The organism is Proteiniborus ethanoligenes, from assembly GCF_900107485.1.
GTDB lineage: Bacteria > Bacillota > Clostridia > Tissierellales > Proteiniboraceae > Proteiniborus > Proteiniborus ethanoligenes.
This window is the reverse complement of the sequence record NZ_FNQE01000005.1, coordinates 59,534-106,706: the sequence shown is the minus strand read 5'-3', so window position 1 is coordinate 106,706 and position 47,173 is coordinate 59,534. Positions and strand designations below refer to the sequence as shown.

Genomic DNA, 47,173 nt, shown 5'->3' with positions numbered 1-47,173 from the left:
TTAGTGCGCCCAGCATGGGCATAAACTAGTCGGTGCAAGTCCGATACGGGGGTTGATAGTGCCAACCGTTAGCTCAAGACAAGGGTGTCCATCGTGAGGTGGAATCTGAAGGAAGTCGGCGGCAAAGCTCTGGTCTGAGGTACACGAACTACATTTGAGGCTTAACCCTGTGGATGAGGCTGCTAAACAAGTCAAAGTCCAAAACTATCCGAAACAGGGAAAGTAGATGTAGCAGATATATGGAGTGAAAGTTTACGTTCTTACCTGGGGAGGTCTGGTAGATACACCATTAAAAGATGAAATATCTAAATGGTAACCCATGCAGTGATGTGTGGCTGAACTATCAGAAGTCAGCAGAAGCCATAGTACAAGGTTAGTCATGAATAACCTTGGAAGGGCTGAACATTAAGGAGGTGAGTAGGATTGGCAATCTCAACAAACATGAAAAGAATACAGAAAACCAAGGACTTGGACTGGCTTGTGGAAGTAGGGTTGGAAACTCGAGGTAAACAAGGAGTGTACAGTGATTTGTCGGCGATGTCAAATCTGAAAACCAAGTCGGAATTTAATACTGAACATCTACTCGAAAGAATAGTGGATAAGAGAAATATCTTTGAAGCGTACAAGAAAGTAGTATCTAACAAAGGAAGCCATGGAATTGATGGAATGAAGGTAGATGAACTTCTACCTTTCCTACAAGAACATTACGAAACTTTGAAGACAAGTCTGCTAAGTGGAAAATATAAACCACAGCCAGTAAGACGAAAAGAAATACCCAAACCAAATGGCGGGGTAAGACTCCTAGGAATACCAACCGTAATAGATAGATTGATTCAACAAGCAATAAACCAAGTAATCAATCCCATATTCGATAAGGAGTTTTCAGATAGTAGCTATGGTTTTAGACCCAAAAGAAGTACACATATGGCTCTAAAACAAGCACAGAAATATATCGATGAAGGATACAGATACGTAATAGATATGGATTTAGAGAAATTCTTTGATAATATAAATCATGACCTTTTAATGCATCTAGTGTCAAGAAAGATAGAAGACAAAAGAGTGCTTAAATTAATACGAAAGTATTTAAAATCAGGGATAATGTTAAAAGGTATGCAGGTTAAATCAGAAGAAGGAGCACCTCAAGGTGGCCCACTAAGTCCACTATTAAGTAATATATTACTAGATGAATTAGACAAAGAACTAGAAAGAAGGGGACATAGATTCTGCCGTTATGCTGATGATTGTAATGTTTATGTTAAAAGCAAAAGGGCAGGAGAAAGAGCCCTCGAAAATATCACAAAATTCCTAGAGAAAGAGCTAAAACTGAAAGTAAATACTGAAAAGTCGGCAGTATCTTCACCAACAAAAAGAAAATTCTTAGGATATAGTTTCTACTATGGAAAAGGTGGAATAAAATTTAGAGTCCATGACAAAAGTTATGACAGACTTAAGGAAAAGATTAGAAATATAACTAACAGAAATGTAAGCATGAATTTCAATCATAGAATTAAGAAACTAAATGAAATAGTCGTAGGTTGGGTAAATTATTTTAAATTAGCAGATATGAAGACCAAACTAAAGGAGCTGGACCAATGGATTCGGAGGCGACTTAGAGCCGTGGTCTGGAAGACATGGAAATTAGTCAGAACTAGATTTAAAAACCTAATGAAACTAGGAGTTCCTAAAGGTAAGGCATGGGAATATGCCAACACTAGGAAAAGCTACTGGAGAATATCCAAAAGTCCAATACTAAATAAAACCATAACTAATCAGAAACTGATTAATCATGGTTTTAAAAGTTTAACTTCACAGTATGAGAAATTCAGACTGTCTTAATGAACCGCCAAGTACCGAACGGTATGCTTGGTGGTGTGAGAGGACGGTAATTAAAATAATTAATTACCTCCTACTCGATTGAACTAACACGAATGAGCACCAGCCTTACTTTAGGTTTATGACGGGAGTAGCCGCAGGATCAAGTTTATGCCAGTGTTATCGAGCAAATAAATTTGCGTCGCAAGACTAGGGGGATGCTCTAAAAACTAAAAACCAAGACAAATGGGTATAAAACAAAAGAAAGTAGTCAAAACTTGAAAGAAAGGAATTCCTTGAGATGCCATAATATAAAAAAGAAATATTAACAAATATGACAAAAAAGAATATAAATTTGACAAAATCCTACTTTTAAAATAAAATTAAAAAATGTTTAATAATAGCAATTTAATACAAAAGTATATATATTGCCAAACAACATATTATATAATAATAAATTAGGAGGTTTGGAGAAGATGGCACAGAAAAATAGAAGCATAAAGCTTCTAATTATTGCAGCCCTTATCCTTACTGGAATGACGGTATTGTCTTTTGCTACAAATAACTCTAGGATAAAAACAGTGGATGTTGTAATTGATGGAGAGAGAACAACCATAAAAACCAGTAAAAACACTGTTTCTCAATTACTTGAAACAAAAAGAATATCATTAGGCAATTCAGACTATATCAACATATCTACAACTAGTCCCTTACATGATGGGATGAAGGTAGAGATAAAAAGGGCAGTTCCAGTAACCATAAATTATGGAGGCAACATATTAGATATAAAAACATCAAAAAACACTGTAAAAGAAGTATTAGATTCATTAAAGATAAGCTATAATCCCGATAAAATATCGCCTTCAAAATACTATAAAATTAAACCAGGTCTAGAAATAGACATAGTAAAAATTGATGAAAAAGTTGAGACGATAAGTAAAGTAATTCCTTATAAGACCATAACAAAGGATAATGACACAATAGACAAGGGAAAATTTATAGTAAAACAAGAAGGAAAAGAAGGAAAAAAAGAAATAACAGTTAAAGAGACCTATGAAAATGGTCAGCTTGTTGCAACAGAAATAGTTGAAGAAAAGATACTTTCAGAGCCAACAAATGAATTAATAGAAAAAGGCACAAAGGGAATTGAGTTCACAGTTGCTTCAAGGGGCAGCTTTGCAGGGAAAAAGGAAGCAATAATGATAGCTACTGCTTATGACTTAACCTATGAAAGCACTGGGAAAAAACCAGGAGATAAATGGTATGGAATTACTGCATCAGGGACTAAAGCTAGACCTGGAGTAGTTGCAGTAGACCCAAAAGTTATTCCTCTAGGAACTAAGCTATATATAGAATCCTTAGACGGGACAAAGGATTACGGCTATGCAATAGCAGAAGATACGGGAGGAGCCATTAAAGGTAATAAAATAGACCTATTCATGGAAGACCCTAAAGATGTAAAGGCCTTTGGCAGAAGAAAAGTAAAAGTATATATATTAGGAAAATAGAGCAGGAAACTGCTCTGTTTTTTATCCTTTAGAAAACTACTGATTTACCTGCATATAAATAAAAGCTATAATTATATATAGAACCTTCAATAGAAAAGCGAGGAGAAAAAATGATAAAAGAAATAATCGTTGTAGAAGGAAGAGACGATATATCGGCAGTAAAGAAGGCAGTAGATGCTGAATTAATAGCTACAGGTGGTTTTGGCATTACAGAAGAAACTATTAGAAGAATCCAAACTGCAGCAGAACGGAGAGGTGTCATTATATTTACAGACCCTGATTTTGCAGGAGAGAAAATAAGAGGTATCATAGCAAATAAAGTAAAAAATGCAAAGCATGCATTTTTACCTAAAAATAAGGCAATAAAAGATGGAGATATAGGCATAGAAAATGCCTTGCCAGAGGATATAATAGATGCCTTGTCTAAGGCTAGAGTAGAGCTTTCAGAGCAAAGAAATGAGTTTACTAAAGAAGATTTGATAGAGTGCGGATTAGTTGGGAAAGACAATTCAAGTCTTAAAAGAGATATTATAGGAAGAATTTTAGGAATAGGCTATTGCAATTCAAAGCAATTCTTAAAAAGATTGAATAACTATGGAATTACTAGAGAAGAATTTCAGGATAGTATCAGGAGGATGTATGATGAAACAAAGTAAAAGGCTTTATTCACCTGCAGTAATAAAAGAAATCATAGAAAGGCATGGATTTAAATTTTCTAAAAGCCTAGGACAGAATTTTTTAATAGACGGAAATATAATCCATAAGATAATTGAAGAGTCTAGTATTAAGAAAAGTGATGGGATAATTGAAATAGGTCCAGGCATAGGAACCCTTACTCAAAGTCTTTGTGAAGCTGCTGGGAAGGTCATAGCTATAGAACTAGATAACAAATTATTACCTATATTAGAGGAAACACTTCAAGAATATCACAATTTAGAAATAATACATAAAGATATATTAAAGGTAGACATAAATAGGCTGATAGAGGAAAAGCTTAGAGATATGGAAGTAAAAGTAGTTGCAAATCTTCCATACTACATAACTACACCAATAATAATGAAACTACTTGAGGAAAAGCTCTGTATAGAAAAAATCGTAGTAATGGTTCAAAAGGAAGTAGCACTTAGGATGAAAGCATCACCAGGAAATAAGGACTATGGTGCTCTTTCTGTTGCAGTCCAATATTATTCAAAACCTGAAATAGTTGTAGATGTCCCTAAAAATGTATTTATGCCAAGGCCTAATGTTGATTCAGCAGTTATTATGCTTGATGTATACAAAGAACCTGTAGTTAAGGTTAAGGATGAAAAAATATTTTTTGGGGTCATAAAAGCTGCATTTGGGCAAAGGCGAAAAACTCTTTTAAATGCATTAAATAGCGGAATCGACTTAAACAAAGAGGATATAGAAAAACTCCTAGAGAAAACGGGAATTGAGCCTAAGAGAAGAGGAGAAACCCTTGATATAAATGAGTTTGCAAGAATTTCAGACGAAATATACGAAATGATAAACAACTATTAGTTCACTATTTCTCTTTTTGTACATATATTAATAACAAGATGTATAAAAGGAGGGAATAAATTGGCTTCTAATTTTGCATATATGAGAAAAATTGTCATACTAGAGGAGCAACCAGACTGTTATAAAAAAGAGAAAGGGCAAATTCCCAAAGGACACATGAACATTGAAGTAAGAGATGGTAGAGCAAAATTGAACCTTAATGTGGAAAACCTTAAGCTAAAGCCAGAAGAGGAAAATATATACAAGGGATACTTAATGAGCATAGAAAGCAATAACCCCGTGGAGGTTGAGCTAGGAGTTATACTATTAAATGACAGTGGTAAAGGAAGCTTAGAGTGGAAATTTGACCCAGCATCAGTAGGAGGTACAAGTCTATCTATAGAAAAATTTAATATTGTGCTTATAAAAGGAATAGAGGCAAAGCCTAGCGTTGAAAATATAACTATTCCATTGGCAGGATATATTCACAAAAAGGATGGCAAATTAGCCAGTATTATAAAGAAGCAAATGAAGGAGAAAATAGAATCTAAAGAAGCTTTACAGCCCATAGAAGAAGAGCAGGTAGAGATAAAAAGTGACGGTATAGAGGATACTACATATATAAATATGGAAGCACAGAATATACCAGAAGAAAACATAGAAGAAAACATAGAAGAAAACATAGAAGAAAACATAGAAGAAAACATAGAAGAAAACATAGAAGAAGCTTATCTAGAGGGGAAATTAGATATACAGGGGAAAGATTCTGAAAGTTCATATGAGGAATTAGATAAGGATGTGGAGCCAGAAGAAATATCTATAGAAGAGATTGATATTAATAGCATAAATATTAATCTAGAAGATTTTAATATAGAAAACCTATCTATTGACGATATAGCACCAGTAAACATAGAATTTGATGAGTTCGAATCTAAGACTTCTAAGGAAGAGGAGGAAGGAGTAGAACAAGAAAATGGATTTATAACAATGGGTGATGACTTTAAGGGCTTTTTCTTAGAAGAAGAGCCTATAAACCATATAGAAAATCAAAATCATCAAATTACTTATAATTATGGAGATTATATAGACAATACCTATGGAAGTAAAATTAACAAAATAGATTCATATATGGATAATGTTAAAAGCTATAGCATGCAGCTGGCAAACTATACAATAGATATATTAAAGCATTTTAAAAGTGTGGAGCCTTTTAGAGAAAACTTGAGAGACTGCTCCTGGTGGAGAATAGATCAAGAAAGTGAACATATTCATAGAGGCTTTTTACCTTTTTATGATTATTTAATAAATGCATACTACCCATATCCATTAACTTCTAGGACTACCACTTGTCAAAATCTTATAGAAAAGCACAAACACTATATTTTTGGTACAGTAAAAAGGGAAGAAGAGATAAAATATTATGTTTATGGTGTACCAGGAAAATTTACTATGGAAGACCACCCCTATAACGGAGCAACCGGGTTCAATACATGGCTTAAGGATAGAGAGTCCTATGAAGGATTAGGATATTGGCTTATTTATATAGATGCCTTAAGCGGTAAAATAGTAAATCCAGTAAATCCAACGATTCCTACTAGATAACCTCTAATATTAGAGGTTATTTTATTTTTCTCAATATGCTATAATTTAATAAAGAGATACTAAGGAGGTACTTGAAAATGAAGCGGCTTGATTTAGAGCAGGAATGGCTTTGTAAAACACCAGAAGTTGATGAAGAAGCTGTGGAAAGCATAAAAAAGGATATGCTTTCAGATGATACAATAATAAGTCTGTCAGAGGTATTTAAAGCATTAGGAGATCCAACTAGATTAAATATAATATACCTGCTTTCAAAGCATAATCTTTGTGTTTACGATATATCGGCCATACTTAATATGAGTCAATCAGCCATATCTCATCAATTAAGAGTACTTAGAGGCTTAAGACTTGTTAAATTCAAAAAGGAAGGAAAACATGCAATATATTCCCTAGATGATGAGCATGTGGTCCAATTATTTAATCAAGGCTTAGAACATATATCACATAATTAATTTCTTTTTGCTTTATAGGTTTAAAAAAGATTTCTCCTGGGTATTATAAAAATAATCTATACATAAAATAAAACAAATAGATTGTTTCTATAAGAGGAGGTTTTATAATGGCAAATGTAACTATATACACAAGCAACACTTGACCACATTGTACAACTGCAAAGCAGTACCTTTCGGAGAAAGGCGTAAGCTATACTGAGAAAAATATTCAAACAGATCCTAGTGCAAGGAAAGAATTAATGCAGAAGGGATATATGGCAGTACCTGTAATTATAGTAAATGAAGAAGAAATGGTAGGCTTTGATAAAGCTAGACTAGAACAAATCCTATAATAATAAACATAAAAAACCTTGGCAAATGCCAAGGTTATTTGTTTAATTCAGCCATTAACTTATCAAGATCTATACCATGTACCATAGCTGCTTGTTCTAAAGATTCCATTTGAGAAGATGGACATCCAACGCATCCCATACCAAATCTTAAAAGAGTTTCAACAGATTCTGGCTTTTCTCTTAAAAGCTGTCCAATAAGCATATCTTTATTTATAGCCATGTAAAAATTCCTCCTTAATTCTATTTAGTATTATTATAATACCATAAATTTAAATAAAATACGTGATTAAAATCACATTAAATAAATATGTTGGATAAAATTATATCCATTATAAAATATAATATACTAAGTAAGTAAAAATAACAATATAAAAAATTAACGTAGAACTTCCCTATTAGTTATAGAAAATGTATAATTTTTTATAAAAAAGACAAAATACTCATGAGGAGGGATTTTAAAATGCCAGATAATGAAAAAACAAGAAATAATGATTTTAACATTACAGAAATGATAGTTAGAGTAATTGTAACTGCAATAGTAGTGGGATTAACTGCGTTTTTCACACCAGGCTTTAGCATCGATGGCTTGTGGAGTTTACTTATTGCCAGTGTAGTCATAGGTGTTTTAGATTACTTAGTAGAACGATTTACAGGAATAAACGCTTCTGCATTTGGTAAAGGGATCAAAGGATTTTTAATTACAGTAGTTATCCTGTATGTTACAAAATTAATAGTCCCAGGATTCAACATAACATTGCTAGGAGCAATAGTCGGTGCAATAGTAATAGGCATAATTGATATGATAATACCTAGTAGAGCAGTAGTATAAAGCATGAACATTAAAGTAAACCAAAAAACCTGAGGAGAAAAACCCCTCAGGTTTTTAATGTTAATTAATAGCTTGATAAGACATACCCCTATATGGTATAATTCTGGGTATATAATTGTTGAAGAAAAAACCATCACAAGGGGTGAAATTTTATGACGGATATATCAATATCGGCTGCCTTAATTGCTGGAATAGTATCCTTTTTCTCGCCATGCGTACTTCCTTTAATACCAGCCTATATAACATATATTACAGACACAGCCTTAGAAGAGGAGCTTGAAGACAGAAAGCTATTAGCCCTTAGTAGAACTCTAGGATTTGTACTGGGATTTACTATAATATTTATGATAATGGGAGTGTCTGCAAGCTTTATAGGCAGATTGTTTAGAGTTTACAAAACTCAGTTTTTAAAAATAAGTGGAATACTAATCATAGGCTTGGGGTTAAACATGATAGGAGTATTGAATTTAAACTTCTTAAGTAAAGGTGGAAAAATTAAGATGCCAAGGATAACTAGCTGGTTTAGCTCAGTTTTAGTTGGGATGGCATTTGCTGCAGGCTGGACACCATGTGCAGGAGCTGTATTAGGAACCATACTCATACTTGCGGGCAGTACAGGAACAGTAACCACAGGAGTACTATTATTATTGGCATATTCTATAGGACTTGCAATTCCTTTTATTTTGACAGCCTTACTCATAAGTAAATTTGGAAGGTTTTTAGCTAAATCTGAAAAAGTACTCCCATATATTAATAAAATAGGAGGCATTATTGTAATAGCTTTAGGCTTATTAATGTTCTTTAATAAAATATACCTTATTGCAAATATATTTTTGTAACGAATAAGGAAGTTTTACTTTAATTATATAATCTCTATTTTAGGGGTATATATTGATTATGGATTAATTAGGAGGGATTTAATGAATACTAAAAATATAATAATAATTATAGTTGCAGTTGTTATCATTGGCATAATAGCATCTTTTGGATTGAAATTTTTAACGTTTAATTCCTTAAAGAAGGCTGTAGAAGAAGAACAGGAAAAAATCATAGAAGAAGTAAAGGAAAACAATGATGCTCCTATGAAGGTAGAAAAGCTTATAGATATAGGAGAGCCTGCACCTGAAATTACATTGGAAGACTTAAATGGGAACACAGTATCTCTTAAGGATTATGAAGGAGAGAAAATAGTATTATTAAACTTCTGGGCATCATGGTGTCCACCTTGTAGAGCAGAAATGCCAGATTTAGACAAGCTGTACGAAGAAAATAAGGATGATGACTTTATAGTATTAGCTGTAAATCTTGGAGAGTCTGAGGATACAGTAAAGAAATTTATTGAACAAAATGGATACGGTTTTCCTGTATTGTTAGATAAAACACAGGAAGTAGGCATAACATATCAAACATTTTCTATACCAACCTCAGTAATGGTAGACAAAGAAGGCAAAATAAGAGCCTATAGGCCAGGCCTTATGACTTATGCAGAGATGAAAGAGATGCTTGATTATACAAGAGGACAATAGAAAATGAGGCCTTATGCATTTGTTTTTAAGTCTATAGTAGTATCCTGGTTTATGCTTCTATTCATTATCTCAATATTGCTTAGCTATATTTATATTAAGATATCAGCAAAAAAACAAGAGCTAGAAGCGTCTAAAGCAGAAGATATATTTTTTACATCCATAATATTAAGCTTTTTAGGAGCAAGACTAATTTATGTAGTATTCCATCTAGAATACTATCATAATATAATATCCATCTTTAAGCTCTCTCATATGAACTTAAGCTTTATGGGTGGAATAATATCAGGGATACTAGCTATTTACTTAGCTTCAAAAAAGAAAAACATTCCCTTTAATGCACTTTTTAAGCTTTTTGTAATTCCTTTCTATATTTCATCATCAATAATAATCTGGTCAAGATATTTTGAAGGCTTTTTAATAGGTAAGGCATACAATGGCTTTTTAGCAATAAAGCATTTTGGAGAATATAGGCATCCTGTTGTTCTGTATATATCCCTATTGTTTATTTTGGCAGCACTTATAGAATCCTTGGATTTAAAAGCCTCTAAAAACAAAAACACATCGTATATTATTTTTGCTTTTGCAATGCTGGGATATTATGCTATTAAATATTTGTATGTATAAATAAAAATTGTTGACCAAAAGATAAATATGTAATAGAATATGTTTAGCAATACCCGTTGGGGGTATAAAACAATTAAGAGAAAGTATGGAGGGATATTATGAACATAAATGTAACAGAAAAAGCTCAAGAAGAGCTTAAGAAAATATTAGACAAAAAAGGTTCAGAAAGTAAAAGCGTAAGAATATATATTGCAGGAGTTGGCTGAGGCGGTCCATCATTTGGTTTAGCTCTGGATGAGCAAAAAGATGGAGACGATGTAACTAAAATAGGAGATTACACTTATTTAGTTGAAAAAGATCTTCTAAGCACATATGGTACATTTAATGTAGACTATGTAAATGATTGGCTAAGAAAAGGATTCCACATAGTACCAATCAGAGGAGGATCAACCTGTAGTTAAGCATTTAGAGAGCGAGGTATAGACCTTGCTCTTTTTTTTGATCATATATTACCTGATTAAAGGGTAGAATTATGGATATATATTAATTAGCAGCTGGCAGGAGGGGAAATATGAGAAATTACAGAAAACACGAAATAAGACAAGAAATGATAGCTTTAAGAAAACAAATGAGCAAGGAGCAAGTAGAAGTCTTAAGCGAAAAAATTATTTCAACTCTAACTAAATTGCCAATATTTAAGGAAAGCAAATCAATAATGCTTTATTTAAGCTTTGATAATGAAGTAGACACTTTCAAGCTAATTCAATTATGCAAGGATCTTGGGAAAAATGTCATAGTACCATTTTGCATAGATGATGGAAAAAGAATTGTGCCAACTGAAATCAAAAGTGTAGAAAAGGATTTGGTAAAGAGTAGTTTTGGATATTTAGAGCCTAAAGCAGAGCTTGTGAAACCTGTAAGCACTGAAAGCATTGATTTAATAATACTTCCAGGACTTGCTTTTGATAGGGGTTGCTTTAGAGTTGGCTTTGGTGCGGGCTACTATGATAGATTTCTTTCAAAATTATGCTTTACAATTCCTACTATAGGATTGGCATACGACTATCAAATATTAGAATATATAGCTACAGAAGAGCATGATATGCCAGTGGATTATGTAGTTACAGATAGCAGAATAATAATAAGATAAGAGGAGAACTAGCATGGAAAACGGAACAATTATAAAAAAAGACAAAAAGAATCTTCAAAGCAACGAATGTAACGAGTGTGGAAGCAAAATGATGCCAGAGGGAGGTTGCTTTATTTGTCCAAACTGTGGATATAGCCCTTGCAGCATATAATATATAACCGTAGGTATGACCTACGGATTTTATTTTTCCTCCTTATTTGAAATATTCACCATATCCGTTATAATAGATTATAGAAATATAAATAATATGCGGGAATAAGAATATAATCTAATCAATAGCCTTGCTTTATATAAGGGGGAAAATAAATGGAAAATGTTTTAGGAGCTACAAGAGAATATAATGTTTGTAATCTATGCAAAGGTAAATACTGTGCTCATAAGGTATCAATTTTTTCTGTACTGACTCCAGAACAACTAGGAAGGCTTACAGAGAAAATAGCACATAAAAACTTTAAAAAAGGTCAGATAATATTTTTCGAAGGCGATGTATCTGATAAGCTTTATGTTATAAACAAAGGGAAGATTAAAATATTTAAATACACTAGAGAAGGAAAGGAACAAATACTCTACCTTCTTTCTGAAGGTGATTTTGTTGGAGACTTAAGCCTTTTAAAGAAAGATGAATTTAAATTTAATGCAGAGGCATTAGAAGACTCAAATATTTGCATACTTACAAAGGATGATTTTGATGGCATAATAAAAGAAACACCTGAGATAGGACTTCAAATACTACAGGTGGTTTATGATAGAATCGTAAAGCTAGAGAATCTCATCCAAAGCCTAAGTACAAAAGATATAGAGGCCAGAATAGCTGGACTTTTGCTTAGCTTTGTAAAGGATTTTGGAGTTGCAAAAGGAGATATAATAGAGCTTGAGCTGCCTTTAAGCAGAGAGGATATAGCTAATTATATAGGAGTTACCAGAGAAACCATCAGCAGAAAATTAGGCAGCATGCAAGAGCAAGGAGTAATAGAGCTAATTGGAAGCAAAAAAATAATAATTAATGATATAGAAGAGTTAGAATATATGACTACTTAAGCACCTATGTTAAATAGGTGTTTTTAATTTTTTGAAAAAGGAATAATACTATTTACAAACAAAAAACATAATGCTATAATTAATCTACACACCCCATATGGGGTGGGGGCGTATAAATCCGTTGAAAAACTTTATTGATAGGAGTGACAAGATGGGAATTGAAAAGATTAATATAAAAGTTCAAGGAATGACCTGAGCATCCTGCTCAAAGCGGGTAGAGGATGCTCTATCAAGGATGGAAGGAGTAAATTCTGCTATAGTAAATTTAATAGCAGAAAAAGCAACGGTAGAATATGATTCAGAAAAGCTTTCTATAGGGGATATTGTTGTTAGAGTTGAAAAAACAGGATACCAAGTACCAATTGGAAAGACTACTTTAAATATAGAAGGCATGACTTGTGCTGCTTGCTCAGCAAGAGTTGAAAAGGTTCTTAATAGAATCCAAGGAGTAACAAATGTAAATGTAAACCTAGCATTAAACAAAGGGACTGTAGAATATGTTGAAGGCGATTTAACAATTGATGACTTTAAAAATGCTATTAAGAAAGCAGGATATAGCGTTAGAGAAGAAATAGATGAAAGTATAGACAGAGAAAAAGAAGCTAGAGAAAGGGAAATAAATAAATTAAAATATTTATTTATTATATCTACCTTATTAAGCTTACCATTATTTTCGGCAATGTTTTTCCATATGGCAGGAGTACACAATATTTTAAGTAATGGATATTTCCAGCTGGCACTAGCTACACCTGTTCAATTCGTAATAGGCTATAGATTTTATAAGGGAGCATACCATTCTCTTAGAGGTGGAGGAGCTAATATGGACGTATTAGTTGCTATGGGAACATCAGCCGCATATTTTTATAGTATATACAACGTAATAGTAGGTGTGCCCGATTATTATTTTGAAGCCTCTGCGGTTATTATCACTTTAATCCTATTAGGTAAGCTTTTAGAGGCCCTAGCAAAGGGTAGAACATCTGAGGCTATAAAAAGACTAATGGGACTACAGGCTAAGACTGCTAGAATCATAAAAAATGGAGAGGAAGTAGATATACCAATTGAAGATGTTGTAGTGGGAGATATAATAGTAGTTAGACCAGGGGAAAAGATTCCAGTAGATGGTAAAATAGTAGAAGGCAATTCATCAGTAGATGAATCTATGCTAACAGGAGAAAGCATACCTGTAGATAAAAAAGCAGGTGATGAGGTAATAGGTGCTACAATAAATAAGTTTGGAACATTTAGATTTGAAGCTACAAAGATTGGGAAAGATACAGCATTGGCACAAATAATAAAGCTTGTAGAGGATGCCCAAGGCTCAAAGGCACCAGTACAAAGACTGGCAGACCAAATATCTGGCGTATTTGTACCTGCTGTAGTTGGCATATCAGCTATTACATTTTTGATTTGGTATTTAGTGGGCAAAGACTTTACTCAAGCATTAATAAGTGCAGTTGCAGTATTAGTAATTGCATGTCCTTGTGCATTAGGTCTAGCTACGCCTACAGCTATTATGGTGGGGACAGGTAAGGGAGCAGAAAATGGAATATTAATAAAAGGTGGAGAGCATCTAGAAAGAGCACATAAAATAAATGCAATTGTACTTGACAAAACAGGAACTATTACTAAGGGAGAGCCAGAGGTTACGGATGTTATTTTCTTTGAATATGATGAGGATGAAATACTTAGACTCTCAGCAATTGCAGAGAAAAACTCAGAGCATCCATTAGGGCAAGCAATAGTAGAGAAGGCTAAAGAAAAAGGTATGGTGCTAGAAGATACTGAGGACTTTTATGCAATACCAGGTCATGGTATCTATGCACTTATAGAAGATAAGACTATATATATAGGGAACCGAAAGCTAATGAAGGATAAAGCTATTGAAATATCTCATGTGGAAGATAAAATATCAGAGCTAGAGGATGAAGGAAAGACTGCGATGCTAATCTCCATAGACAATAAATTAAGTGGGATAATAGCAGTAGCAGATACAGTTAAGGAGCATTCAAAGGAAGCCATAGAAGGATTAATGAAATTAGGAATAGAAGTTTATATGATAACAGGAGACAATGAAAGAACAGCAAAGGCTATTGCAAGGCAGGTAGGAATAGATAATGTACTAGCAGAGGTATTACCTGAACATAAAGCAGAAAACATTGAAAGGATTAAGGGAGAAGGAAAAGTTGTAGGCATGGTTGGAGATGGGATAAATGACGCTCCAGCACTTGCTGCAGCAGACACAGGCTTTGCAATAGGTACAGGAACTGACGTAGCCATGGAAGCAGCAGATATTACCCTTATAAAAGGAGATTTAAGAGACATAGTTCATGCTATAGAATTAAGCAGAAAAACCATGAGGACAATAAAGCAAAATCTTTTCTGGGCCTTTGGCTACAACACTGCTGGCATACCTTTAGCAGCTTTAGGCTACCTAAACCCTATGATAGCAGGAGCGGCCATGGCATTCAGCTCAGTATCAGTAGTTAGTAATTCATTGAGATTAAAGAGGTTTAAAGTTAAATAATTGAGAATTATAAAACATATTATAAAGGAGAGTGTTCATATGAAAAAAACATTAACAGTAGAGGGCATGAGCTGTCAACATTGTGTAAAGGCAGTAAAGGATGCATTAGGTCAAATAGAAGGAGTTAAAACTGTAGAAGTAGATTTAACTAACCACTCTGTAGAGATTGAAGGAGATAACCTAGTCCATGCTCTGCTTAAGGAAGCTATAGAAGAAGCAGGCTACAATGTAATCTAAAGAAAAATAGAACGGAGAATTAATATGAATGAAGGTAAGAAAAAAGCATTAAATCTTTTAAAAACTACTAAGGGACAAGTCGAAGGTATTATTAAGATGATAGAGGACGATAGATATTGTGTAGACATATCTAAGCAAATACTATCAATAATAGGCTTGCTTAAAAAAGCAAATCTGAGTATATTAGATCAACATATTAAAAGCTGTGTAAAGGATGCTATTCTTGAAGGACATGGGGATGAGAAAATAGAAGAAATAATAAATGTAATAGATAAATATGTAAAATAGTTTGAAAATAATATATTGTAGTATATAATATAATTACTAAGCTTGTAGACGAGGAGGGCTCCCATGTCTAATACGGAAAAAATACTGCAACAGATATTAGAAAACCAAGTAATGCTTGAAAGAAAAATTGAAGAAAACCAAGTAATACTCGCAAAGAAAATTGAAGACAATTATGTAACACTTGAAAGCAAAATTGAAGCGAGTCAAGTAATGCTTGAAAGAAAGATTGAAGCAAATCAAGAAATGCTTGAGAGAAAGATTGAATCAAATCAAGAAATGCTTGAGAGAAAGATTGAATCAAATCAAGAAATGCTTGAGAGAAAGATTGAATCAAACCAAGCAATGCTTGAAAGAAAGATTGAAGAAAACCAAGCAATACTTGCAAAGAAAATTGAAGACAATCATGTGACACTTGAAAGCAAAATTGAATCAAATCAAGCAATGCTTGAAAGCAAAATTGAATCAAATCAAGAAATGCTTGAAAGCAAAATTGAATCAAATCATGTAATACTTGAAATGAAAATCGACAAGAATCATAAAGAGGTTATCTCAAGACTTGACAGACTTGAGCAAAATCAAGATGCAATAAAAAGATTTATACTAGAATCGGATAATACTTTCAAAAAATCAGAGGAAACCTATAAGGTTTTCCAAGAACTGAAGCAGGTATTTTCAAAATAAGGGTCTACGGCTAATCAATGAATAAAAAAACACTCGTGAAAACGAGTGTTTTTTGTTACATTTTATATTTTTCAAGGTCCTTTTTAAAGGCTTGAGAGACTTTTTTGAATTCTACAATATTTGCCATCATTTTTTCAAGCTCAGCTGCATAAGTAGTCATATTAGCACTTACCTCCTCTGAGGAAGCAGAGTTTTCTTCTGCAATAGCAGCTAAAGATTCTATATTGCCTGAAACCTTATTAATAGTACTGGTTTCCACAGTAAGCTGCTCAATCATATCTATAAGGGATGAAGAAACCTCTTTAACAGATACAACAATAGAATGATTTATATCGGCAACATTTGAAAGCTTAACATTTTCATCATTTAAAATAGTATATTGGTTCTCCACCTGTGACACTACAGAATCTATTTCTTTAATAAATGAAATCAGATTAGAATTAATATTTCTTACAGCACCCTTAGATTCTTCTGCAAGATTTCTTATTTCTTCAGCTACAACAGCAAAGCCTCTACCGTGTTCACCGGCTCTTGAAGCTTCAATAGCAGCATTTAAAGCAAGTAAATTAGTCTGATCTGCTATATTTTCTACAGTAACAACTATCTTTGTAACATCAGTAGCTCTTTTTTGAAGAGCTAAGCTATTTTCCTTAACCTTCTCAAATTGAGATAAAATTTGATCAAGATTTGAAGAAGTATTTTTCAACTCATTATAGCTATCGCCAATTCTATCCACAACTTTTTCAAGCTCATCCTTACTTTGGTTTTCATTGTCAACTATTTTATTAAGGGCCAAAATATTATCGTTAAGCAGGTACGCAGCATTCTCAGTTTCTTCAGCTTGATTTACAGCTCCCATAGCTACCTGCTCTACAACTCCTGATATTTCCTTAGTAGTATAATTCATATTATCTGATATTTCATTAAACTTATCTGTAAATACATTAAGCTCATCAGTCATTCCCTTAAACCCAACAAAATCACTCTTAAGAATGTTCTTGTAATCATTAATCAAATTGTTAATATCCTCAAAGAAGTCATTAGTAGAAATATCATGCTCTTCAGAATAGTTGTTTTCCTTTAAGTCCTTTAATTGAGAAATAATACTCTTAATAGGAGATAAAAGCATTTTAGTAATTATTAGAGGTACAATAAGACTAAGTCCTAAAGTAACTCCTGCCAATGGCCATTTATCCAAAAAGCTAGAAAGTATTATATTAGGAATTCCAATGAGTATTAGAGAAGCTATAGCAATCTTAGCCTCAAATTTTTTTATAAATCCAAAAGATAAAAATCTATTAATCTTATATTTCTTGAAATGATATATTTGTTCAGGGAAAGTGATATGTATTTTTGTAAAATCTGATGTTTCTTCAACAATATCTACAGTGATGTCTTCTTTATAGTACTTAGCTGCACCTCTAAGCATACCATGGAAGTAGCCAAACATTCCTCGTTTTGAGCTGTATGTCATTTCTGCTACGTTTCCACTTATGGCCTTCATGCCTAAAATAGGTGGATTTGCACCTGGAATTCTTTCCGTAACCACTACATGAATATCATACATTGCTCTTAAAAAAGAATAAAGATTTTTATACTTAAAAAAACCAGGATAATCTTTAGAGAAGGTCAAAACATTATCCATTCCTATTTCCTTCCACGTATCATAAGTTGACTTGCCTATTTTTTTTGAAATAACATCAACAATTCCTCTTGCGTAGGAATCCTCCACATCCTCTGTAGGCAAGAATATTCTATCAGGGCTCATACCAACCCCTCTCATAGCTTCATCCACTAAGGAATCACCGTAAAGCTTTCTTGAAGTTTTAATCCATGCGGATACAATAGTACCTTTCATAATTTGGGGGTTATCCCACTTCCTCCTTGCATCTAAAATATTTAACCCTAACTATTAGCTAATTAAGAAGTTCCACAAAAACTTACATAATCCTTCTTTTTGTTGTATGCACCTTAAATAAATACCCAGAAAAACAATCTTAAACATAAAAATAATAAAACAAGCACTCTATCCCTAAAAGTATGCCATGCACACCTAAAGCCTGTATCTCATATTATATTATATATTATATCTATTTGTGTTTATAGAGACTATAATTAGCTATATTTATGACCCCATATTTAGGAGGTATATTAATGATAGAAGATAATACCATTTATATAGATGTTTTTGTTCATAAAGAAGGAAAGATAATACAGCTTCCCCTTGAAGAGGCTGTTATGCTAGCAGTAGCCTTACAAATAAAAGATGTATTTCACATAGAGCTTATAAAGGCACAGAGCATTATAGCTAGGACACAGCTTGTAAGGCTAATGAGAGTTTTTGATGGTGAAGGCTGCTCTAATCACAGTAGCTGTGATATATGTGATGAAGGGCACTGTATAGAATTATCAGATTACAGTTCTTTAAAAGCTATAGATAAAAAGGAAATAATAAAAGCCGCAGTAAAAGCAACAGAAGGATTAATAATGACCTTTAACAATAAGCCAATAGACGCTAGATTCCATCATACCTGTGGGGGCTCTACAGAAAACTCAGAAAGCATATTAAACAGAAAAATAGTGTATTTAAGGAGAGTGCTGTGCGACTACTGCATCAATTCTCCTAACTGGGATAATAGCAAGACTATTTCTCTTGAGGAGATAGAAGAAAGATTAAATATAAAATTTCCATCACTAAAGCCTACATTGAAAACTAGCATAGAAGGCTTCTTTGATGACATAAAAAGAGATGATTATGGACGGATTATTAGCATAAAAATATCTGGGAAGGAATTCAGTGGCACAGAAATATCAGAGCTTCTAGGTCTAGATTCAACTAGGTTTAGCTTTTCACCAGCGGTTTTCACCTTTGCCACTAGGGGAGAAGGCCATGGCTTAGGCCTGTGCCAATATGGAGGACACCAAATGGCTTTAGAGGGAAAAGACTGTGGCCAGATACTAAATTATTATTATACTGGAATAGATATTAAAAAAATTGAAAAACCATGTATAGAAAAGCCCTTAAATGGAAGAATAATAATGTTAGACCCTGGACATGGAGGAGAAAGCAGCCAGGATTATGTTGGATTAAATGGCACAAGAGAAAAGGACGTAGTACTTAAGATAGCTCAAAGGCTTAAGCCGGCATTGGAAGAGCTTGGAGCAAGGGTGGAGATAACTAGAAATGAAGATAAGTATATTTCCCTATCAAAAAGGGCACAGATGGCTAATGAATTAAGGCCTGATTTTTTTATTAGTATACATCTAAACGGCTATACGAATCCTACAATTCATGGCTGCGAAATCTATCATTATAGAAATGATAGAGAAAGTGAATCTTTAGCTAAGCTAATAATAGCTAACTTAACAAAGGATGGGGAGATTTTAAATCGTGGTATCAAGATAGCAGATTTTTATTTGTTAAGAGAGGTATTAGTAGGCTCATTACATCTTGAGCTTGAATATATAACTAATCCAGAGAAGGAATCAAGGCTCAATGATAATTCATATATCGACAAAATAATAGATGGAATTAAGGCGGGATTGACGGATTATTATAAATACTAGATAAATAGCCACATTTTCATAGGAATTTGTAAGAAATTTATATTTGACAAGGACTAGTGATATATAGTACAATTAAAAGTTTGATTTGACAAAAGGTTTCGTTTATGTTAGTATAATATGTAGCATGTGGTATTAATTGAAAGAAGGTGATTGTTTGTTGGAAAGGAACTCTTTGGCTAAAATAAGAGCCAGTGTGGAAAGCTGCGTAGGGCAGAAAGTAAGGTTAAAAGCTAACAAGGGAAGGAAGAAGACAACAATCAAGGAAGGCATCATAGAAAGTGCTTATCCAAGCATATTTGTAGTAGTTATCGACGGAGGGTACAATTCTATAAGAAGAGTGTCTTATAGTTATTCAGATATATTGACAGAAACAGTCGAAGTTACTCTTTGCAATGAAGAAAGAAAAATTCAGATAAGCTAAATGTAAGTCGCCAGAATGGCGGCTTGTATTTTTTTTTGAATGGAGAAGCTGCAAATCTATCTATTAGGTAAAACTTAGATAGATTTGCAGCTTTTTTATTTTATTAATAGTTATTATTTTTTAGTTTTAAACATATACTCTCTTAGAAAACAATGTATAAAAAATATGGTATTGGTAAACAATTCAAGAGAAACAATTTAGTAAAAACATTAAGATACACAGCCTTAACCCCTTGAGGTGAAAACTGAAAATTAAAATACTTGGAGAAAACCTATTGTTTACCAATGAACAGAGGAGATGAAATCAATGTTCAAAAGAACAGTAAAATGGATTGGAAACTTTTTATTGATAATCCTTATAGCAGCTACAAGCTTATCCTTCTATGGAGCTATTCAACATAGGAGAGACCCTAGTAAAATACCTTCAATACTAGGGTTTAAAACTTTATCTGTGCTTTCAGGCAGCATGAGACCTATTCTCCAACCAGGAGATTTAATAATATCAAAGGATGTAGAACCAGAACAAATCAAAATAGGAGACATAGTAACATATAGGGTAAACTCAGATGCATTAGTCACTCACAGAGTAATAGGTATCACAGAAAAGAACGGAGAGTTAGCCTTTGAAACAAAAGGAGATGCAAATAATACAGAGGATGGTGGACTAGTTCTATGGGATCAATTAGTAGGCTCCTTTGTATTAAATATTCCGAGGGGTGGATACATAGTGAATTTTATTAGAAGCCCCATAGGGTTCATATTATTAATCCTAGTGCCTGTATTTCTCCTTCTAGGAGGGGAAATAAAAAACATATTGTCCAAAATAGATGAGGAAGAAAAAGATAAGACTAAACATAAGGACAATATGAAAATATAAGCTGCAGCAGTTATTCAAAAAATATTGTAGCAATGGAAGAAAAAACTATAGAACTGGGGGTGATAAAAATAAACAAAAAAATAAAAAAGGGCTATCTCTACCAAGATAACCCTCCGTGAAGAAAAAGAAAGATTTAGAAAACCTTTCACCATTATTGTATCAAAAAAAGAGAAAAATAATTATAAGACTTAAGGAGGATTTTTGAAAATGAAAAAAAGAATGATATTAGCATTAATGTTAATTGGATTATTAGCATTTGGAGCAGGATTAGGTACATATGCATGGTTTACAAGTCAGGCTACGAGTACAGATAATGTGTTTCAGACTGGTACATTGAAAATGTCAGCAACAGAAAGTGCAGGCGGAGTAATAAGTGTAACAAATCAACAACCTGGCGATTCAAAAGACTATACTGTTACTATTGCTCATGATAGTAATAGCACGTTACCATTTAGATATAAGCTTATACCAACTGTTACAGCTGATGCTGATTTAGCAGATGACTTAGTAATTACAATTGTTAAAAATGAAAATATTACAATATTCAGTGGCACAATTAATTTATTGGATCAAGTAAATGGCTATGAAATAAATGAAAACCTAGCAGTAGATAAATCAGACGTGCTAACAATTACATTGACTCTACCAACTTCTGCAGAAAATGACTGTCAAGGTAAAAGCGCTGAAATAGACTTTGAATTTAGAGCTACTCAATTACTAAATGAAGATTACGAAGGAGATTATTAAAATCAAGAGATATTGATTACACCTTTTTTTTATAAGAATAATAAACATAGTCGGGTTTTCCGACTATGTTTATTGAATAAGCAATAAATCAAGATACTTTATTTAAGGAGGAGTATTTTATGAAAAAAAGATATATTGCAGCTATGCTGGTAGTAACACTTATATGTGCCATGGCTGGTGTAGGCACTATGGCATGGTTTACTAGCAGGGCAACTAGTAATGAGAACACATTCAAAACAGGTACATTAATATTAGGTGGAATAATAGATGGCGAAGATGTAAACGAGCAATTTGCTACAGTGTCCTTTGATAATATGGAGCCAGGCCAGCCGCCAGAAAAAGTTCAAGAAACTGTATTAAAGAACGTAGGCTCATTACCATTTTATCTATATCGTATGACAGCAGAAAATATTACTGGCGATACAAAACTAGATGATGTACTAATGCTAAATATAACAATAGACGGAGAAACAGTATTTGATGGAAGATTAAGCCAGTTGGTAGAAGAAAATGGTGGGTATTTTGACCCTATCTACGGTATACAACCTGAAGAAACAAGGCAAATGGTAATAACTGCATATATGGATAAAAATGCAGGCAACGAATATCAAGGATTAAATATGCAATGCGACCTTACAGTATATGCTAGACAAAATGAATATCCAGTGCCAGGAGAAAATGGGGAAGAGGATTTAGGATTAGCACCTAATTTCTCCGTGGTAGCATACAATGACGATAATTATGTAAATTTTGACTTCGATTGGGAGCCTAATGACTTATTTTATGAACATTATAAGCTAGAGATTAAACACGAAACTGGAGATGTAACAACGGGAATAGAAGCAGAAAGAATATGGTTATTTATTAACTTTTATAACAAAGAAGTAACATCATTAGATGGAATAAGTAGAAATGATGTAGATGTAGACTGGAGTAAAGATATTGTAAAAATTAAGAAATCCGCATTCCCAGATGAATGGAAGGGATTTGAAGTTAAAATATACGGAATGCAGAACTTAAAGCCTATTAGCTCCTTACCATGGCAATATTGGTCACTAGATAGATAGAGTATATACTGATTAACCGAAGTTAGATTGATCTAGCTTCGGTTAATCTAACTTTATAAAATACAAAATCACTTAAAAATTAAGTGCTTTTGTATTTTATAAACAGGAGGTGAATAAATGCCTAAAAATCAAGTAAAAAAAACAGCTTCAATACTGTTGTTAGCAACAATCATATTCACATCTTTTTTCTATATGGGCAATCAGTTTGCTTATTCTGACAATATAATAGAGCCTGATATAACCCTATATGTTCATGGGGAAAAAAGCAATGGAGGTCCTATATTTCATCAGTCGGGAGATATAGGGAATGGACTATGGGCACCAGGAATAAGCCATAGTGGAACCATGAGAATATATAACAATTATTCAGAACGAATAAAAGTTTCAAACTTAGGACTAAGGATGAAATTGGAGCAATTTCAGGGACAAGAGCTTAGAATAGGTGTAGATAAAGAGATTTATGAATTATTTGCAAAAAACATGAAACTAACTATTAAAAGAGGAACCATGCTCGTATTTACAAATACCGTATATGATAAAAGCTTTTATGAAATGTTATATGACAGGAATGATGAAAACTATAAAGGATATGATTTGTCGCCAGCGGATAAATTCAATATTAATTCAAATGATTATATAGACTTAGAATATACAGTAGCTATGGATAAAAATGCAGGAAATGAGCTACAAGGACTTAAAGCAACGGTAGATTTTATTATTAATTCGCAGGAAAATCCAGAGCCTAAAGAACCTGATAAGCCTCACAAGCCTGAATTGCCTGAAAAAGATGAATTCGTTGATGTAGGTGGTCATTGGGCACATGATTGTATCCTGACTCTAATAAAGCATGGCATTATACAAGGCTATCCTGACGGAACCATAAGGCCTGACAATTACATAACAAGAGCAGAAACAGCTGTATTAGTAGGGAAAGCCTTAGGATTAGAAGAGGAGAAAGGTTCAACTGGATATATTGACCTGATACCTGGCTGGGCAAAGGGATATATTAAATCCACCACAACAAATAATATATTCACAGGCTACCCAAATAAAACCTTTAAGCCAAATAAAAACATAACTAGGGAAGAAATGACAGCAGTACTTATGAGAGCTTTTGATAAAGCCCTAGAAAATGATATAGAGCTAAGCTTTACAGACAAGGAAAGCATAGGCAACTGGGCCTTAGCTCATGTTAAAGCAGGAGTAGAGCATAAAGTGATAGAAGGCTACCCAGATAATACATTTAAGCCTAAAAACAACATAACAAGAGCAGAAGCCTTTACTATTATATGTAAGCTTTTAGGCTATCACCAAGAGCATGAATAAAAAATAAGAGATAGGGAGGTGTATACATTCAATGAAGAGTAATTTACGCGGCTTATTATTAAGATCAGTAGCCCTTTTAGCTGGTGGAGCTTTAGTTGGCTTTGCATTTTTAATAAATATAGATACTCATTCCTGGTTTACAAGCAAAGCCATGCAGGAAGTAAAAGTCACTGCAGCAACTACCAGCGATATTTTAGAACATTTTGCTATTGAAAAAGATAGTAAGGGCAATGCTATAGCAATAGAAATAAGAAAAAAGGAAAATTTAGACCATAGTCCAATTCTTTATTTTTCCGTAGAAGGAGAAGCTGAAGACTATGTACTACACATAAATCCAGTAAAGCTAGAACAACAAAACACATATATAATTCCCATAGAGCCAAATATTAATCCCGTTCAATGGGTTGATTTAACTTCGCCCTGGAAAGGGGAAAAAACGGGTACTATAAAAATAAAATATTTAAATGAATATATAAATGAAGAAATGTCCATATCCTTCACTCATGCCTATTTAAGACAAAAGCTTTTGGAAGACATAAATAGAAAAGGTGTAGGCATAGAAAGGATATCTGATGGTAAAGCCCTAGAAGAGGCAACTGACCTAATAACATTCATATCAGAATCCTTTGAATGGGAAGAAAATAATAAGGGAATGAGAATGCTTAGCCTAGAATCAGACAGTATATATGATATAGAGAGATTTTCAATAGGTTCAGAGATTGAAAATATAGATAGTATAGAAGTAGACAGATTTATTGTATCATCTAATATGATACTAGCCTTAACTCCTCATCAAAGCCAAATAATATCAGCAATATCCTACAAGTTGCTTCCACACATAGAAAGATTATATGGAACTATTGAAGACCTAGTAGCAATATTAAACGAGAAGCTAATAGAAATAGGAATACTAAGGGCACAAGTTGAAGAACAAGGAATTAAGATAGAGGAGCAGCTTGGGAAAATAGAAGAGCAAAGGGCAAGAATAGAAGAATTAGAGAAAAAGGAACAGGAATTAACTGAAAAAAACGAAGAGCTTGATAAAGAAAACCTAGGGCTAATAGATGATATAGAAGCGTTAAATAAAGATAAAGAGAGTTTATATGGAGACATAGAAGCTTTAGCCTCCAGAAACAGCACTCTTTCTTCAGAGAACACAGACATAGCTAGAGAAAACTCACAGCTTAGAGCAGAAATAGATAGATTGAATAGACAAATAGAAGAGCTGAGGTCAAATAGTGGAGGAGGCGGTAATACACCAGAAGTGCCAAAAGAACCAGAAGCCCCAGAAACTCCAGACATACCAGAAGGACCAGAGAATCCAGAAGTGCCACAGGAACCAGAGAAACCAGAAGAAGAGAAACCAATACAAGAGCCTAAAGAACCCTAAAATTTAGCAGCTAGTATTATAGATAACCAACATAAAAAGATAATAAAAAATACACGTTCCTGCTGTTTCGAACATGGATAACTCCTACAATTCATTCAGATGTAAAATCCTAAAATTTATGAACTCGCTTCGCTCAAACACATAAATTTCTTAACGGATTTTTCATCTTCATTCATTGGGAGTTATAGCCATATTCTGCAAATGCACTCACTCAGTATTTTTTATTATCATTTTGGTTATCTATATATTAAATTTAATATATAAATAATAAAACAGACTCTAATTTTTTTTTGTAGTCTGTTTTATTGTTTATATAGTTCCAACAAAAATCATAATACGAATGTCAGTATGAAAAGTAATGTATAGCTTAACTTTTGGTTTAATAATATATGAATAATAGCTAAAACACTCAAGTTACATATTAAACAAATTCACTAAAATCTATTGACATAATATATAATTATAGAGTATATTTATTATGACTAAACCTAGGGTTTAATATTATTAAATAAAAAAATTTTGCCCAAAGGTTTAGCTACTGTAAACTTTTTATATAATAATACTCTACTTCGCAAGAAAGGGGCTGTGTTAAATGAAAGACAAATATTTAGGTAGACACATTTTAGTTGAGTTCTATAATTGTGACAAAGACATATTAAATGATTATGCATTAATAGAAGAGCACATGAAAAAAGCTGCAGAACTTGCAAAAGCTACAATTGTGGAAAGTGTATTCCATCTATTTAATCCATGGGGTGTTAGTGGAGCAGTAGTTATTCAAGAATCACATCTAACTATCCACACATGGCCTGAATATGGCTATGCTGCTGTGGACCTGTTTACATGTGGAGAAGAGGTAGATCCTTGGACAGCATTCACATATTTAAAAAATAAATTGAAGGCAGATAGAACAGAAACCCTAGAGGTGCCGAGGGGAATAGTAGATAAAATAAAGAAATTTTCAACGGAAGAAATAAAAGAAGTAAAATACAAGCCAGATGCAGTTTAAAGGAGGTCTCAGGAGTTGGATTTATGGTTTACAGAGCATCATTCAGACAATGCTAGATTTTCGATGAAGGTAAAAGAACATATTTTTTCAGAGAATAGTGAGTTTCAAAAAATAAATATATTAGACACATACGAGTTTGGAAGAGTTCTTGTATTAGATGGCTTTCTTATGACTACAGAAAGAGACGAGTTTATCTACCATGATATGATTACACATGTAGGAATGGCTGTAAACCCCTCTATAAAAAAAGTCCTAGTAATAGGTGGAGGGGATGGAGGAACAGTAAGAGAGCTTACTAGATATTCTACAATACAAGAAATTCATATGGTTGAAATAGATGAAGTGGTTGTTGATGCATCTAAAGAATATTTAGGCTTTACAGCAGATAGATTAAGTGATGAAAGAGTAACTCTCTATATAGAAGATGGAATAAGGTTTGTTAAAGAGAGTAAGGAAATATATGATTTAATAATAGTAGATTCAACAGATCCTATAGGACCAGGAGAAGGCCTATTTACAACAGAGTTTTACAATGATTGTAGTCAAATTCTTGGAGACAATGGTATATTAATCAATCAAAACGAAAGTCCATACTATTCAGATACTAGAGAGCAGATGATTAGGGCGACAAGTAGGCTAAAGGAAGTATTTCCAATAGTAGAAGTGTTCCAAAGCCATATCCCTACCTATCCGTCAGGTCACTGGATATTTGGATTTGCATCTAAATCCTTGCACCCTATTAAAGACCTTAAGATAGAGGAATGGGAGAGCTTTGGATTAAAGACAAAGTATTATAATACAGCTCTTCACCAAGGAGCATTTGCATTGCCAACCTATGTTAGAGAAATGCTAAAGTAAAAAAGCATAAAACAAAGTATGAAAGAATAATAGTTTATTATTCCTTCATGCTTTTTTTATTTAAAGAGTAATTTTTTTGGACATTATAACATATTATTTTGCATAAGAATATATTAATGTGAAGGTTTGTATTAAACATAGTCTATAAAGGAGGAGGAGTATCATGGCAGTTGAATTAATCAAGGATTTACTTAAGATAGACCAAGTAGTGGGGAAAGATGAGATACAAGCATTGGTAGAAGGAGAGATAACAGCTCCAGAAACAAAGCCCAAAATTAAAAAGGTACTAAAAATAGATGGAGAAGTAGATGTAACTAGTACAAAAGTAGTAAAGGGCAAAATAATAGTTAGCGGCATAGTAAAATTTAATGTCCTTTATAGTACAGATGATGAGCTCCAATCAGTACATAGTCTAGAGGCAGACACAGATTTTAGAGAAGAAATAGAGATGGAATTAGCAGAAGAAGGTGCTCAAGCAGAAGTAAAGGCAAGAGTAGAGCATATAGATATTGATGAAGTAAGGGATTCTTCTATATCCATAAAAACTGTAATTTCAATTATAGGCAAAGCAACTTTAGACAATACCATAGACATAATAAAAGATATAAAAGGCTCAGAAGGAATTCAACTATTAAAGGAAAATATAAAATACAATGATATTTTAGGTATAAATACATCATCTACATTGGTGAAGGAAGCCTTTGAGGTTGAGGAAGGAACTCCGGATATAGTAGATATACTTAGAGTAGACACAAAGGTATATGAAAAAGAAACAAAGGTAGTAGAGGATAAGGTCATAGTTGCAGGTGTAGTAGCATGTTCAATTATGTACTTTGGAGACGATGAAGAGAGTAAAGTAAATTATGTAAATCATGAAATAGCATTTACACATTTTGTTGAAGTGCCGGGAGCACAAAAAGATATGAACTGCAGCTTAATTCTCAATTCTCATGATACAAGTTATGAAGTGAAGGAGGATATAAATGGTAATCTAAGAATAATAGATATAGAGTCTACAGTAAAGGTTAATGCAAAGGTATATAAGCAAATAGAAAAAGAGATAACAGTGGATACTTACTCTACAAACAAAATCCTCCAAATTAAAAAGCAAGAAGTAGTAGTTTCAGAAAGTGCAGGTCAAAGCTCTTCAAAAGAAACTATTAAGGGAGTATTAGATGAAGGTAAAGAAATTATAAAAAAAATATATAATGTGAATGGAAGACCTATAATTACCGATTATAAAGTAATGGAGGGCAAAGTAATTATAGAGGGATTGTTAGAAATAGATATGCTGTATCTAGCAGAAGCAAATGAAGAAATAAAAGATACTAGACATCAGATACCATTCAAAACCTATGTAGATATAGAGCAGATAAATGATGAACTAGATATAGAAGTCCAAAATATTCTAGAGGATATTAGCTATAAAAAGATTAATAGCCATGAGGTAGAGATCGAGGCTTCTATAAACAATTATGTATCTGTAAACAGAATAAAGAAAATAAATATAGTTACAGAAGCAATAGACACAGGAGAAACGTTAGATAAGTTTTCAAGACCTAGTATTACCATATATATAGTCCAAAAAGACGATACATTATGGGATATAGCAAAAAGGTACAATACTACAGTAGAAGACATGATAAAGGCAAATGAAATAGTTTCACCAGAAAATATAATGCCTGGAGAAAAGATAATAATTGAAAAGAATGTGAGTTTTGAGTTATAATATATAAATAGCCTAAGGGAAACCTTAAGGCTATTTTTACACTGTACTTTGTATTCAGTATATAGAAGACCTTTGCAATTAGCCTATAGATATTTTAAGCTTTAGTAAAGGCTCTATCCTTAACCATAATAATTAGGAGAAAAACCATGGGAAAAACAATTTTAGATGCATATGCAAAGCTAAACCTATCCTTAGATGTTATTAAAAGAAGAGAAGATGGATATCATGAAGTAGAAATGATAATGCAGCAAATAGCTTTAAAGGATATTATAACAATAGAGGAGATAAGCTCAGGGTTTGTATTAGAATCAAACTCAGAAGACATACCCTTAGACTCTTCAAACATAGTATATAAGGCATATAACACTTTATCTGAAAAATTTAATATAAAAAAAGGAATAAGGGTGTACATAGAGAAGAATATACCTGTAGCAGGAGGCCTTGCAGGAGGAAGTACAGACGCAGCAGCTGTATTAAAAGGGTTGAACACTCTATGGAAGCTAAACCTTAATGAAGAGGAGTTAATGGATATAGGGCTAAAGCTTGGAGCAGATGTACCATATTGCATTATAGGAGGCACTGCATTAGCCCAAGGCATAGGAGAAAAGCTTACAAGGCTTAAAGGCTTTCAGGATAAGCATATATTAATTGCAAATCCAGGCTTCAATGTGTCAACAGCATATGTATACCATAACCTTAAGCTAGATAAGCTAAAAGACAGACCAAATACACATGATATTATAAAGCACATAGAAAATGACGATGCTATTCTAGTGGGGAAGAGTATGAAAAATGTTTTAGAAACAGTAACAATTAAGGAATATCCCATATTAGATACTATAAAAAACCAAATGCTAGCTTGTGGAGCCTTTGGTAGCATCATGAGTGGTAGTGGGCCTACTATCTTTGGGATATTTAATGAAGAAAAAGATATGATTAAATGTGAAGAAAAATTAGATAAAAGTATAAAAACAGTTATTAGGACTAAAACTGTTTAAGGAGGGTGTACAAATGGAAATAGATTTTGAAAAACTAAACCTGCACGAATATAAGCCTCTTAGGGAAATTGTATTTGAATCTATAAGAGAAGCAATAATAGACGGTAAACTAAAACCGGGTGAAAGGGTTATGGAGGTACAATTAGCAGAGAAGCTTGGTGTCAGTAGAACACCAGTAAGAGAGGCTATAAGGAAGCTGGAGCTAGAGGGCTTATTAGTAATGGTACCTAGAAAAGGAGCCTATGTAGCAGATGTTTCTCTTAAGGACATAGTAAATGTGTTAGAGGTAAGAGCATCCTTAGAGGGACTAGCTGCCTCTCTTGCAGCCATAAGAATAACTGAGGAAGAGCTTGAGCTTTTAAGGGAAAAATCATCTGAGTTCAGAAGCTGTGTAGAAAACAATGATGTTAAGGGAATGATAGAAAAGGATTCAGAATTCCATGACATAATATTAAATGCTGCTAAAAACAACAAGCTTATGGGCATTATAGAGGGGTTAAGAGAGCAAGTACAAAGATTTAGAGTAACCTATTTTACAGAGTATAACATGACAGAATATCTTGCTCAAGAGCATCAAAGAATTTTAGAAGCAATAGAAAATAGAGACTCAGATAAGGCAGGAAATCATGCAAAAGAGCATATAGAAAATATAGCAGGCTATATAACTTCTCATATGAAGGGCAAGGCAAAAACAGATAATATATAAGGATGGGGTGCTATGGTAAACTGTTTAATTCTTGCAGGAAATTCTAAGGAAGAGCTAAAATCTAAAACCAATAAAGCCTTTATTGAGCTTAATTTTAAGCCAATGATTGTTTACGTTATAGAAGCTCTAAAATCCTCTAAGGTTATAGACAAAATAGCAGTAGTTGGTCCCGCAAAAGAGCTAGAAAGCTTGCAATCATTTGTAGATATTATAGTAGACAGTGATGATACCTTGCTAAATAATGTTGCTGCTGGAGTGAAATATTTTCAGAATGATAAAATGCTGCTCATATCAACCAGTGACATTCCTTTTTTAACAGGTGAAGCTGTAGAGGATTTTGTAAGAAAATCCTTAGATTCTAATGCGGATATTTGCTATCCTATAGTCCAAAAACAAACCTGCGATGACGCATTTCCAGAGGCAAAAAGAACCTATGCACATTTAAAAGAAGGACAGTTTACAGGTGGCAATCTAATAATGCTAAAGCCAGAAATACTAGATAGAAGTCTTAATATTGCAAGACAGATGATAGAGTATAGAAAAAGCCCTGTCAATATGAGCAGAGTCTTAGGGCTTCCATTTCTGATAAGGCTTTTATCAGGAAGACTATCTATAGTAGAAGTAGAAAATAGATTATCAAGGCTATTGAATATTAAAGGCAAAGCCATAATAACAGAGTATGCTGAAATAGGCAATGACATAGATAAGCCAGAGGACATAATTATGGCAGAAAAGTATTTTGGACATATTTAATAAAAGTTCTTTTACATTCAGATTCTTCACTAAAGTTTAGGATAACAGCAGTTTTTTCATCCTAAGCTTTAGAGAAGAATCTATTTTATTTTTTTGCATAAATTTGAAGCTTTTAGCAAACATTAAATATAGCTTTACAGTAAAAGCTTGTTAAAAGGAGCTGATATAAGCTTGGTAGGAAAATCAATATTAACATATACCCTTAGACAGTTTGAAGATGTCTTTTTTATTCTTTTTATAGTTTTTATTGGACTATTTACTATCCTAATAGATGGAAAGGGTTTAGACAATCAGGGAGATAAAAAAGATGCTAGATTAGCTAAAATCATTGGCATTTCCTATATAATATCAGCCCCCATATTGCATATAATTGCTAAGGTTTTTTAGGGAGGATTAATAGATGAGATTTAAATTTTTCGGAAAAAAAAGAGAAGATGAGAATCAAACAAATAGCAACAAGGATGAAAAAAAAGAAGAAAAAACAGAGGAAAAAACAGATAGGGAACTACCCTTAGAAAACCTTGAGAATAATATAAATATATTAAAAAAAATACTTAAAGACTGCGACGATGTAAGCTATAGATTATTTAAAGTAGGAGTTGAGCAGAAAAATCAGCTGGCAGTAGTATTCATAGATGCATTAGTAGATAAGGATGTAATAAACGAAAGTGTGCTAAAGCCCCTTATGCTAGCAGCAAGGGACAAGGAACCTGAACTCGTAAGGGATGGCCTGTATCAGCTAGTAAAAGAAGGTAATATTTCTGCTGGTGAGTTAAAAGAAGTTAATACATTAGAGGAGGCTGTAGATAGTGTATTAGCAGGTGATACAGCATTACTAATAGATAGATACAAGAAAATAATCATTATAGGCTCAAGAGGTGCTCCATCACGGGGTGTAAGCCAATCTGAATCAGAGACTTTAGTGAGAGGACCTAGAGATGGATTTGTAGAGACCTTTAAATTTAATACAGGGCTTATAAGAAAAAGAATAAGAGATGCCAAATTAAAGGTAAAAAACATGCAAATAGGAGAACGTTCTAAAACAGATGTGGCAATTATGTATATAGAGGATATAGCAAATCCTGATTTAGTAGAGGAGGTAAATAGAAGGCTTAAAAACATAAAAATAGACGCAATACTTGAAAGCGCATACATAGAGCAGCTTATAGAGGATAATCATTACACCCCTTTTCCACAAATAGATAGTACAGAAAGGCCAGATGTAGTTGCAAATGCACTCTATCAAGGAAAGGTAGCCATAGTAGTTGACAATACTCCCTTTGCATTAATGGTACCAGGCACATTAGCCACATTTTTACAATCATCAGAGGATTATTACCAAAGATGGCTATTAAGCTCTTTAGCAAGAATAGTACGATACCTGGCTGTCTTAATATCTTTATTTGCTCCTGCACTGTATATAGCTCTTACATCTTACCATCCTGGCTTACTACCTACACGGCTTGCTCTTTATGTTGCAGCAACAAGATCTAATGTTCCTTTCCCAGCATTTATAGAAGCTTTTATAATGGAGATTACCCTAGAGCTTTTAAGAGAGGCTGGCACAAGGATGTCAGGTCCCATAGGTACGACCATAAGTATAGTGGGAGGTCTTGTTATAGGCCAGGCTGCAGTCGAAGCCAATGTAGTAAGCCCCCTTATGGTGATAATAGTTGCTGTAACTGCAATTTCTTCTTTTATCATCCCAAATTATGAACTAGCATCAGCTTTTAGAATATTAAGATTTGGAGTTATGGTTTTGGCATCAACTTTAGGACTTTATGGAGTGATGCTAGGATTTATACTTGTAGGGACTCATTTAGTTAATCTTACAAGCTTTGGAGTTCCTTTCATGACGCCTTATTCAACACTTGGGAAGGTGAAAAGTGATATTAAGGATACTATAATTAAAGTTCCATTGATTAAAATGAGAAAGAGACCCAAAATAACTAATCTTATAGATGAAGACAGGTTCCCGCCTAAGTAAGGTAATGACAATGGAGAGGATAAAGTATGATAGGAAAAAACAATAAAATAACTAATATTCAGACTTCCGTACTTATGATTAATACCATTATAGGAGTAGGAATTCTTTCTTTACCAAACATATTAGCAGAGAAAGCAGGAACATTGGGCTGGGCTAGTGTTATAGCAAGTGGTCTAATTGTTATGGCATTAGTCTATATTATTATAAAGCTAATGGAGATGTATGAGGGAAAAACTATATTTGAAATTAGCCAAGAGCTTATAGGAGTACCATTTACATATATAGCTACAGCTATTTTTATAATATACAGCATAAGCATATCATCCTTTGTTGTAAGAATATTCGGTGAGGTAATAAAGACATTGCTATTACATTCAACACCAATACATTTTGTCATTATAACCATGCTACTAACCACATCATATATTATCAGGTGTGGTATAGAAGCTATGGCTAGGTTTACCCTTATAATCCTTCCTTTTTTTATGATTCCAATATTTATTATATCCCTAGTGTTGCTTCCTGATTTAGATTATTCAAATTTAATGCCCATGTTTAGACTAGATGCTAGTAAAATTTTAAAGTCAATTCCGTATGTTTTTTTCTCCTTTTCAGGCTTTGAATGTCTTCTAGTATTTATGGGATACACCATCAAAACTAAAGCTAGTCTTAAATACAATCTGTTGTCTATTATTGCAATAATAGGAATGTACTTAGGTTATTTTATTGTATCTATTGCAAGATTTGGCGAAGAGGGGCTTAGGATTCAAGTTTGGCCACTACTATCCTTATCAAAGACTGTTGAATTTCCAAGTGCATTTATTGAAAATATAGATGGTGTTATTTTAGCCATATGGGTGCTTATAGCATTTACTACTCTAATGAGCTATTTATATTTTGCCGCATTACTAATTAGTAAAATATTAGGGGCAAAGGAGCATAAGCAATTCACATTGCCTATAATACCAATAATTTATGTTCTATCCTTAATTCCTCAAAACATAGTACAGGTATACACGAAGGTTGATATGTTTTTATATATTTTTGGAGGCTTTACTTCCATTTTAACACCTGTTTTTTTCTTTACCTTAGCTAAAATTAAAAAGAAGGGTGGAAAAATTCAAGATGAAAAAAACATATAAAATAATACTTATATTCTTCCTATTATTGCTCCTAACAGGATGCTGGGATCTTATAGAGATAGATGAAAGACTTTTCGTTTCTGCTATAGGAATAGATATATACACAGGGGATAAAGAAGACCAGCCAGAAGTTCACCCAGAGGAAAATTATTTAACTCAGCAGGACAGATTTGTAATAATATATAGTGCCCCTAATCTTAAGGCTCTAGGCAAAAATCCAACAAGTGATAAACCAAGGATTTTAACGGCTAGTATAAGCAACAATGCTTATGAAACAACAAAAGAGCTTGCTACAAGAACTAATAGAAATTTATCCTTTAGACATCTTAAAACCTTTATTATAGGAGAAGATGTTGCTAAAAATCCAGAATATATGAAAGAGATATTTGATGACTTAGATAGGCATGAGCTACTAAGTAAAAAGCTTAATGTTCTTATAGCTAAGGGAACAGCAAAGGAGGTAATGGCTATAGAAGACCCTTTTGAACCTTTAACGGGCTATCTAATAGATGGAATATTGAAAAAGAAACAAGGCTCATCTAGATACAATACACAAAATCTTAATGATATATTGATAGAACTATATTCTAGTGGCAATGCATTAGCTCCTAGAGTAGTGGCTGGAAAAGGGGAAGTAAAGGTAGCAGGCTCTGCCATTATAAAGGACTATGGATTTGTAGGCTGGCTTGGAGAAATAGAAAATATAGCGGCAATGTTTTTTTTAGACAAAATAGATAAAGCTGTAATCAATGCAAATTATAAAAATACTACAGTGCCTTTTGAAATCAGCAATTCCAAAACTAAATATAAGCTGGAAGCAGAAGGGAATAAAATAAAGTTTATAGTAGATATCAAAGCAGAAGGGGCCATATTAGAATATAAGCTAGACACTAAGGTAAAGGTATTTGATGAAAAAACTATAAAAGAAGTAGAATTACTTGCTGAAGAGGCTATAAAAAAAGAGGTGTTAGCCTTAGTTGGTAAGCTGCAAAAGGAATTTAAAACAGATGTACTAGGAGTAGGAATATATATAAAAAAATATAAACCTGATTTATGGGAAGATATAAAAGATGATTGGGATCAAGTTTTTACAAAGGTTGAAATAGAAGTAAATACAGAAGTAAAAGCAAGAAGAATAGGGATGACTAAGTAAAATATGTTTAAAAGGAGTTAAAATTGTTAATACTGAAGATAGTGATAATTAACGATAGTGTAACGGTAGTGTAACAATAGTTTAACAATAGTTTAACAATAGTTTAACAATAGTTTAACAATAGTTTAACAATGGTTCAACAACTAACAACTAAGAACTAACAACTAACAACTAAGAACTAAGAACTAAGAACTAAGAACTAACAACTAACTAAGGAGTGAAAACTGTGAACTCTAAAAATAGTAAATACAAAAAATTACTAATAAGTCTAATAATATTAATCCTATCTATAGGACTTGTATATGCAAAAGGCTTAGAAAGAAGTAGTGAAACATATAAGAATAAGCTAATAAGATTACATGTAGTAGCTAACAGTGATTCTAAAGAGGACCAAGATCTAAAGCTTAAGGTAAGAGATGAGATAATTGCTCAAATGAATGATAGTCTAAAAAATTCAGATTCAATAGATACAACTAGAAAAATAGTATCTGAAAACATAGATAATATAAAGTACATAGCACTTAAAGAGGTAAAAGCAAACAATAAAGAATATGAAGTAGCAGTATGGTTAGATAATTTCAATTTCCCAACAAAATCCTATGGTGATTTTACATTGCCAGCAGGAGAGTATCAGGCTCTAAAGGTAGTCATAGGAGAAGGGAAAGGACAAAACTGGTGGTGTGTCATGTTTCCGCCACTATGCTTTATAGATATAACAAATGGCTTAACTACTAATACAACAATAGAAGAGTTAAAAAAAGCTTTATCCGAGGAAGAATTTAAAAGCATATTAAATGCAAAGGAAGAAGAAGCACCAATATTATTGAAATCAAAATTAGTCGAACTGTATGAAAAAGGGAAAATACAATTTGCTAAGATATTCGTAGCTGACAAGCAATAAATGTTTGTCAGCTTTTTCATTTTATGTCCTAAAAACATTGTATAAATATGAGCATTTTTACAGAAGATAAAATAACTGAAATAAATAATCATAACATAGGAAGGGAGGATAAAATTGAAAAAAGCAGTTCTATATTTAAGTATATTTATATTAGTAGCATTTGTAGGTGGTACTCTATATGTAAACCAAAGGATGTATTCAGCACAAGCAAAAGAGTCTGCAATGCTACAGCCACAGACAAGAACATTGTACTGGGGCTCTCGAGGAGAAGATGTAAGGAAAGTACAATCAAAGCTTTCTCAATGGGGATACTATTTTGACAACGTAGATGGAATATATGGACCTTCCACATACAGAGCAGTAAGAAGGTTTCAAAGAGCAAATGGATTAACAGAGGATGGAGTAGTAGGCCCTGCTACTGCTAAGGCAATAGGAATCTCACTGACTACAGCAGAAGCACCTGCAAGCACAGGGCTTAGCAGAGAAGGAGATGTATATTTAATAGCAAAAGCAATACACGGAGAGGCAAGGGGAGAGCCATATGTAGGAAAGGTTGCAGTAGGAGCAGTCATATTAAACAGAGTGAAGCATCCTTCGTTTCCCAATACAATAGCAGGGGTTATATACCAGCCGTTAGCATTTACAGCAGTTGCTGACGGACAAATAAACCTAGAGCCTGATAAAGATTCAATAAAAGCAGCAAGGGATTCAATCAACGGATGGGATCCTACCTATGGCTGTAGATATTATTGGAATCCTGTAACAGCCACAAGCAAATGGATATGGTCAAGACAAGTAATTATCAAAATAGGTAAGCACTGGTTTGGAAATTAGGGAGGTGATTATAATTGAATAGAAATAGAATAACCTCAGCAATATTAGCAATAGCTCTCTTAGCTGTAGGCGTGTGGGGAACCTATCAATATCAACTCAAAAATGAATATAAAACAGCTTTAAACAATGATTATCAAAGACTTTTCTATGATACTAAGGCCCATATAGCAAATGTTCAAGTAGCACTATCTAAGGCATTGCTATCAGACTCAAAAGAACAAAACATACTCCTAATGACACAAATAATGCAGCAGGCTAATATGGCCCAAGATAAATTATCTCAAATGCCAGTAAGCCATAGTGATATAAGTAAAACACAAAAGTACTTAACACAAGTAGCAGATTATAGCTATGCATTGGTTGATCAGCATTTAGAGGGCAAAGATTTAGACAGCAAACAGAGAGAAGCATTATTTAAGCTACAGGATTATTCTGCTTATCTAACCAGGGAGATGTCGTCACTCCATGATAAAATAATGAAGGGTGAGGTTACTTTAAGCAGAGTAGAGCAAGGAGAGAGAAAAGGCTTAAGAAAAGCAAATGAAAACATGTTAAACACTAGCTTGGTAAAGCTTGAAGAAGAAATGACAAAATATCCTGAGCTAATATATGATGGCCCATTTTCAGACCAGGTTATGAACATGAAGCCTAAAGGTTTAGGAGAGAAAAAGGTTACTGTAGAAGAAGCAAAAATAATAGCCCAAAACTTTCTTGGAGACAAACAGACATGGAAGCTAACCTTGTTTGAGGAAGGAGAGCATATAGATAAGGTTGCAACTATACCATCTCATACATTTATCATATCAACAGAAAATAGTAGAGACGGAGCTGGCTCTTATATTAGTGTAAGCAAACAAGGAGGTCAGGTAGTATGGATGGTAAATCCAAGGAGCGTAAGCAGGATAAGTCTTTCCATGAAGCAAGGACAGGACAGAGCACTGAAATTCTTAGAAGAAAAAGGCTACAAGGGAATGGAACCAAATTACTCTCTAAGATATGATGGTACAGCTTTATTTAACTTCGCTTACTCAGAAGGAGATGTTACAGTATATCCAGATTTAATAAAGGTTAAGGTAGCCCTTGATAATGGTGAGATAGTAGGCTTTGATGCAGCTACATACTTACATGCTCACCACAAAAGAGACATACCAAAGGCTGCTATTACACAAGAGGAAGCCAGAGGTAAAGTAAGATTAGACTTTGATATAGATAGTGTAAGGCTTGCTATAATTCCAAAGGGAGGGTCAAAGGAAGTATTATGCTACGAATTCAAAGGCAAATATAAAGGCAGCGATTATATAGTGTATATAAATGCATTGGAAGGAAAAGAGGAAAAGATACTCCAAATAATACAAGATGAAAATGGAACATTAACATTTTAAATCAGAGAATAATAGCTTCTCTGATTTTTTTGTTAGCCTTTTCATTTTTTATGTCATATAATATACTTAATATAAAATAAGACATAGAATCAAGGAGGCAAATCATGGATAATAGACCAATAGGAATATTCGATTCAGGCATAGGAGGACTTACAGTACTAAAAGAGATATCAGAACAGCTTCCTCATGAGAATATAATATATTTTGGTGACACAGCTAGGATACCATATGGAACAAAATCTAAAGAAACAGTAATTAAGTATGCATTTCAATGTATAAAATTTTTACTTAGCAAGGATGTAAAGGCAATAGTTATAGCCTGTAATACAGCAAGTGCATTGGCATATGAAGAAGCATTAAAGGAATTTAAAGTTCCTATACTAGGAGTTATACAACCAGGGGCTAGGGCTACAAATTCTACTACAAGAAACAATAAAATTGGTGTAATAGGCACTACTTCAACCATAAATAGCTATGCTTACCAAAACTCTATTAGAGCTCTCAATAAAAATGCAGAAGTAATAGGAGTGGCATGTCCTCTATTTGTGCAAATAGTAGAGGATGGATGGGAAGATACTGATGTAGCTATGATAACCGCAGAAAAGTACCTTTTGGAATTAAAGGAGCATGAAATAGATACATTAGTGCTGGGCTGTACTCATTATCCAATACTAAGATATACCCTATCAAAGGTAGTGGGAGAAAAGGTGTCATTAGTGAACCCTGCTTTTGAAACAGCAAAGGAAATAAAAAGCCTATTGAAACAAAAGGATTTATTATCAGATAAAATGGAGAAGCCAGTATACAAGTACTTTGTAAGTGATGACCCGGAAAAGTTCAGAAGAATTGGTGGCAACATAATGAACAAGAATATATTAAGTATAGAAAAGGTAGATATAGAGAACCTATAGGAGGCAATTTTATGAAGGATGTAATGCTTAAGATTAAAGGTAAGCAGAAAAGCTTAGAAGGAGAAGAAAGCGTAATAGAGCTTATAACAGAAGGAAAGTTCTACAATAAAAATGGAGCATACTATTTAGTATATGATGAATCAGAAATATCAGGCATGGAAGGCTCTACTACAACTCTTAAAATACAAGGACAAAAAGTATCCATGAAAAGATTTGGAAATAATACCTCAAAACTCATATTCGAAAAAGGGAAAAAGCATGTATCCGAATACGAGACCATGTATGGTGACATGACCATGGAGGTTATGACAAATGATTTGGATATTAACATTTCTGAAGCAGGAAAAGGAAGTATAGACCTTTCATATAGACTCAATATCTTAGACTCCTTAGAAAGTAATAATCATCTCACAATAGATATAATGTAATTGTAGCTGTTCGTTCTTAGTTCCTAGTTCTTATCTAACAACTAAGAACTAATTCCACAGCCCAATTTTAAGCACTAAGAGCCTAAAATTAAGCGGGAGGTATTTTAATGATAGAATCCTTTCTCAAAGAAAACATTGTAGAGATATTAGATAATATTCAAGAAGGCATACACATAATAGACCATACAGGAAAAATAATATACTATAATACATTTGCACTAAAGCTAGATGAAATAGATAGAGAGAAAGCCATTGGCAGGCACATACTTGAAATATATCCATCCTTATCCCATGATACAAGCACTCTCCTGAAAGTGATTAGAACAGGTCAACCCATATACAATGTAGAGCAAACCTTTATTAATTACAAAGGAGACAAAATAACCACCATAAATTCATCTATGCCCTTAAAATCAAAAGGACGTATAGTGGGAGCCTTAGAAATATCTAGAGATATTACAGAAGTAAGAAAGCTATCTGAAAAAATAGTAGATTTACAAAAGGAGCTATATATTACTGAGAACAAATTGAAACCCAAAAACCAAGGAACAGCTAGCTTTACCTTTGCGGACATTATAGGACAAAACACAGAAATGCTTAGGATAAAGTCTCTTGCCTTAAAGGCTGCAGGCACATCTTCCCCAGTTCTCATATATGGAGAAACAGGAACGGGAAAGGAGCTATTTGTCCAATCTATACACAATGCTAGCCCAAGAAGGAGCAAGCCCTTCATAGCACAAAATTGTGCTGCTCTGCCAAGTAATCTATTAGAAGGTATTCTTTTTGGCACAGCAAGAGGAGGCTTTACAGGAGCAGAGGACAGACCTGGACTATTTGAAGTAGCAGATGGAGGAACCCTACTATTAGATGAGATAAACTCAATGCCTCTAGACCTTCAAGCGAAGCTTTTAAGGGTCATACAAGATGGTTCCATAAGAAGAGTAGGACAGGTGAAGACAACCTTAGTAGATGTGAGAATAATAGCTGCTACAAATATACCGCCAGAAAAGGCTATAAAAGAAAATCTTCTTAGAAGAGATCTCTATTATAGATTAAATGTAGTTTCTATAAACATTCCAGAATTAAAAGATAGACCTGATGATATCCCCATATTGGCAAACCATTTTGTCAACAAGTACAATAGAATTCTAGGGAAAAATGTGAATAAAATAGATTCTGAAGTTATGAATCTGTTGATAAATTTCTCTTGGCCTGGAAACGTTAGAGAGCTAGAGCATTTAATAGAAGGCATAATGACCTTATACGACACAGATACTATAAAGCTTCAACATACAATAGGCACAGTTCTTTTCGGGAATCAAGCTGAACAAGGGAATTATCAAGGGGATGATTCTTATATGGGAAAATCCCTAAAGGAAACTATAGAGCAAACTGAAAAAACACTTATTCATAAAGCACTTCTATCCACAGATTGGAATATAACAAAAACAGCAGAGGAGCTAGACATTCCTAGGCAAACACTACAGTATAAGATTAAGAAATACAAACTTTTTAGTATTTAGTTCTTAGCTCTTAGTTGTTAGTTCTTAGCTAACAACTAACAACTAAAATTATGCCCAAAAATCGGCACACAAACTGAAGTATGAGACAAGAATATTGTTTATTTAATCTCGTGCTTCAGTTTTTTTATGTTCAAATAGCCTAAAATAGACATTAGGAATATAGAGCAATTATTTGCATTAAATGGCATAAGTATTGCATAATAATATCTATGGACTATATAGAGTAAGGCATTTATGTATTTTTCTTAAAACAAACGTTTTCATAACTAAATTCATCAATTATTTAACAATCTATTAAGGGAGGAATTATTAATGAAAAAAGGATGTCCATACGGAACACACAGAGTTATTGAGCCAAAGGGAGTATTACCTCAGCCAGCACTTAAAATTGACAATGACATGGAGATTTACGACAATGAAATACTTATAGACGTACAAACGCTTAATATTGATTCAGCAAGCTTTACACAAATAAAAGAAGAAGCCCAAGGCGATATAGAAAAAATCAAAGAAATCATGAAAAACATCGTAGCCACAAGAGGAAAGCACCAGAACCCTGTAACAGGCTCAGGGGGTATGCTCATAGGTACAGTTGAAAAAATAGGACCTGCACTAGAAGGAAAGACAGATTTAAAAGTAGGAGATAAAATAGCCACACTAGTTTCACTATCACTTACACCACTCAGGATAGATGAATTCCTAGAAACCAGAAAAGATATAGACCAAGTAGATATAAAAGGAAAAGCAATATTATTTCAAAGTGGAATATATGCAGTATTACCAAAGGATTTACCAGAAAACCTAGCATTATCAGTTCTTGACGTTGCAGGAGCACCAGCACAGGCTGCAAAGCTAGTAAAGCCTGGAGACTATGTAGTGGTCATAGGAGGAACAGGAAAATCAGGTATGCTTTGCTTGTACGAAGCAAAGAAAAGAGTTGGAGTAACAGGAAAAGTTATATGTGTAGGGAGTACAGATAAAAGCGTAGCCAGAGCTAAAGGAGCTAATTTAGCAGATGAATATATTAAAGTAGATGCAACAGATGCCCTAGCATTACACGACAAAGTTAAAGAGCTCACAAACGGAAGAATGGCAGATGTAACTATAAACTGTGTCAACATACCAAATACAGAAATGACAAGTATATTATCAACAAAAAATGAAGGACTTATTTACTTCTTTAGCATGGCAACCAGCTTTACAAAAGCAGCCCTTGGAGCAGAAGGCGTAGGCAAGGACGTAACCATGATAGTAGGAAATGGCTATACAAAAGGTCATGCAGAAATAGCACTACAGATAATGAGAGAAAGCGAAACTCTAAGAAAGATTTACGAAGAACTGTACGGTTAAGGAACGGTAGGGGAACGATAGTTTAACAATAGTTTAACGATAGTGTAACGATAGTTTAACAATAGTGTAACGATAGTTTAACGATTGTTTAACGGTAGTTTAACGATTGTTTAACGGTAGTTTAACGATTGTTTAACGGTAGTTTAACGATTGTTTAACGGTAGTTTAACGATTGTTTAACGATTGTTTAACGATTGTTTAACGATTGTTTAACGATTGTTTAACTACTGTTCAACTACTGCTCAACTACTGTTCAACTACTGCTCAACCACTGTTTAACTACTGTTCAATAAATAAAGGAGGTTATCAAGTGAGATCCTATAAAGATATAGAACTGTGGAAAAATGTTACCCAAGAAGAATGGGATGATTGGAAATGGCAGGTTAGAAATAGAATAACAACAGTAGAAGGATTAAAACAGATAATTAACCTTGAAGGAAAAGAAGAAAAGAATATAGAAGAAACCCTAAAGAAGTTTAGAATGGGAATAACACCCTACTATGCCTCATTGATGGATGATAACGACCCTGATTGTCCCGTTAGAAAGCAAGCCATACCTACAATCATGGAAACCCACCTAGGCTCTGCAGACATGGAAGACCCATTACATGAAGACGCGGATTCACCAGTGCCAGGACTTACTCACAGATATCCAGACCGAGTCCTTATGCTAATTACAGATCAATGCTCCATGTACTGTAGGCATTGTACTAGAAGAAGATTTGCAGGTCAGCATGACTCAGCTATGGGTATGGATAGAATAGAAGCATCTATAGAATATATTAAAAACACACCAGAGGTAAGAGATGTATTACTTTCTGGAGGAGATGCTCTATTAGTATCAGATGAAAGATTAGAAACCATAATAAAAAAATTAAGAGAAATACCACATGTAGAGATTATAAGAATAGGCACAAGAACTCCTGTAGTATTGCCTCAGAGAATAACAGATGATTTAGTAAATATGCTTAAAAAATATCATCCAATATGGCTCAACACTCACTTCAACCATTCAAAGGAAATAACAGAGGAATCAAAAAAAGCCATAGGAAAATTAGCAGATGCAGGTATACCACTAGGCAATCAATCAGTACTATTAAGAGGAGTCAATGACTGCGTTCACATAATGAGGGAGCTAGTCCTTAACCTAGTTAAAATAAGAGTAAGACCCTATTATATATATCAATGTGACCTTTCTATGGGAATAGAACATTTTAGAACTCCTGTATCAAAGGGAATAGAAATAATAGAAGGCTTAAGGGGACATATATCAGGCTATGCAGTACCTACCTTCGTAGTAGATGCACCAGGGGGAGGAGGAAAAACGCCTGTAATGCCTAATTATGTAATATCTATGTCTCCAAATAAAGTAGTTCTAAGAAACTTTGAAGGAGTTATCACCACATATACAGAGCCAGAAAGCTACACAGACCATTGCAGCTGTCCAGTATGCACAGGAGAAAGAGAGCATAGGATAACAGGAGTAGCGGGACTGCTTCAAGGAAATGAGATATCCCTAGAACCAATACAGCTAGAACGTAGAGATAGGGCAGTAAAGGATAGAAAATAATCCACAAGTGACACAGAATGACGAAAGGAGAAAAACATGTCTTTAATTGAACTAATATACCCACAATACAAAATAATATCAATAGTAGGCATGGCAAAAAACTCAGGAAAAACTGTAGCCTTAAATAGCATAATCCAGGAGGCTATAGAAAACTCAATTATCCTAGGTCTTACTTCAACAGGTAGAGACGGAGAAAGCCAAGATATAGTTACAAACACAGACAAGCCACCAATTTATGTAGAAGAAGGTACTTTTATAGCAACAGCCTCAGAAACCCTAGAGCTAGGCGATGCAAAAATAGAGATTCTACAGGTTACAGATATAGATACTCCTTTAGGAAAAATAGTCATAGGAAAAGTAAAAGACAGGGGATATCTTCAAATAGCAGGACCACAGACTAATAGAGGAATAAAAAAAGTTGCAGATATAATGCTTGAATTAGGAGCACAGCTAGTGCTAATAGACGGGGCAATAAATAGATTAGCATCAGCCTCTCCCTCTGTATCTGAAGGAGTGGTATTGGCTACAGGTGCAGTATTAAGCAGAGATATAAACAAGGTAATGGAAGAAACACTCCATACAGTAGAATTATTTAGCTTACCAGAAGTTAAAGACAATAAAGTAAAAGCTATTGCAGAAGAGCTTATAGAGCAAAATGCAGTAGCTCTCATAGATAATGAATATAATACAATAATTCTAGATATTAAAACAGCCTTAAACAGTGGAGCTACCATAGGGCAAAGTATAGATGACAATATGAAATATATAGTCTTTCCAGGCTCATTAGTAAAAAAAACAGTGGAGGACATAATAAAGACCACAGAGAAGTACAAACAGGTCACATTTATTGTTAAGGATGGGACAAAAATATTCATAGAGCCTAGAGATTGGCAAATATTTAAGAAAAAAGGTATAAACATAAAAGCTCTAGAAAGCATTAATACAATCCTACTAACCTTAAACCCATATTCTCCAGAAGGCTACTATTTTCAACAGGATATATTCCTATCTAGAATGAGAGAATATATAAAAGACATACCTGTATTAGACCTGATGTACGGAGGTGGATAGCTTGAATAAGTTCATAGATATAAATACATCAGAAAGCATAGGCTTAGACTATGTAATAGGAAAGCTAAGGACAATAACTCCATATGGTAAAGACCTTAAGGATAATATGAAGCCCTTTAAAATAGGAGAAGAGGAATTATTAATAGAGGAATTAGACCAAATAGAGGTTCTTGTAAAGCTAATAAATGAAAATAGGTATTTCTTTAAAAACATAAAAAGTATATTAAGCAATATTAAAGATATAAGGAATTCAATATCTAGAGCTACAGATGGATATATATTAAGTAATGTAGAGCTATATGAAGTAAAAGGATTTATATTAACATTAGTGGAGCTTACAGAAGAGCTTAAAATCATAGAAAAACAGCTTCATAGCACCATAAAGCCTTATAAAATACCAGAGCTAGAAAAACTATTAGACCCACAAAACACTAAGGTTAGAGCATTTTATATATATGATGATTATTCTCAAGAACTAAAAGCTATTAGGGAAAGCAAAAAAGAAATAGACAACAAACTAAAACTAGAAACGAAAAATCTAAAAGAAAAAATAGAAAAAGATTTAAATATAAAAATAAGACCAGATAACACAATTACAATTTCAAAATCTAACAAAGAAATGCTGAATAAAGCTAACAACAGCCCTTATCTTATTTATAACTCAGAAACCTATATGGACATTAAATATTCATTAAAATATACATTAGATATGTGTGAATGGGAAAATGCACTTTCAATCATAAAAGAAAAAGAAGAAAAAGAAGAAGAAAATATTAGAAAAGAACTATCAAGAGGAATAGGAAGCCATCAGGAGGATATAAATAAAAACATAAAGGCTATAGGAAAACTAGACTTAAGCCTGTCAAAGGCTTATATGGCAATAGATACAAATAGCATAAGACCTACAATACAGGTAAATCATATAGTAAACATAATAAATGGAAGACATATAGAGGTAGAAGATATTCTAAGGTCTAAAGAAATGGTATTTACACCCATTAGCATAAAGCTTCATGAAGGTGTTTCATGTATTACAGGAGCAAATATGGGTGGGAAGACAGTATCTCTAAAGCTAATAGGTCTATTATGTGCCATGGCCCAATATGGACTCCTTGTACCTTGTGACAGTATGGAAATTGGACTTCATGGATTTATATATGGCTCTATAGGAGATATGCAGTCTACAGATAAAGGCTTAAGCACCTTTGGTTCAGAAATAAATAGTATAAAAGAAGGAATAGAAAAGGCAGATAAAAGAGGACTTATATTAATAGATGAATTAGCACGAGGAACAAATCCAGAAGAAGGCTATGCCATATCAAAGGCTATAGTAAATTACCTAAAAAACAAAAAGAGCATAACACTAATAACTACTCACTATGACAATATAGCAGCCTCAGAGGGTATACAGCATTACCAAGTAATAGG

The 47,173-nt window shown here is 33.5% G+C and carries 46 protein-coding genes and 1 pseudogene (1 of these 47 only partly in view); 45 read left to right on the top strand and 2 right to left on the bottom strand.

The annotated features are described in order from the left end of the window. Positions 1-423 precede the first annotated feature (423 nt). The 7 genes from ltrA (at position 424) to BLV37_RS03515 (ending at position 7,206) form a co-directional block, all read left to right on the top strand. Complete coding sequence (gene ltrA / locus BLV37_RS03545) at positions 424-1,839, top strand: group II intron reverse transcriptase/maturase (protein ID WP_244270456.1); 1,416 nt, start codon at positions 424-426, stop codon at positions 1,837-1,839. Between the two features lie 452 nt (positions 1,840-2,291). After that, positions 2,292-3,323 (top strand): resuscitation-promoting factor, encoded by a 1,032-nt coding sequence (locus BLV37_RS03540; RefSeq protein ID WP_091727362.1) that lies wholly within the window; start codon positions 2,292-2,294, stop codon positions 3,321-3,323. A gap of 110 nt (positions 3,324-3,433) precedes the next feature. After that, on the top strand, positions 3,434-3,979 hold the full coding sequence (gene rnmV / locus BLV37_RS03535) for a ribonuclease M5 (RefSeq protein ID WP_091727357.1): 546 nt from the start codon (positions 3,434-3,436) through the stop codon (positions 3,977-3,979). After that, complete coding sequence (rsmA, locus tag BLV37_RS03530) at positions 3,966-4,844, top strand: 16S rRNA (adenine(1518)-N(6)/adenine(1519)-N(6))-dimethyltransferase RsmA (RefSeq protein WP_091727354.1); 879 nt, start codon at positions 3,966-3,968, stop codon at positions 4,842-4,844. Before rnmV ends, rsmA begins: the two co-directional genes overlap by 14 nt. Positions 4,845-4,904: 60 nt before the next feature. After that, positions 4,905-6,425 (top strand): hypothetical protein, encoded by a 1,521-nt coding sequence (locus BLV37_RS03525; RefSeq protein ID WP_091727351.1) that lies wholly within the window; start codon positions 4,905-4,907, stop codon positions 6,423-6,425. A gap of 77 nt (positions 6,426-6,502) precedes the next feature. Further along, a complete protein-coding gene (locus BLV37_RS03520; protein ID WP_091727348.1) occupies positions 6,503-6,874 on the top strand; it encodes an ArsR/SmtB family transcription factor in 372 nt (123 codons plus the stop codon). A 107-nt stretch (positions 6,875-6,981) separates the two neighbouring features. Continuing rightward, positions 6,982-7,206, top strand: a complete 225-nt coding sequence (locus BLV37_RS03515; RefSeq protein WP_091727347.1) for a glutaredoxin family protein — start codon at positions 6,982-6,984, stop codon at positions 7,204-7,206. A 34-nt stretch (positions 7,207-7,240) separates the two neighbouring features. Here BLV37_RS03515 and BLV37_RS03510 read toward each other — a convergent pair whose 3' ends face one another. Then, complete coding sequence (locus tag BLV37_RS03510) at positions 7,241-7,426, bottom strand: DUF1858 domain-containing protein (protein ID WP_091727344.1); 186 nt, start codon at positions 7,424-7,426, stop codon at positions 7,241-7,243. Between the two features lie 240 nt (positions 7,427-7,666). Between BLV37_RS03510 and BLV37_RS03505 the strand changes: the two genes are divergently transcribed. The 11 genes and pseudogenes from BLV37_RS03505 to BLV37_RS03460 all read left to right on the top strand — a co-directional run bounded on the left by BLV37_RS03505 (position 7,667) and on the right by BLV37_RS03460 (position 16,046). After that, positions 7,667-8,035 carry a phage holin family protein gene (locus BLV37_RS03505; protein WP_091727342.1) on the top strand — a complete coding sequence of 123 codons (369 nt, stop codon included), beginning with the start codon at positions 7,667-7,669 and terminating at the stop codon, positions 8,033-8,035. 152 nt (positions 8,036-8,187) lie between these two features. Beyond that, the gene (locus BLV37_RS03500) at positions 8,188-8,874 is read left to right on the top strand and encodes a cytochrome c biogenesis CcdA family protein (protein WP_208975192.1); all 687 of its coding nucleotides are present in this window, start codon (positions 8,188-8,190) and stop codon (positions 8,872-8,874) included. A gap of 81 nt (positions 8,875-8,955) precedes the next feature. Beyond that, positions 8,956-9,561, top strand: a complete 606-nt coding sequence (locus BLV37_RS03495; protein WP_091727339.1) for a TlpA family protein disulfide reductase — start codon at positions 8,956-8,958, stop codon at positions 9,559-9,561. Positions 9,562-9,564: 3 nt separating this feature from the next. After that, complete coding sequence (locus BLV37_RS03490) at positions 9,565-10,185, top strand: prolipoprotein diacylglyceryl transferase family protein (RefSeq protein ID WP_091727335.1); 621 nt, start codon at positions 9,565-9,567, stop codon at positions 10,183-10,185. A gap of 511 nt (positions 10,186-10,696) precedes the next feature. After that, a complete protein-coding gene (locus BLV37_RS03485) occupies positions 10,697-11,275 on the top strand; it encodes a 5-formyltetrahydrofolate cyclo-ligase (RefSeq protein WP_091727333.1) in 579 nt (192 codons plus the stop codon). A 13-nt stretch (positions 11,276-11,288) separates the two neighbouring features. Then, complete coding sequence (locus BLV37_RS14950; protein ID WP_176967851.1) at positions 11,289-11,426, top strand: hypothetical protein; 138 nt, start codon at positions 11,289-11,291, stop codon at positions 11,424-11,426. Between the two features lie 155 nt (positions 11,427-11,581). After that, positions 11,582-12,313, top strand: coding sequence for a Crp/Fnr family transcriptional regulator (locus BLV37_RS03480; protein ID WP_091727330.1), 732 nt, complete (start codon positions 11,582-11,584; stop codon positions 12,311-12,313). Between the two features lie 151 nt (positions 12,314-12,464). Then, positions 12,465-14,840, top strand: a pseudogene (locus tag BLV37_RS03475) (heavy metal translocating P-type ATPase). Positions 14,841-14,879: 39 nt separating this feature from the next. After that, complete coding sequence (locus BLV37_RS03470; protein WP_091727327.1) at positions 14,880-15,077, top strand: copper ion binding protein; 198 nt, start codon at positions 14,880-14,882, stop codon at positions 15,075-15,077. Positions 15,078-15,101: 24 nt separating this feature from the next. Beyond that, positions 15,102-15,365, top strand: coding sequence for a metal-sensing transcriptional repressor (locus BLV37_RS03465; protein WP_091727324.1), 264 nt, complete (start codon positions 15,102-15,104; stop codon positions 15,363-15,365). Between the two features lie 63 nt (positions 15,366-15,428). Beyond that, the gene (locus BLV37_RS03460) at positions 15,429-16,046 is read left to right on the top strand and encodes a hypothetical protein (protein ID WP_091727321.1); all 618 of its coding nucleotides are present in this window, start codon (positions 15,429-15,431) and stop codon (positions 16,044-16,046) included. A 55-nt stretch (positions 16,047-16,101) separates the two neighbouring features. On the opposite strand, the gene BLV37_RS03455 is transcribed toward BLV37_RS03460, so the two are convergent. Continuing rightward, positions 16,102-17,904, bottom strand: coding sequence for a methyl-accepting chemotaxis protein (locus tag BLV37_RS03455; protein ID WP_091727318.1), 1,803 nt, complete (start codon positions 17,902-17,904; stop codon positions 16,102-16,104). Between the two features lie 296 nt (positions 17,905-18,200). Between BLV37_RS03455 and BLV37_RS03450 the strand changes: the two genes are divergently transcribed. From BLV37_RS03450 to kamC, 27 genes are all read left to right on the top strand, one after another. Then, entirely contained in the window at positions 18,201-19,613 is a 1,413-nt protein-coding gene (locus tag BLV37_RS03450; protein WP_176967849.1) for an N-acetylmuramoyl-L-alanine amidase, read from the top strand. Between the two features lie 154 nt (positions 19,614-19,767). Further along, the gene (locus tag BLV37_RS03445; RefSeq protein ID WP_091727313.1) at positions 19,768-20,034 is read left to right on the top strand and encodes a Veg family protein; all 267 of its coding nucleotides are present in this window, start codon (positions 19,768-19,770) and stop codon (positions 20,032-20,034) included. A gap of 306 nt (positions 20,035-20,340) precedes the next feature. After that, the gene (locus tag BLV37_RS03440) at positions 20,341-20,910 is read left to right on the top strand and encodes a signal peptidase I (protein ID WP_176967848.1); all 570 of its coding nucleotides are present in this window, start codon (positions 20,341-20,343) and stop codon (positions 20,908-20,910) included. Between the two features lie 207 nt (positions 20,911-21,117). Then, positions 21,118-21,657 carry a TasA family protein gene (locus BLV37_RS03435; RefSeq protein ID WP_091727309.1) on the top strand — a complete coding sequence of 180 codons (540 nt, stop codon included), beginning with the start codon at positions 21,118-21,120 and terminating at the stop codon, positions 21,655-21,657. 119 nt (positions 21,658-21,776) lie between these two features. Beyond that, entirely contained in the window at positions 21,777-22,724 is a 948-nt protein-coding gene (locus BLV37_RS03430) for a SipW-dependent-type signal peptide-containing protein (protein WP_091727307.1), read from the top strand. A gap of 117 nt (positions 22,725-22,841) precedes the next feature. Further along, positions 22,842-24,050 carry an S-layer homology domain-containing protein gene (locus tag BLV37_RS03425; protein ID WP_091727304.1) on the top strand — a complete coding sequence of 403 codons (1,209 nt, stop codon included), beginning with the start codon at positions 22,842-22,844 and terminating at the stop codon, positions 24,048-24,050. A gap of 31 nt (positions 24,051-24,081) precedes the next feature. Beyond that, positions 24,082-25,440 (top strand): hypothetical protein, encoded by a 1,359-nt coding sequence (locus tag BLV37_RS15395; protein ID WP_091727301.1) that lies wholly within the window; start codon positions 24,082-24,084, stop codon positions 25,438-25,440. 592 nt (positions 25,441-26,032) lie between these two features. Next, positions 26,033-26,449, top strand: coding sequence for an adenosylmethionine decarboxylase (gene speD / locus BLV37_RS03415; protein ID WP_091727299.1), 417 nt, complete (start codon positions 26,033-26,035; stop codon positions 26,447-26,449). Between the two features lie 15 nt (positions 26,450-26,464). Then, on the top strand, positions 26,465-27,307 hold the full coding sequence (gene speE, locus BLV37_RS03410) for a polyamine aminopropyltransferase (RefSeq protein WP_091727296.1): 843 nt from the start codon (positions 26,465-26,467) through the stop codon (positions 27,305-27,307). Positions 27,308-27,470: 163 nt separating this feature from the next. Next, on the top strand, positions 27,471-29,036 hold the full coding sequence (locus tag BLV37_RS03405) for a DUF3794 and LysM peptidoglycan-binding domain-containing protein (RefSeq protein WP_091727293.1): 1,566 nt from the start codon (positions 27,471-27,473) through the stop codon (positions 29,034-29,036). A 146-nt stretch (positions 29,037-29,182) separates the two neighbouring features. Next, complete coding sequence (ispE, locus tag BLV37_RS03400) at positions 29,183-30,034, top strand: 4-(cytidine 5'-diphospho)-2-C-methyl-D-erythritol kinase (RefSeq protein ID WP_091727290.1); 852 nt, start codon at positions 29,183-29,185, stop codon at positions 30,032-30,034. A 13-nt stretch (positions 30,035-30,047) separates the two neighbouring features. After that, positions 30,048-30,740 (top strand): GntR family transcriptional regulator, encoded by a 693-nt coding sequence (locus tag BLV37_RS03395; protein ID WP_091727287.1) that lies wholly within the window; start codon positions 30,048-30,050, stop codon positions 30,738-30,740. 12 nt (positions 30,741-30,752) lie between these two features. Beyond that, complete coding sequence (locus BLV37_RS03390; protein WP_091727284.1) at positions 30,753-31,493, top strand: nucleotidyltransferase family protein; 741 nt, start codon at positions 30,753-30,755, stop codon at positions 31,491-31,493. Between the two features lie 171 nt (positions 31,494-31,664). Continuing rightward, a complete protein-coding gene (locus BLV37_RS03385) occupies positions 31,665-31,880 on the top strand; it encodes a CLC_0170 family protein (RefSeq protein ID WP_091727282.1) in 216 nt (71 codons plus the stop codon). Between the two features lie 13 nt (positions 31,881-31,893). Continuing rightward, the gene (locus BLV37_RS03380; RefSeq protein WP_091727279.1) at positions 31,894-33,480 is read left to right on the top strand and encodes a spore germination protein; all 1,587 of its coding nucleotides are present in this window, start codon (positions 31,894-31,896) and stop codon (positions 33,478-33,480) included. Between the two features lie 26 nt (positions 33,481-33,506). Next, on the top strand, positions 33,507-34,622 hold the full coding sequence (locus BLV37_RS03375; RefSeq protein WP_091727276.1) for a GerAB/ArcD/ProY family transporter: 1,116 nt from the start codon (positions 33,507-33,509) through the stop codon (positions 34,620-34,622). After that, positions 34,606-35,775 carry a Ger(x)C family spore germination protein gene (locus BLV37_RS03370; RefSeq protein ID WP_091727273.1) on the top strand — a complete coding sequence of 390 codons (1,170 nt, stop codon included), beginning with the start codon at positions 34,606-34,608 and terminating at the stop codon, positions 35,773-35,775. Before BLV37_RS03375 ends, BLV37_RS03370 begins: the two co-directional genes overlap by 17 nt. 226 nt (positions 35,776-36,001) lie before the next feature. After that, positions 36,002-36,676, top strand: coding sequence for a stage II sporulation protein R (spoIIR, locus tag BLV37_RS03365; RefSeq protein ID WP_091727270.1), 675 nt, complete (start codon positions 36,002-36,004; stop codon positions 36,674-36,676). Positions 36,677-36,790: 114 nt separating this feature from the next. Further along, positions 36,791-37,510 carry a spore cortex-lytic enzyme gene (sleB, locus tag BLV37_RS03360; RefSeq protein WP_280140104.1) on the top strand — a complete coding sequence of 240 codons (720 nt, stop codon included), beginning with the start codon at positions 36,791-36,793 and terminating at the stop codon, positions 37,508-37,510. Between the two features lie 14 nt (positions 37,511-37,524). Further along, positions 37,525-38,892 (top strand): germination protein YpeB, encoded by a 1,368-nt coding sequence (gene ypeB / locus BLV37_RS03355; RefSeq protein WP_091727268.1) that lies wholly within the window; start codon positions 37,525-37,527, stop codon positions 38,890-38,892. 104 nt (positions 38,893-38,996) lie between these two features. Then, entirely contained in the window at positions 38,997-39,803 is an 807-nt protein-coding gene (gene murI / locus BLV37_RS03350) for a glutamate racemase (protein WP_091727265.1), read from the top strand. Positions 39,804-39,814: 11 nt separating this feature from the next. Further along, positions 39,815-40,231 carry a YwiB family protein gene (locus BLV37_RS03345; RefSeq protein WP_091727263.1) on the top strand — a complete coding sequence of 139 codons (417 nt, stop codon included), beginning with the start codon at positions 39,815-39,817 and terminating at the stop codon, positions 40,229-40,231. Positions 40,232-40,338: 107 nt separating this feature from the next. Then, the gene (locus BLV37_RS03340) at positions 40,339-41,754 is read left to right on the top strand and encodes a sigma-54 interaction domain-containing protein (protein WP_091727260.1); all 1,416 of its coding nucleotides are present in this window, start codon (positions 40,339-40,341) and stop codon (positions 41,752-41,754) included. 312 nt (positions 41,755-42,066) lie between these two features. Further along, positions 42,067-43,104: an L-erythro-3,5-diaminohexanoate dehydrogenase gene (gene kdd / locus BLV37_RS03335; RefSeq protein WP_091727257.1), complete on the top strand. Its 1,038-nt coding sequence runs from the start codon at positions 42,067-42,069 to the stop codon at positions 43,102-43,104. 310 nt (positions 43,105-43,414) lie between these two features. Continuing rightward, positions 43,415-44,674: a lysine 2,3-aminomutase gene (kamA, locus tag BLV37_RS03330; protein ID WP_091727254.1), complete on the top strand. Its 1,260-nt coding sequence runs from the start codon at positions 43,415-43,417 to the stop codon at positions 44,672-44,674. A gap of 36 nt (positions 44,675-44,710) precedes the next feature. Then, positions 44,711-45,745 carry a lysine 5,6-aminomutase reactivase subunit KamB gene (gene kamB / locus BLV37_RS03325; RefSeq protein ID WP_091727252.1) on the top strand — a complete coding sequence of 345 codons (1,035 nt, stop codon included), beginning with the start codon at positions 44,711-44,713 and terminating at the stop codon, positions 45,743-45,745. A 1-nt stretch (position 45,746) separates the two neighbouring features. Next, on the top strand, positions 45,747-47,173 hold the 5' portion of the coding sequence (gene kamC, locus BLV37_RS03320) for a lysine 5,6-aminomutase reactivase ATPase KamC (RefSeq protein WP_091727249.1). It continues 220 nt past the right edge of the window; only the first 1,427 of its 1,647 coding nucleotides appear in the window; it begins with the start codon at positions 45,747-45,749; its stop codon lies off the right edge, out of view.

What these genes read in the sequence shown, in the direction of transcription:
- rnmV (WP_091727357.1), top strand. Translation starts at nt 3,434, where the DNA reads ATGATAAAAGAAATAATCGTTGTAGAAGGAAGAGACGATATATCGGCA.
- BLV37_RS03425 (WP_091727304.1), top strand. Translation starts at nt 22,842, where the DNA reads ATGCCTAAAAATCAAGTAAAAAAAACAGCTTCAATACTGTTGTTAGCA.
- BLV37_RS03430 (WP_091727307.1), top strand. Translation starts at nt 21,777, where the DNA reads ATGAAAAAAAGATATATTGCAGCTATGCTGGTAGTAACACTTATATGT.
- BLV37_RS03505 (WP_091727342.1), top strand. Translation starts at nt 7,667, where the DNA reads ATGCCAGATAATGAAAAAACAAGAAATAATGATTTTAACATTACAGAA.
- rsmA (WP_091727354.1), top strand. Translation starts at nt 3,966, where the DNA reads ATGAAACAAAGTAAAAGGCTTTATTCACCTGCAGTAATAAAAGAAATC.
- kdd (WP_091727257.1), top strand. Translation starts at nt 42,067, where the DNA reads ATGAAAAAAGGATGTCCATACGGAACACACAGAGTTATTGAGCCAAAG.
- BLV37_RS14950 (WP_176967851.1), top strand. Translation starts at nt 11,289, where the DNA reads ATGGAAAACGGAACAATTATAAAAAAAGACAAAAAGAATCTTCAAAGC.
- BLV37_RS03510 (WP_091727344.1), bottom strand. Translation starts at nt 7,426, where the DNA reads ATGGCTATAAATAAAGATATGCTTATTGGACAGCTTTTAAGAGAAAAG.
- BLV37_RS03490 (WP_091727335.1), top strand. Translation starts at nt 9,565, where the DNA reads ATGAGGCCTTATGCATTTGTTTTTAAGTCTATAGTAGTATCCTGGTTT.
- BLV37_RS03495 (WP_091727339.1), top strand. Translation starts at nt 8,956, where the DNA reads ATGAATACTAAAAATATAATAATAATTATAGTTGCAGTTGTTATCATT.
- murI (WP_091727265.1), top strand. Translation starts at nt 38,997, where the DNA reads ATGGATAATAGACCAATAGGAATATTCGATTCAGGCATAGGAGGACTT.
- kamB (WP_091727252.1), top strand. Translation starts at nt 44,711, where the DNA reads ATGTCTTTAATTGAACTAATATACCCACAATACAAAATAATATCAATA.
- BLV37_RS03345 (WP_091727263.1), top strand. Translation starts at nt 39,815, where the DNA reads ATGAAGGATGTAATGCTTAAGATTAAAGGTAAGCAGAAAAGCTTAGAA.
- speD (WP_091727299.1), top strand. Translation starts at nt 26,033, where the DNA reads ATGAAAGACAAATATTTAGGTAGACACATTTTAGTTGAGTTCTATAAT.
- BLV37_RS03500 (WP_208975192.1), top strand. Translation starts at nt 8,188, where the DNA reads ATGACGGATATATCAATATCGGCTGCCTTAATTGCTGGAATAGTATCC.
- BLV37_RS03370 (WP_091727273.1), top strand. Translation starts at nt 34,606, where the DNA reads ATGAAAAAAACATATAAAATAATACTTATATTCTTCCTATTATTGCTC.
- BLV37_RS03470 (WP_091727327.1), top strand. Translation starts at nt 14,880, where the DNA reads ATGAAAAAAACATTAACAGTAGAGGGCATGAGCTGTCAACATTGTGTA.
- BLV37_RS03405 (WP_091727293.1), top strand. Translation starts at nt 27,471, where the DNA reads ATGGCAGTTGAATTAATCAAGGATTTACTTAAGATAGACCAAGTAGTG.
- BLV37_RS03460 (WP_091727321.1), top strand. Translation starts at nt 15,429, where the DNA reads ATGTCTAATACGGAAAAAATACTGCAACAGATATTAGAAAACCAAGTA.
- BLV37_RS03540 (WP_091727362.1), top strand. Translation starts at nt 2,292, where the DNA reads ATGGCACAGAAAAATAGAAGCATAAAGCTTCTAATTATTGCAGCCCTT.
- BLV37_RS03380 (WP_091727279.1), top strand. Translation starts at nt 31,894, where the DNA reads ATGAGATTTAAATTTTTCGGAAAAAAAAGAGAAGATGAGAATCAAACA.
- BLV37_RS03435 (WP_091727309.1), top strand. Translation starts at nt 21,118, where the DNA reads ATGAAAAAAAGAATGATATTAGCATTAATGTTAATTGGATTATTAGCA.
- BLV37_RS03480 (WP_091727330.1), top strand. Translation starts at nt 11,582, where the DNA reads ATGGAAAATGTTTTAGGAGCTACAAGAGAATATAATGTTTGTAATCTA.
- BLV37_RS03390 (WP_091727284.1), top strand. Translation starts at nt 30,753, where the DNA reads ATGGTAAACTGTTTAATTCTTGCAGGAAATTCTAAGGAAGAGCTAAAA.
- BLV37_RS03520 (WP_091727348.1), top strand. Translation starts at nt 6,503, where the DNA reads ATGAAGCGGCTTGATTTAGAGCAGGAATGGCTTTGTAAAACACCAGAA.
- BLV37_RS03450 (WP_176967849.1), top strand. Translation starts at nt 18,201, where the DNA reads ATGATAGAAGATAATACCATTTATATAGATGTTTTTGTTCATAAAGAA.
- BLV37_RS15395 (WP_091727301.1), top strand. Translation starts at nt 24,082, where the DNA reads ATGAAGAGTAATTTACGCGGCTTATTATTAAGATCAGTAGCCCTTTTA.
- BLV37_RS03395 (WP_091727287.1), top strand. Translation starts at nt 30,048, where the DNA reads ATGGAAATAGATTTTGAAAAACTAAACCTGCACGAATATAAGCCTCTT.
- BLV37_RS03440 (WP_176967848.1), top strand. Translation starts at nt 20,341, where the DNA reads ATGTTCAAAAGAACAGTAAAATGGATTGGAAACTTTTTATTGATAATC.
- BLV37_RS03455 (WP_091727318.1), bottom strand. Translation starts at nt 17,904, where the DNA reads ATGAAAGGTACTATTGTATCCGCATGGATTAAAACTTCAAGAAAGCTT.
- BLV37_RS03375 (WP_091727276.1), top strand. Translation starts at nt 33,507, where the DNA reads ATGATAGGAAAAAACAATAAAATAACTAATATTCAGACTTCCGTACTT.
- BLV37_RS03485 (WP_091727333.1), top strand. Translation starts at nt 10,697, where the DNA reads ATGAGAAATTACAGAAAACACGAAATAAGACAAGAAATGATAGCTTTA.
- ispE (WP_091727290.1), top strand. Translation starts at nt 29,183, where the DNA reads ATGGGAAAAACAATTTTAGATGCATATGCAAAGCTAAACCTATCCTTA.
- BLV37_RS03465 (WP_091727324.1), top strand. Translation starts at nt 15,102, where the DNA reads ATGAATGAAGGTAAGAAAAAAGCATTAAATCTTTTAAAAACTACTAAG.
- BLV37_RS03340 (WP_091727260.1), top strand. Translation starts at nt 40,339, where the DNA reads ATGATAGAATCCTTTCTCAAAGAAAACATTGTAGAGATATTAGATAAT.